Origin of the sequence: Petrotoga sp. Shatin.DS.tank11.9.2.9.3 (assembly GCF_003665005.1) — a bacterium.
Lineage (GTDB): Bacteria > Thermotogota > Thermotogae > Petrotogales > Petrotogaceae > Petrotoga > Petrotoga mobilis.
The window spans coordinates 50,464-108,134 of sequence record NZ_JGVT01000003.1; the positions used below are offsets into that span (position 1 = coordinate 50,464).

At 35.1% G+C, this 57,671-nt stretch carries 58 protein-coding genes, 1 pseudogene and 1 riboswitch (1 of these 60 running past the window's edge); of the genes and pseudogenes, 23 read left to right on the forward strand and 36 right to left on the reverse strand.

Features of this window, described 5'->3' with window-relative positions; genetic code table 11:
- The 16 genes from BZ25_RS10425 to sufU all read left to right on the forward strand — a co-directional run.
- Positions 1-669, forward strand: a 669-nt coding sequence (locus BZ25_RS10425; RefSeq protein ID WP_233552339.1) for an Rpn family recombination-promoting nuclease/putative transposase, incomplete at its 5' end; no start/stop codon positions are given.
- Positions 670-1,052: 383 nt separating this feature from the next.
- Positions 1,053-2,024 carry a hypothetical protein gene (locus BZ25_RS02010; protein ID WP_121514809.1) on the forward strand — a complete coding sequence of 324 codons (972 nt, stop codon included), beginning with the start codon at positions 1,053-1,055 and terminating at the stop codon, positions 2,022-2,024.
- A 13-nt stretch (positions 2,025-2,037) separates the two neighbouring features.
- Positions 2,038-2,406: a GntR family transcriptional regulator gene (locus BZ25_RS02015; protein WP_121514808.1), complete on the forward strand. Its 369-nt coding sequence runs from the start codon at positions 2,038-2,040 to the stop codon at positions 2,404-2,406.
- The gene (locus BZ25_RS02020; protein WP_121514807.1) at positions 2,387-2,986 is read left to right on the forward strand and encodes an ABC-2 transporter permease; all 600 of its coding nucleotides are present in this window, start codon (positions 2,387-2,389) and stop codon (positions 2,984-2,986) included. The genes BZ25_RS02015 and BZ25_RS02020 overlap by 20 nt, the downstream gene beginning before the upstream one ends.
- The gene (locus BZ25_RS02025; protein ID WP_121514806.1) at positions 2,983-3,807 is read left to right on the forward strand and encodes an ABC transporter ATP-binding protein; all 825 of its coding nucleotides are present in this window, start codon (positions 2,983-2,985) and stop codon (positions 3,805-3,807) included. The genes BZ25_RS02020 and BZ25_RS02025 overlap by 4 nt, the downstream gene beginning before the upstream one ends.
- A 119-nt stretch (positions 3,808-3,926) precedes the next feature.
- The gene (locus BZ25_RS02030; RefSeq protein WP_121514805.1) at positions 3,927-4,145 is read left to right on the forward strand and encodes a 2-oxoisovalerate dehydrogenase; all 219 of its coding nucleotides are present in this window, start codon (positions 3,927-3,929) and stop codon (positions 4,143-4,145) included.
- Positions 4,138-4,260: a hypothetical protein gene (locus BZ25_RS10535; protein WP_255415870.1), complete on the forward strand. Its 123-nt coding sequence runs from the start codon at positions 4,138-4,140 to the stop codon at positions 4,258-4,260. The genes BZ25_RS02030 and BZ25_RS10535 overlap by 8 nt, the downstream gene beginning before the upstream one ends.
- A 298-nt stretch (positions 4,261-4,558) precedes the next feature.
- On the forward strand, positions 4,559-5,764 hold the full coding sequence (locus BZ25_RS02035) for a dihydroorotase (RefSeq protein ID WP_121514804.1): 1,206 nt from the start codon (positions 4,559-4,561) through the stop codon (positions 5,762-5,764).
- Positions 5,751-6,620: an orotidine-5'-phosphate decarboxylase gene (gene pyrF / locus BZ25_RS02040; protein ID WP_121514803.1), complete on the forward strand. Its 870-nt coding sequence runs from the start codon at positions 5,751-5,753 to the stop codon at positions 6,618-6,620. The genes BZ25_RS02035 and pyrF overlap by 14 nt, the downstream gene beginning before the upstream one ends.
- Positions 6,604-7,344 (forward strand): dihydroorotate dehydrogenase electron transfer subunit, encoded by a 741-nt coding sequence (locus BZ25_RS02045; protein ID WP_121514802.1) that lies wholly within the window; start codon positions 6,604-6,606, stop codon positions 7,342-7,344. Before pyrF ends, BZ25_RS02045 begins: the two co-directional genes overlap by 17 nt.
- On the forward strand, positions 7,337-8,239 hold the full coding sequence (locus BZ25_RS02050) for a dihydroorotate dehydrogenase (RefSeq protein ID WP_121514801.1): 903 nt from the start codon (positions 7,337-7,339) through the stop codon (positions 8,237-8,239). Before BZ25_RS02045 ends, BZ25_RS02050 begins: the two co-directional genes overlap by 8 nt.
- Before the next feature lie 180 nt (positions 8,240-8,419).
- On the forward strand, positions 8,420-9,193 hold the full coding sequence (gene sufC, locus BZ25_RS02055; RefSeq protein WP_103065231.1) for a Fe-S cluster assembly ATPase SufC: 774 nt from the start codon (positions 8,420-8,422) through the stop codon (positions 9,191-9,193).
- A 4-nt stretch (positions 9,194-9,197) separates the two neighbouring features.
- Entirely contained in the window at positions 9,198-10,613 is a 1,416-nt protein-coding gene (gene sufB, locus BZ25_RS02060) for a Fe-S cluster assembly protein SufB (RefSeq protein ID WP_103065230.1), read from the forward strand.
- A gap of 40 nt (positions 10,614-10,653) precedes the next feature.
- Positions 10,654-11,871, forward strand: a complete 1,218-nt coding sequence (locus tag BZ25_RS02065) for a SufD family Fe-S cluster assembly protein (protein ID WP_121514800.1) — start codon at positions 10,654-10,656, stop codon at positions 11,869-11,871.
- Positions 11,849-13,075, forward strand: coding sequence for a cysteine desulfurase (locus BZ25_RS02070; RefSeq protein WP_121514799.1), 1,227 nt, complete (start codon positions 11,849-11,851; stop codon positions 13,073-13,075). Before BZ25_RS02065 ends, BZ25_RS02070 begins: the two co-directional genes overlap by 23 nt.
- Positions 13,063-13,494 carry a Fe-S cluster assembly sulfur transfer protein SufU gene (sufU, locus tag BZ25_RS02075; protein ID WP_233546331.1) on the forward strand — a complete coding sequence of 144 codons (432 nt, stop codon included), beginning with the start codon at positions 13,063-13,065 and terminating at the stop codon, positions 13,492-13,494. The genes BZ25_RS02070 and sufU overlap by 13 nt, the downstream gene beginning before the upstream one ends.
- 36 nt (positions 13,495-13,530) lie before the next feature.
- Here sufU and rpoD read toward each other — a convergent pair whose 3' ends face one another.
- Together rpoD and BZ25_RS02085 are read right to left on the reverse strand one after the other, a co-directional pair.
- Positions 13,531-14,787, reverse strand: coding sequence for an RNA polymerase sigma factor RpoD (rpoD, locus tag BZ25_RS02080; RefSeq protein WP_121514797.1), 1,257 nt, complete (start codon positions 14,785-14,787; stop codon positions 13,531-13,533).
- Between the two features lie 221 nt (positions 14,788-15,008).
- Positions 15,009-15,662 carry a histidinol phosphate phosphatase domain-containing protein gene (locus BZ25_RS02085; protein ID WP_121514796.1) on the reverse strand — a complete coding sequence of 218 codons (654 nt, stop codon included), beginning with the start codon at positions 15,660-15,662 and terminating at the stop codon, positions 15,009-15,011.
- 255 nt (positions 15,663-15,917) lie between these two features.
- Here BZ25_RS02085 and BZ25_RS02090 point away from each other — a divergent pair, with 255 nt between their 5' ends.
- Complete coding sequence (locus BZ25_RS02090) at positions 15,918-16,424, forward strand: gamma carbonic anhydrase family protein (protein ID WP_121514795.1); 507 nt, start codon at positions 15,918-15,920, stop codon at positions 16,422-16,424.
- A gap of 23 nt (positions 16,425-16,447) precedes the next feature.
- Here BZ25_RS02090 and BZ25_RS02095 read toward each other — a convergent pair whose 3' ends face one another.
- The 11 genes from BZ25_RS02095 to aroF all read right to left on the reverse strand — a co-directional run bounded on the left by BZ25_RS02095 (position 16,448) and on the right by aroF (position 27,383).
- Positions 16,448-17,653 (reverse strand): acetate kinase, encoded by a 1,206-nt coding sequence (locus BZ25_RS02095; RefSeq protein ID WP_121514794.1) that lies wholly within the window; start codon positions 17,651-17,653, stop codon positions 16,448-16,450.
- A gap of 73 nt (positions 17,654-17,726) precedes the next feature.
- Positions 17,727-18,665 (reverse strand): class II fructose-1,6-bisphosphate aldolase, encoded by a 939-nt coding sequence (gene fba, locus BZ25_RS02100; RefSeq protein WP_012208480.1) that lies wholly within the window; start codon positions 18,663-18,665, stop codon positions 17,727-17,729.
- Positions 18,666-18,736: 71 nt separating this feature from the next.
- A complete protein-coding gene (locus tag BZ25_RS02105; RefSeq protein ID WP_121514793.1) occupies positions 18,737-19,429 on the reverse strand; it encodes a lipid-binding SYLF domain-containing protein in 693 nt (230 codons plus the stop codon).
- Positions 19,430-19,568: 139 nt separating this feature from the next.
- On the reverse strand, positions 19,569-20,312 hold the full coding sequence (locus BZ25_RS02110) for an undecaprenyl-diphosphate phosphatase (protein WP_121514792.1): 744 nt from the start codon (positions 20,310-20,312) through the stop codon (positions 19,569-19,571).
- Positions 20,313-20,339: 27 nt separating this feature from the next.
- Positions 20,340-20,768, reverse strand: coding sequence for a type II 3-dehydroquinate dehydratase (gene aroQ / locus BZ25_RS02115; protein ID WP_121514791.1), 429 nt, complete (start codon positions 20,766-20,768; stop codon positions 20,340-20,342).
- Positions 20,765-22,252 (reverse strand): bifunctional shikimate kinase AroK/3-dehydroquinate synthase AroB, encoded by a 1,488-nt coding sequence (aroB, locus tag BZ25_RS02120; protein WP_121514790.1) that lies wholly within the window; start codon positions 22,250-22,252, stop codon positions 20,765-20,767. The genes aroQ and aroB overlap by 4 nt, the downstream gene beginning before the upstream one ends.
- An 11-nt stretch (positions 22,253-22,263) precedes the next feature.
- Positions 22,264-23,370 (reverse strand): chorismate synthase, encoded by a 1,107-nt coding sequence (gene aroC, locus BZ25_RS02125; protein ID WP_121567229.1) that lies wholly within the window; start codon positions 23,368-23,370, stop codon positions 22,264-22,266.
- A gap of 1 nt (position 23,371) precedes the next feature.
- Complete coding sequence (locus BZ25_RS02130) at positions 23,372-24,157, reverse strand: shikimate dehydrogenase (protein ID WP_121514788.1); 786 nt, start codon at positions 24,155-24,157, stop codon at positions 23,372-23,374.
- Positions 24,157-25,455, reverse strand: a complete 1,299-nt coding sequence (aroA, locus tag BZ25_RS02135) for a 3-phosphoshikimate 1-carboxyvinyltransferase (protein ID WP_121514787.1) — start codon at positions 25,453-25,455, stop codon at positions 24,157-24,159. The genes BZ25_RS02130 and aroA overlap by 1 nt, the downstream gene beginning before the upstream one ends.
- A 30-nt stretch (positions 25,456-25,485) precedes the next feature.
- A complete protein-coding gene (locus tag BZ25_RS02140; RefSeq protein ID WP_121514786.1) occupies positions 25,486-26,328 on the reverse strand; it encodes a prephenate dehydrogenase/arogenate dehydrogenase family protein in 843 nt (280 codons plus the stop codon).
- 35 nt (positions 26,329-26,363) lie between these two features.
- Positions 26,364-27,383: a 3-deoxy-7-phosphoheptulonate synthase gene (gene aroF, locus BZ25_RS02145; RefSeq protein ID WP_121514785.1), complete on the reverse strand. Its 1,020-nt coding sequence runs from the start codon at positions 27,381-27,383 to the stop codon at positions 26,364-26,366.
- Between the two features lie 557 nt (positions 27,384-27,940).
- Between aroF and BZ25_RS02150 the strand changes: the two genes are divergently transcribed.
- Complete coding sequence (locus tag BZ25_RS02150; protein ID WP_012209022.1) at positions 27,941-28,612, forward strand: zinc metallopeptidase; 672 nt, start codon at positions 27,941-27,943, stop codon at positions 28,610-28,612.
- 12 nt (positions 28,613-28,624) lie between these two features.
- Complete coding sequence (locus tag BZ25_RS02155) at positions 28,625-28,894, forward strand: acylphosphatase (protein WP_121514784.1); 270 nt, start codon at positions 28,625-28,627, stop codon at positions 28,892-28,894.
- 32 nt (positions 28,895-28,926) lie between these two features.
- On the opposite strand, the gene trpA is transcribed toward BZ25_RS02155, so the two are convergent.
- From trpA to BZ25_RS10430, 8 genes and pseudogenes are all read right to left on the reverse strand, one after another.
- Positions 28,927-29,703: a tryptophan synthase subunit alpha gene (gene trpA, locus BZ25_RS02160; RefSeq protein WP_121514783.1), complete on the reverse strand. Its 777-nt coding sequence runs from the start codon at positions 29,701-29,703 to the stop codon at positions 28,927-28,929.
- On the reverse strand, positions 29,700-30,881 hold the full coding sequence (gene trpB / locus BZ25_RS02165) for a tryptophan synthase subunit beta (protein WP_121514782.1): 1,182 nt from the start codon (positions 30,879-30,881) through the stop codon (positions 29,700-29,702). Before trpB ends, trpA begins: the two co-directional genes overlap by 4 nt.
- A 472-nt stretch (positions 30,882-31,353) precedes the next feature.
- Entirely contained in the window at positions 31,354-31,977 is a 624-nt protein-coding gene (locus tag BZ25_RS02170; protein WP_012209026.1) for a phosphoribosylanthranilate isomerase, read from the reverse strand.
- The gene (gene trpC / locus BZ25_RS02175; RefSeq protein ID WP_121567230.1) at positions 31,974-32,735 is read right to left on the reverse strand and encodes an indole-3-glycerol phosphate synthase TrpC; all 762 of its coding nucleotides are present in this window, start codon (positions 32,733-32,735) and stop codon (positions 31,974-31,976) included. Before trpC ends, BZ25_RS02170 begins: the two co-directional genes overlap by 4 nt.
- Positions 32,736-32,848: 113 nt before the next feature.
- Complete coding sequence (trpD, locus tag BZ25_RS02180) at positions 32,849-33,883, reverse strand: anthranilate phosphoribosyltransferase (RefSeq protein WP_121567231.1); 1,035 nt, start codon at positions 33,881-33,883, stop codon at positions 32,849-32,851.
- The gene (locus BZ25_RS02185) at positions 33,876-34,466 is read right to left on the reverse strand and encodes an aminodeoxychorismate/anthranilate synthase component II (RefSeq protein WP_199676831.1); all 591 of its coding nucleotides are present in this window, start codon (positions 34,464-34,466) and stop codon (positions 33,876-33,878) included. Before BZ25_RS02185 ends, trpD begins: the two co-directional genes overlap by 8 nt.
- A 1-nt stretch (position 34,467) precedes the next feature.
- Entirely contained in the window at positions 34,468-35,946 is a 1,479-nt protein-coding gene (locus BZ25_RS02190) for an anthranilate synthase component I family protein (RefSeq protein ID WP_121567233.1), read from the reverse strand.
- Between the two features lie 447 nt (positions 35,947-36,393).
- Positions 36,394-36,549, reverse strand: a pseudogene (locus BZ25_RS10430) (Rpn family recombination-promoting nuclease/putative transposase); the annotation flags it as partial.
- A gap of 619 nt (positions 36,550-37,168) precedes the next feature.
- Between BZ25_RS10430 and BZ25_RS02200 the strand changes: the two are divergent.
- The 3 genes from BZ25_RS02200 (at position 37,169) to BZ25_RS02210 (ending at position 39,790) form a co-directional block, all read left to right on the forward strand.
- The gene (locus BZ25_RS02200; protein ID WP_103064890.1) at positions 37,169-37,510 is read left to right on the forward strand and encodes a type II toxin-antitoxin system MqsR family toxin; all 342 of its coding nucleotides are present in this window, start codon (positions 37,169-37,171) and stop codon (positions 37,508-37,510) included.
- On the forward strand, positions 37,503-38,522 hold the full coding sequence (locus tag BZ25_RS02205) for a type II TA system antitoxin MqsA family protein (protein WP_012209031.1): 1,020 nt from the start codon (positions 37,503-37,505) through the stop codon (positions 38,520-38,522). The genes BZ25_RS02200 and BZ25_RS02205 overlap by 8 nt, the downstream gene beginning before the upstream one ends.
- A gap of 431 nt (positions 38,523-38,953) precedes the next feature.
- Positions 38,954-39,790: a DegV family protein gene (locus BZ25_RS02210; protein ID WP_103064856.1), complete on the forward strand. Its 837-nt coding sequence runs from the start codon at positions 38,954-38,956 to the stop codon at positions 39,788-39,790.
- Positions 39,791-39,936: 146 nt separating this feature from the next.
- Here the strand turns inward: BZ25_RS02210 and BZ25_RS02215 are convergent, their stop codons facing one another.
- On the reverse strand, positions 39,937-40,887 hold the full coding sequence (locus BZ25_RS02215; protein WP_103064857.1) for an ROK family protein: 951 nt from the start codon (positions 40,885-40,887) through the stop codon (positions 39,937-39,939).
- 272 nt (positions 40,888-41,159) lie between these two features.
- Between BZ25_RS02215 and ispD the strand changes: the two genes are divergently transcribed.
- Positions 41,160-41,834: a 2-C-methyl-D-erythritol 4-phosphate cytidylyltransferase gene (gene ispD, locus BZ25_RS02220; protein WP_121567234.1), complete on the forward strand. Its 675-nt coding sequence runs from the start codon at positions 41,160-41,162 to the stop codon at positions 41,832-41,834.
- 5 nt (positions 41,835-41,839) lie between these two features.
- Here ispD and BZ25_RS02225 read toward each other — a convergent pair whose 3' ends face one another.
- The 14 genes from BZ25_RS02225 to BZ25_RS02295 all read right to left on the reverse strand — a co-directional run.
- Positions 41,840-42,949 (reverse strand): amidohydrolase, encoded by a 1,110-nt coding sequence (locus BZ25_RS02225; protein WP_121567235.1) that lies wholly within the window; start codon positions 42,947-42,949, stop codon positions 41,840-41,842.
- On the reverse strand, positions 42,946-44,085 hold the full coding sequence (locus BZ25_RS02230; protein ID WP_121567236.1) for an aspartate aminotransferase family protein: 1,140 nt from the start codon (positions 44,083-44,085) through the stop codon (positions 42,946-42,948). Before BZ25_RS02230 ends, BZ25_RS02225 begins: the two co-directional genes overlap by 4 nt.
- Entirely contained in the window at positions 44,082-45,281 is a 1,200-nt protein-coding gene (locus BZ25_RS02235; protein ID WP_121567237.1) for an aspartate kinase, read from the reverse strand. The genes BZ25_RS02230 and BZ25_RS02235 overlap by 4 nt, the downstream gene beginning before the upstream one ends.
- A 35-nt stretch (positions 45,282-45,316) precedes the next feature.
- Positions 45,317-46,018, reverse strand: a complete 702-nt coding sequence (gene dapD / locus BZ25_RS02240; RefSeq protein ID WP_121567238.1) for a 2,3,4,5-tetrahydropyridine-2,6-dicarboxylate N-acetyltransferase — start codon at positions 46,016-46,018, stop codon at positions 45,317-45,319.
- Positions 46,019-46,330: 312 nt separating this feature from the next.
- Entirely contained in the window at positions 46,331-46,969 is a 639-nt protein-coding gene (locus tag BZ25_RS02245; RefSeq protein ID WP_121567239.1) for a 4-hydroxy-tetrahydrodipicolinate reductase, read from the reverse strand.
- Positions 46,966-47,844 (reverse strand): 4-hydroxy-tetrahydrodipicolinate synthase, encoded by an 879-nt coding sequence (dapA, locus tag BZ25_RS02250; RefSeq protein ID WP_121567240.1) that lies wholly within the window; start codon positions 47,842-47,844, stop codon positions 46,966-46,968. The genes BZ25_RS02245 and dapA overlap by 4 nt, the downstream gene beginning before the upstream one ends.
- 25 nt (positions 47,845-47,869) lie before the next feature.
- On the reverse strand, positions 47,870-49,108 hold the full coding sequence (gene lysA, locus BZ25_RS02255; protein WP_121567241.1) for a diaminopimelate decarboxylase: 1,239 nt from the start codon (positions 49,106-49,108) through the stop codon (positions 47,870-47,872).
- 1 nt (position 49,109) lies between these two features.
- Positions 49,110-50,081 (reverse strand): aspartate-semialdehyde dehydrogenase, encoded by a 972-nt coding sequence (locus tag BZ25_RS02260; protein WP_121567242.1) that lies wholly within the window; start codon positions 50,079-50,081, stop codon positions 49,110-49,112.
- Between the two features lie 72 nt (positions 50,082-50,153).
- Positions 50,154-50,333, reverse strand: a riboswitch (Lysine riboswitch).
- A 72-nt stretch (positions 50,334-50,405) separates the two neighbouring features.
- A complete protein-coding gene (locus BZ25_RS02265; protein ID WP_012209043.1) occupies positions 50,406-50,891 on the reverse strand; it encodes an HPP family protein in 486 nt (161 codons plus the stop codon).
- A 29-nt stretch (positions 50,892-50,920) separates the two neighbouring features.
- Entirely contained in the window at positions 50,921-53,182 is a 2,262-nt protein-coding gene (locus BZ25_RS02270; protein ID WP_121567243.1) for a POTRA domain-containing protein, read from the reverse strand.
- A 288-nt stretch (positions 53,183-53,470) separates the two neighbouring features.
- A complete protein-coding gene (thyX, locus tag BZ25_RS02280) occupies positions 53,471-54,256 on the reverse strand; it encodes an FAD-dependent thymidylate synthase (RefSeq protein ID WP_121567245.1) in 786 nt (261 codons plus the stop codon).
- A complete protein-coding gene (locus BZ25_RS02285; protein ID WP_121567246.1) occupies positions 54,253-55,458 on the reverse strand; it encodes a tetratricopeptide repeat protein in 1,206 nt (401 codons plus the stop codon). Before BZ25_RS02285 ends, thyX begins: the two co-directional genes overlap by 4 nt.
- Before the next feature lie 338 nt (positions 55,459-55,796).
- Positions 55,797-57,185 (reverse strand): DUF342 domain-containing protein, encoded by a 1,389-nt coding sequence (locus tag BZ25_RS02290; protein ID WP_121567247.1) that lies wholly within the window; start codon positions 57,183-57,185, stop codon positions 55,797-55,799.
- A 17-nt stretch (positions 57,186-57,202) separates the two neighbouring features.
- A protein-coding gene (locus BZ25_RS02295; RefSeq protein ID WP_158584822.1) for an epoxyqueuosine reductase QueH crosses the window boundary here: on the reverse strand, positions 57,203-57,671 show its 3' portion. It continues 362 nt past the right edge of the window; the window shows 469 of its 831 coding nt (coding positions 363-831); its start codon lies beyond the right edge, outside the window; its stop codon occupies positions 57,203-57,205.

Sequence of the window (57,671 nt, forward strand, 5' to 3'; positions counted from 1 at the left end):
CTACCAGTCATAATAGGGATGGTCTTTTACGATGGAAAAGCAAAATGGACCTCACCAATGGATGTAAAAGACAAGATAACAGAGATAAAAAACATGGAAGAATACTTAATAAAAGCAAATTATGAACTAATAAATTTAAGTAATATAAAAGAAGAAACGATAATAAACATGAAGAAGGCACTAGGGGTAATTTTATTAACGGACAAACCAAACGTAAGGGTAAAAAACGCGGAAGAGTTGCTAAAGATTATAAATAAAGATATATTATTGAAATTACCGGAAGAAGAAAAAGAGAAATTTGATAAACACAGAAACGCATTCATAGAACTGTTCGGAAAGAGGACAGATTACAAAGAGATAGAAGAAAGGTTCGAAGAGCTAAAAGAAATGGAGGTGCCAAAAATGTTTAACACATTAGAAGAGATAGCAAAAAGAGACAGAGAAAAAGCTAAATTGGAAGGTGTAAAAGAAGGTGAAAGGAAAGGAAAACTTGAAGAAAGGGAAAGATTTATAAAATTCATCATAAAAAACCTAAGCAAAAGATTCGGTACCCAATTAACCGAAGAGATAAAAGTTAAGATAAGAAAAGCGGATGAAAAGACGATAGATTACATAGGAGACAATTTATTAGAAATAACCATAGAAGAACTAAAAGAGTTACTTAAATAATTTCTGAAAAGACGCCCAAGATGGGCGTTTTTTTAATTAAAAATTGCTGATAATTTCCACAAACTCTTCTCTTTCTTCTCCTTCAAAAACACAAAGAGAAACAGCAAAGGGTCTCCTCTGTAATTCTTTATTAATAAATATTTGAAGGCAATTAAAAAACACTTGAAAATCATATGGAAAAGCGTACGATTAAAATGAAGGGTTGGATTATTTATATTAGTCTTAAATTAAAAGAATAAGTCAAGGGGTAAAAGAGGATCAAGGGATTTTTTGTTGTTTTGTCGATCACTGTTGAATTATAAAATTAAAACTCAAAAAGTTGACATTTTTTGCAATATGTGTTATAGTTAAATATAACAACAAAACATTGGAGGTGATTGTAAATGTCCAGGTACAATTATTTGTTAAAGCTTGTCTTTGCCGCTGTTTTTGGTATTTCGGCTCTTTTTACGCCTTCTCTCTTTTTGAAAATCATTTTCTCGACAATTGCGATTGTTTTTCTGGCTCTTAACCTGAAAAGCTTTAAAATCTTGTTTGTTATTTTAGCGGTAGTTTTATTTGTGATTCCAGCAAGTATATTTTCTTATTTTATAGACTCGCATATAGATTGGGATAATATATGGAATAATATTTTCAACTGGGAAGAATTATATAACCTAAACGGTTATAGCTACAATTCTAATATTAAAGCTATCCAACCTGATATCTACATAGAAAGGGCTGGAAACCTACAAATTAATGGAATAAATTATGAAATAATTTTTGATGAAACGTCTGACCAGATTTACATTCCTAGTCAAATTAATCGTATGAGAAATGAAGATACTTTAACTTTAACATCAGACGTTCAAGATCAAAAATATATCATAGTAATTGGCTCAAAAGTACCCTACAAGAGTATAAGGATAAACTCAACAGGTTTGAATGTAGAGGGGAATTTAGAGGTAGAAAATTTTGATTTAAATACCACTGGACTTAATTTCAATACGACGCTTGAAGCGAGTAATCTTTCGATAAATTCAACAGGTTTAAGTCTTGATGGTGATATACACGTGGGCAACGCTGAAATCAATGCATCAGGGATTAGTTGGAAGGGCTTGGTAGAAGCCGAAGAGTTAACGCTAAACTCTGCTGGTATGGAAATTGATCTCTCAGTAATTAACGCAGAACATATCTATATTAACGGCGCAGCATTGACAGGTACCATAAAATACCTGGATAAATGGGTGGATACGAGGTATTTATCAATTAAAGGGGCTTATGGTAATCTAGAACTTTTAGAACCTTCGAATAATGAAGGAAGGTTAAAGCTCGATACCCAAGGCAGAATTAAGATCAGAAGAAAAAAATATTGAAAGGGTTGTAAATATGCTGTATGAAGTAGATAAACACAGTGGGATACCATCTTATTTACAAATAATGAACCAAATAAAAAAGGAAATAATTATGGGAAATCTAAAAGAGGGTGATCAATTACCACCTGTTAGGGAGTTGAGTACAATTTTCAAAGTCAACATCAACACGATTTTAAAAGCTTTAGATAAGTTAGAAACATCAGGATACATAGAAGCCCAACATGGAATAGGTTTTTTTGTTTCAAAGAATATAGATTTAAAAAAAGGCATTGTTGATGAGATTAGAAATTGTGTAGAAAAACTAAAAAGGGAAGACATAGACTTAGAAACTATAAAATTAATTTTGGAGGAGGTTTGGAAAGATGGTCAATTTTCTGAATAAGTTGGAAGTGTACTTTCAAAAGGAGTTTACTGAAAAAAGTGGAAGAATATTTATATTCTCTTTGATTTTTTTATTTTTCATAACCTTTGATATACCGTTTTTAACGTTATTTTTCATATTCCTTTTCCTTACAAACATGATGGGACATGATTTAAGAAACGGAAAGTTCTCCCTTATAATATCCCTTCCTTATTCATACAGAGAGGTATTCTTCTCATCTTATATACTTTCCCTGCTCTTGATAGTTATACCGAGTTCTATTGGGCTAGCCTTTTTTAACTTTGGAAGTTTGTACTTATCAATTGCACTGTTAAAGATCTTGAGTGTCATAATATTTGCAACCGCTTATTTTGCTATTATTATAATCTCTGTTACATTAGGGGGAGATACCTTTGGGATACCATTTTTGATATTGATTGTTGATGGGATCCTTGGGGGAATTGGTTCCAGTTATGCCGTAAATCCCTATAAATATATTAGTCCATCATATCAAGGGAATGTTTGGGCAAGTTTGATATTTTCTGTGTTTCTTTTACTCATATCTTTATATCTGTTTGAAAAAAGAGGTGTACAAAAATGATAGTAGAAGTGAAAGACTTAGTTAAAAGTTTCAATTCAAAACCGATATTGAACAAGATCAATTTTAACGTAAATGAGGGTGAAATCTTTTCTCTAATAGGTCCCAATGGTGCAGGGAAAACAACAACTTTGAGATGTCTATACGGTGAATTGAAACCAAACAATGGTGAGATAAAGCTTTTTTCTGAAAAAATAACTCCTAAGATAAAAGCAAAGGTTTCGGTGATGACAGAAGATAGATTGACATTTTCTAATTTTAAAGGAAGTGATTACCTGAAAATTTGGAGTATGTTGTATCCTAACTTCAACGAGGAAACATTTTCTAATTTTGTTTTACATTACAACCTCGACATAAACCAAAAAGTGGAAAGATATTCCATGGGTATGAAAACATTGTTTTATTTGGCACTAACAATATCCAGTAACGCCGATCTTTTGCTCTTAGACGAACCAACTCAGAACCTTGATCCCGTTATAAGGTCGGAGGCTTTAAAAATTTTAAGAAATTATGCAAATGAAACGAACAAGACGATAATCATATCTTCTCACGAAATATATGAGCTCGAGGAAATATCCTCATCTTTTGCAATTATAAAAGAAGGTAAAATATTATATACAGACGATATGGATTCTGCTAAAGAAAAGCACAGGATGATAAGAAAAGGTGAACCCATTCCAAGTGGTGAAGTTGTTGCTAACTTTGAAGAAGAGGTATTGGTAAAAACTGAAGAAGAGATTGGAAGATTTGCGACATTTAACGAAATTGTTCTGGGATATTTAAGAAGTATTCAAGCTTTCACCCCTTTTGAAATTAAAAAATAACGGTTCTCTTTCTTCCTTTTCAAAAAGATAAAAAGAAAGAATGGATGCTTTTCTGACAAGGTATCTCCACATATGATATAATATTTTAGATACCAGTAAAATAAAAGGGGATGAATCTGATGAAAGTCAAAGAAATAATATTTTTAGTAGAAGAAGATCCAGAAAGTGGATATAACGCTAAGGCTTTGGGAGAATCAATTTTTACAGAAGGATCGACCTTAGATGAGCTTAAAGAAAATATTAAAGATGCTATAAAATGTCACTTTGATAAAGAAGAAGACATTCCTGATATTATAAGATTGCATATTATAAAAGAAGAGACATTCACATATGTCTAAAGTTCCAAATCATAAATTTCTAAAAATAGGTACGTTAAATAACATATTAAGAGATGTCTCAGAATACTTAAAAATCACGAAAGACCAGCTGGTAGAAGAAATTTTCAAAAAATAAAAAATTTGTTCTCTCCCACAAAGTGTGGATAGAGAAAAATTAAATATGAGCAAATGATTAAATAATCTGATATCATGTAGGAGAAAATAAAATACATAAGCGATATATTAAGCAATTACAAAAACATAGAAAAGTTATTCTTAGAAAAAGTGAGGGTCCATTATGTATTATCTAAAAAGTCAAAGGTAGTGTTAAACTTGAAGTCAAACAAAGTTAACACTACTTTTTTTCTATGTATTAACATTAGTAGTAAAATTGGTAGAATAAAAAAGAATCTATGTAGGGGGGGTGAATTAAAATAAATGTTTTGATTAAAAATTGTAGGATTGTGGATGAAGAGAAAGATTTATTTGGGGATTTGTACATTAAAGATGGGAAGATAGAAAATTATGGCAAGGATTTGAATTACGATGCATATACTATAGATGCCAAAGGTTTGGTTGTTATGCCTGCTTTTGTAGATATGCATGCGCACTTCAGAGATCCTGGTTATACTTATAAAGAGGATTTACATTCTGGAAGTTTAGCTGCGTTGAAAGGCGGATACACATGTGTGAATCTAATGGGTAATACCAATCCTATATGCAGTGATATGAAAGTTGTTAATTATGTGTTGAACAAAGCTGAGGAGTTAAATTTAATCGATATTCACCAAACGGTTTCTATTACAAAGAACTTTGATGGAAAATCTTTAGAACATTTGGATTATATAGAGGATAGTGTGAGGTTAATATCCGATGATGGAAAAGGTGTTCAGTCAAATTTGACTATGTATTTAGCGATGATAAAGGCAAAAGAGAAAGGTTTAACTATCATAGCACATGAAGAAGACAATGAAATAGTAACGATAGACACGAGACTTTCCGAAAACTTGATGACTTTTAGAGATATATACCTTGCGAAATTGACAGGTGCTTGGCTTCATTTAGCCCACGTAAGCACGAAAGAGGCAATAGAAGGTATAAGAAAGGCAAAAAGAGAGATACAAAATCTTACCTGCGAAGTTACCCCCCACCATTTAGCCTTATACAATTACGATTACAAAGTTAATCCTCCAATAAGAGAAAAAGAAGATGTTTTGGAAATAATCAATGGAATAAAGGATGGAACTGTAGATATTATAGCAACTGATCATGCCCCTCATTCAACGCAAGACAAAGAAAAAGGAGCACCTGGTATCTCGGGGTTAGAAACTGCTTTCCCCGTTTGTTATACGTCGTTGGTAAGAAGTGAAGAAATTTCACTGAATCGCTTATCTCAACTTATGTCTTCAAAACCAGCACAAATGTTAGGGGTTAAAAAAGGAAAAATACAAACAGGATACGATGGAGATGTAGTTATTGTAGATTTAGAAAAAAAGGTTAAAATCAACAAAGACGAATTTTTATCCAAAGGCAAAAATACACCTTTTGATGGGATGGAATTTTATGGAGAAGTTATAGCAACAATTAGAAAGGGAGAGATCAAATATAAAAAGGGGAGTGTCAAATTTGATAATAGATAGATTATTCAACGAGGTTGAAAAAAAGGGGAATGTTTGTGTAGGATTGGATACCCATTTGGATTATATACCGGTTAACTTAAAAGAAAAGTATCAAGATATTGATGAAATTTTGTTTGAATTCAACAAAGAGATAATAGACAAAACATATGATTTGGTACCCGTCTATAAATTACAAATAGCATATTATGAAGCATACGGCATAAAAGGTCTTTTAGGGTATAAAAAAACGATAGAGTATTTGAGAAGTATAAAAAAGATAACAATCGGGGATATAAAAAGAGGAGATATTTCATCCACTGCTCAGATGTACGCTAAAGCTCATTTTGAAGGGGAGTTTGAGGTTGATTTTGTAACCCTAAATCCATATCTTGGTTTTGATACCTTAACCCCTTACCTTAAATACATTGAAAGTGGAGAAAAGGGAGTCTTCGTACTTCTAAGAACATCGAATCCAGGAGCCAAAGACATACAGTATTTGAAAATATCTCCAAAAGATGAATATCTTTATTACATTGTTGGGGACAAACTCAATGAAATAGGGGTTAAGTACCGAGGGAGTTGTGGCTACAGTTCAATAGGTGCGGTTGTAGGCGGGACACATGTTGATGAAGCAAAAGAAATTAGAAATAGATACAAAAATATGTTCTTTTTGATCCCTGGGTACGGTCATCAAGGGGCTACGGGAAAAGACGTTTCCCTTTATTTAAACAAAGGTAATGGCGGCGTTATCAACTCTTCAAGGGGGATAATTACCGCTTATAAAAATTACAAGGATGGGGACCAAAGGTTTGCAGATTATGCCAGAAAAGCAGTACTTGAAATGAGGGAGGATATACAAATTGAAAGAAGGGTATAGGGAAGTAGATATTTCCTCTAATACTGAAATCGCAAAAGATATATTCGAGTTGAAAGTTCAGATCGAATCCAACGACAGTTTGGGTGATCCTGGACAGTTTTATATGCTGCGTAGTTGGGATCTGGATCCTCTTTTGTCTAGACCTTTTAGTATATGCAATGTAGAAGAAAACGTTGTGACTTTTTTGTACAAAGTTGTTGGGCGAGGAACTAATTACCTATCTAAACTAAAACCAAAAGATAAGTTAAAGCTTTTAGGTCCCTTGGGAAATGGTTTTAATTTGAATGTGAGTGGAAAGGTCGCCTTAATTTCAGGTGGTATCGGCATAGCTCCAATGATTTATCTTGCAAAAAAGTTGAAAGCTGAGATAGATTTTTATGCCGGATTTACAAATGAAGTTTATTATATGGATTACGTACAAAAGTATGTGGATAAGATCCATATAACGACCGATGATGGTTCTATTGGTGAAAAAGGTTTCATAACGGATATCTTCAAACCAGAGAAATATGAAGTTGTTTACACTTGTGGTCCCTCCCCTATGATGAAAAAAGTAGTTGAAAAATGTGAAAATAAGATTCCTGTTTTTGTCTCTATGGAAAATGTCATGGCTTGTGGTATGGGGGCATGCTTGGGATGCAGTATAAAGACAAAATCTGGGATGAAAAGGGTATGTAAAGAGGGGCCTGTTTTTAAGGGAGAGGAGGTATTTTTTGATGATTGATACCAAAGTGAACATCGCTGGGGTAGAGTTTAAAAATCCTGTAATAGCTGCTTCTGGGACTTTTGGTTTTGGTAGAGAGTTTTCAGAATACTTCCCCATCTCAAAATTAGGTGGACTATCCACCAAAGGACTAACTTTAAGGCAAAGAGAAGGAAATAGGGGTGTACGGATTCATGAAACTACAGGTGGCATTATGAACAGTATTGGTTTACAAAATCCCGGCATAGATGCATTTATTGAAGAAGAGCTTCCTTTCCTAAACAGCCGAGATACGGTGATAATTGCCAATGTGAGTGGAAATACGATCGAAGAATACGTTATTTCTGTTGAAAAACTAAACGAAACTGAAATTGACATGATTGAGTTGAACATTTCCTGCCCCAACGTAAAAGAAGGAGGCATCTCTTTTGGTATCAAGGCAGAGATAGCCAACAACGTTGTAGCGCAAGTTAGGAAAGTCTGCAAAAAGCCCCTCATTGTAAAATTATCTCCAAGCGCTGAAAATATAGTTGAAATGGCTGAAAGTTGCGTTGAAGCAGGAGCAGACGCACTATCACTTGTAAACACTTTTCCTGCCTTAGCGATAGATATAACTAAGAAAAAAGCCATTTTTGATAATATAACTGCGGGTCTATCGGGACCTTGTATCAAACCAATCGCCTTGAGAATGGTGTATGAAGTTTCAAAAGCTGTTGATGTTCCTGTTATAGGTATTGGTGGAATTATGGATTATAAAGATGCAATTGAGTACATAATGGCAGGTGCATGGGCTGTGCAAGTAGGTACCGCTAATTTTATCAATCCCAAGGCTTGTGTTGAAATAATTGAAGGTATAGAAGGGTACATGCAAAACGAAGGGATTTCAACTTTAGAAGAAGTAAGAGGGATAATTTAAAGTGTTGGTATTTTAGAATAAGTTGAAATTAACCAATTATGGATATTCTACTTTAAATTTTAAGAGTTGTTTAATGTACTTCTTTTTATACAATTTTTCTTGACTTAAAGTTGACTAATATGGTAGAATTTAAAAGTAAGATATATAAAAAAAGATATCAGATTAGAAGGAGGAAAAGTGATGTCAGCTCTTTTAGAAATACAGGATTTAAAGGCAAAAGTTAGAGATGAAGATGTCGAAATATTAAAAGGCGTTAACTTAACTATAAATAAGGGTGAGATACACGCGTTAATGGGTCCAAATGGGTCTGGAAAGTCTACATTGGCCCATGTTATTATGGGAAATCCAAAGTACCAAGTTACCTCAGGAGATATCTTATTCGAAGGGCAATCCATTTTAGATCTTTCTACAGATGAAAGGGCTAAACTAGGTTTGTTTATGTCTTTTCAGACTCCTGAAGAGGTTGAAGGTATAAAAATGAGACAATTTTTGATTAATTCTTTCAGAAACATTCATAAAGAAGATAAAATTACACTATTGGAATTGAATAAAGTAATTTCCGAGTTATCTCAAAATTTAGATCTCAACGGAGAATTTCTGGAGAGATATATCAATACAGGGTTTTCTGGTGGTGAAAAGAAAAAAAGCGAAATACTACAAATGGGTTTTCTTAAACCAAAATTGAGTATATTAGATGAGATAGATTCCGGTTTAGATATTGATGCCTTGAGGATAGTGGCAGAAAACATCAACAGAGTAAAAACTGAAGATATGGGCATATTACTGATTACCCACTATCAAAGAATCTTGAACTTTGTTATTCCAGATTACGTGCATATATATATAGATGGGAAGATAGTTAAAACGGGATCAGAAGAATTAGCCAAAGAAATAGAGGAAAACGGTTACTCAACGCTAGAGCAAGAGATGGGAATAACTATTTCCGAGAGGTGAAATTATGGCAAAAAATGAAAATGTTAACATAGAAGATTTGTTGGTAGACCAGAGCAAATTTGATTTTAGAAATCCCGAGACGTACGCCTACAAAACCATTCCAGGATTAAACGAGAAGGTGGTTCAGGAAATATCCGAGCAAAAAGAAGAGCCTGCCTGGATGAGAGACTTACGTTTAAAATCTTTACATATATTTGACACATGGAGAGATCCTCGATTCGGGGTTGATGTTTCTGACTTAGATGTAAGTAAAATCGTTGCATACATTAGGCCAAAGGCAAAAAAGTCTACATCATGGGATGAAGTTCCTGCCGAGATAAGGGATACTTTCGATAAACTAGGAATACCAGAGGCAGAAAAAAAGGCTTTGGCCGGCGTTGGAGCACAATACGATTCTGAAATCGTTTATCAAAATATAAAAAAAGAACTTGAAAATTTGGGAGTTATATTTCTAAATATGGAAAGTGCCGTTAAAGAATACCCGGATTTAGTTAAAGAGTATTTCATGAAGGCAGTAGCTCCTACCAACCACAAATATGCTGCTTTACATGGTGCCGTATGGAGTGGAGGAACATTTTTATACATTCCAAAAGGTGTAAAGGTTCCATTGCCACTTCAAGCCTATTTTAGGATGAATAACCCGGGAATGGGGCAAATGGAGCATACGATAATCGTTGCCGATGAAGGTAGCGAGGTGGCATTCATAGAAGGTTGTTCTGCTCCTTATTATGAAATAACAAACCTCCATGCAGGGATGGTAGAAATATATGTAAAAAAAGGCGCCAGGGTAAAATATGCAACGATTCAGAATTGGAGCAAAAATACATACAATTTGAATACAAAAAGAGCAATAGTTGATGAAGATGGTATAATGGAGTGGGTATCAGGCTCTTTGGGTAGTCATAAAACGATGATATACCCATCTTCAATACTCAAAGGCAAAGGAGCGAAAACGGAAACTAAGGCGATCACTTATGCCGGGCCAAACCAACACATGGATTCAGGATCAAAAGTTTTCATGTTCGCGCCATATACCAGTGCAAATGTCGATGCTCGAAGTATAAGTATCGGTGGTGGTTGGGCTTTTTACAGAGGATGGTTGAAAGTAGGAGAAAACGCCAAAGGTGCAAAAGCTTCAGTATCTTGTCAAGCATTGATGCTTGATAATGAATCTAAAAGTGATACGGTGCCTCTTATTGAGGTTTACACTGATGATGCAGATGTTGGACATGAAGCTCGCATAGGTAGAATCAAAGAAGAGCAGATTTACTATTTGATGAGTAGAGGGTTAAGTGAAGCTGAGGCTAAAGCCATGGTGGTTAGAGGTTTTGTAGAGCCTTTTGCAAAAGAGCTTCCATTAGAGTACGCTATTGAATTGAACAGATTAATTAATTTAGAAGTAGAATCAAGCATAGGATAACATTTTTGATCGAAATAGTTATAACAAGGAGTGAACAACCATGGAGACAATTTTTGAGAAACCTATAGATATGAGGCATAAAGATCTAAAAGCGGTTGAATGGCAAATTCCCCAAATTACACCAAAAAGAGATTACGGGGATTACGAATTTCAAGCATCCTTGGAACACATTTCTAATGAATTGTTAAAAACTTTCAAAAATTATAGATACGAAGCTTACAAAAATTGGGGTTTCCCTAAATGGAAAAGAACTAAATTAAATGGGTATGAGCCAGATAAATACGTTTCCTTTGTTCCTGTTAGCTCAAAAGGAAAGATATTAGGGTTGAATGGAATCGACCAGGATGGAATAGAAATCTTAGCCAAATACGATTTTGAAGGTGCTCATAGAAAATTTTTGTTGATGGCTGAAGCTTTTTCTAATACAGGTTTTTATCTAAAAACCAACGAAGGAGAAGAAAGAGAACCGATTATTTTAACGTATGATTGGAAGTTCCCAATATACGAGACCTCAGTTTATAACATAAGTCCATTCTCTAAAGCCACAGTAATTAGGTATTTAATGCCCAGCAAAAATGAAAAGTTATTTAGAACGACTTCAAATAGAATAGTAGTAAAGGAAAATGCTTCTTTAGAACTGATAAATATAAATTTATGTAACGATGACAGTTTGAACATTGATAACACCCTTATTGAAGTGCAAAAAAATGGAAATGTTGAAGTCGTTGATATAAATATTGGTGGAAGAATTACCTCCCCACATATTGTGTTCAGACTTGCCGGCGAAGGCGCACAGGCTCACTTATTTCCTTATTTTTTGGGAGATAAGGATAACGTTATTGATATGCTTTATTTAATGAGGTTCTATTCACCTGAGACAACTGGAGCAATCGATGCCAAAGGCGTTATAAAAGATGAATCAAAGGCGATATTCAGGGGTTTTCTTGACTTGAAAAAAGGTGCAAAGGAAGCTAATGCGTCCGAATCAGAGTACACTTTAACCCTTTCTGAAAAAGCCAAAGCAGAAGCGCTCCCCAGTTTGTTGGTAGATGAAAATGAGGTAAATGCAGCACATGCTGCTACGGTGGGCACTATTGAAAAGGAAAAATTATACTATCTGATGACTCGTGGATTCTCTTTGGAAGAAGCAAAAAAATTAATCTCTTCAGGTTTGTTTGAATCCGCTATAGACAGAATTAAAGTTTTTGATGAAGGGATGAGTCAGGTGGTAAAAGATGTTATCTTCCAAAGAATATGAGGAGATATTTCCAGCTTTAAAAAGAAAAATAAATGGGCATAAATTGGTCTATCTTGACAATGCTGCCACCACGTTAAGGCCAAAAGAAGTTATGGATGCTGTAAATGAATACAGCCTCAACCATCATGCCAACGTCCATAGATCAACACATACCTTAGCAGCTGAAGCGACTCAGTATTATGAAGATGCAAGAAGTAAAGTTGCAAATTTCATAAACGCTGAAGCCGAAGAAGTTATTTTTACAAAAGGTGCGACTGAATCTCTTAATCTTATAGCTTATTCCGTTGCAGTTTCAAATATTTTGCAATCTGATGACGAAATTTTGATATCTACAATAGAACATCATGCAAACTTTGTTCCCTGGCAGCAAATATCTAAAATTTTTAATTTAAGGATAAAGTACTATTCCGCAAAAAATGGAATTTTTGATTTATCCGATTTTCTCAAGCATATTACCAACAAAACTAAGTTAGTAAGTATTACCGCTTTGTCAAACGTTACTGGTCAACTTATTCCAGTTAATACTTTAATCAAACAGATTAGAAATATCAGAGAAGATATAATTATTGTTGTGGATGGTGCCCAAGCTGTACCTCACTTGCCTATCGATGTAAAGCAGATGGATTGTGATTTTATAGCCTTTTCTGGTCATAAGATGCTCGGACCTACGGGAATAGGTGTGTTGTATGGTAAAAGAAAGTATTTAAACATGATGACCCCTTTTTTGTTTGGTGGAGAAATGATCGATAAAGTTTCTACCGATGAGACTACTTTTAACGTGTTGCCTTACAAATTTGAGGCGGGAACTCCAAACGTTGACGGGGCCGTAGGATTAGCTAAAGCCATAGAAATACTTGAAAGTATTGGCAGGGATAATATTCAAGAACATGATAAACAACTCACCTCGTATGCATTGAAAAAATTAAAAGAGTTAGATTTTTTAGAAATATTCGGCCCTCAAGACGAAACGCAGCAGTCAATAATATCCTTCAATATGAAAGGTGTTCATCCACACGATGTAGCGCATATGTTGAACGATTTGACTGGAATAGCAATTAGAAGCGGTCATCATTGTGCACAGCCATTGATGAAAGATTTTGGTACAACCGCCACTTGTAGGGTAAGTTTTTATTTGTATAACGAAGAAGAAGATGTTGATAAATTATGTGAAGGATTAAAAAAGGTTTGGGAGTGGTTAAAATAGGTTTAGAAGAACTTTACTCTGATATAATATTGGATTATGCAAAAAATGAGAGGTACAAAAAAGAGATACAAAACGCTAAAAAAGCTGAAGGGAAAAATTTATCTTGTGGAGACGAGATAACCCTTTATTTAAAAGTAGAAGATAATATAATAAAAGAAGTTACTTTCACAGGGCATGGCTGTATTATAAGTCAGGCAAGTGCATCGATGATGTGTGAATACCTTGAAGGAAAAACAGTAGACGAGGCAAATAAAATTTTTCAAGAAATTATAAAGATGTCACAAGGCAAAGAATTTGATAAAGAATTAGTAGATGGAATAGAAATTTTTTCTGATATCTCCAAATTTCCTATGAGAACTAAATGCTTCAGCCTTGCTTGGCATACGTTGGATGACGCCCTCAATGGTGGAAACAAGTAAAAATTAAAAAACCGCCTCAGCGAGGCGGCTTTTTTCTTAACTTTCTACAATATCTTTTAGTTGTGCTACTCTGTTTGGATGTCTCAATTTCCTCAACGCCTTAGTTTCTATCTGCCTTATTCTTTCTCTTGTGACGTTGAAGAACTGTCCAACTTCTTCTAGTGTCTTTTGTTTGCCATCTAAAAATCCATATCTCATTTTCAAAACCAAAGCTTCTTTAGAGTTTAAGGTGTCAAGAACTTCCTCCAGTCTTTCTTTCATAATCATTTTTTGAGCTTCTTCTTCCGGGGTTGTTTCTTCGGTACTAATAAAATCTCCTGTTTCAGATTCTTCATCATCACCATTACCGCTAGATATAGGTGAGTTTAAAGAAAGTACATCTTTTGCACTCATTAGGATTTCATTAATCTTATCTTCTGGTTTATCTAGAATTTCTGCAAGTTCTTGTGCTGAAGGATAATCTCCGTTTTCTTGTAAATACTCTCTGATAACTTTGTTCATTCTGTTTATAGTCTCAACTAAATGAACAGGGATTCTAATCGTTCTTGCTTGATCAGCTATGGCTCTGGTAATTGCCTGTCTAATCCACCATGTTGCATAGGTTGAGAATTTGAAACCTTTTCTCCAGTCAAATTTGTCTACAGCCTTTATCAATCCGATATTTCCCTCTTGGATCAAATCCAAAAAAGTCAACCCTCTACCCGTGTACCTTTTGGCTATACTGATAACTAACCTTAAATTTGCCTTTATCAGTTCGTCTCTGGCTTTCTGATCACCTTTTTGAGCTCGTCTTGCTAGTTGCCTTTCTCTGGAAGGACTTAAAAGCTCAACTTTGCTTATTTCTTTGAGATATATTTTTATAGGATCACCTAAAGAAATATTGTCATACATTTTAAGCTCTGTATCCGAAAATAACTCTTCAACCTCTTCATTTTCATATTCCGTTTCATTTAAGGCATCTTTCTCTTCTTCTTCAACTTCTTCTTCTAAAATTTCTATACCTTCTGCTTCCAAAGCCTCGTAAATCTTTTCTATGTAATCACTGTCAATTTCTTCCGATAAATCTGTAGGGATCGCATGATCAATATCGGAATAAGATAATTTATTGCCTTTGTTCTTTGCTTTATTTATTAATAATGAAATGAAAGTATCTACTGATTTTGCTTCTTCGTGGGACTTTTTCACTTTTACTTTAACGGTATCTCCGTCTTTTTCGGCATCTTCAAAATCGATATTCTCTATGCTTTTCATAATTTTTTTCTCTTCTTTCTCACTTATTCTTTTGTTTCTCACTTAATTCCCTCCTTTCATTAAAAAACCAGACTCGCTTTAAAAGCTCTAAAACTTTACAGAGCGCTTCTTAACACCTTAGCACACCCGGAACCGGAACAAGCCCCTTCAATTTAGAAAGTCTAGCAATGAAACTATTTATTTAGACACCTATAATATGATTTGGTTCTAAAAATACATAAAGAAATAAAAATTTTTGGTAAATCTTCTATTAAAAATATTATTTACAATAACTCTAAAGGGTTTTTTTCCACAATTTTTTTTGCCTCTTCTATGTTTAAACCAGCAGACATAGCTACTTTTAAACTAAAATCATAGTCTAAAAAGTCATCTGGCCCGTGCGCGTCACTATTTACAAGTAATTTTGCATCATATTTTTGAGCCAATTTTGCTACATGCCCATTGGATAAACTATGACCCTTTCTGGCACTTAATTCTAAAAAAACTCCATTGCTAGCAGCCAGGGCAACTTCTTCCTCGGTAATTAAACCAGGGTGAGCTAATATATCTACATATTTTGAATTTACAGCGTAATAGTCAGTTTTTTGAAAAACCGGTTCAACTATAGTTTCTCCGTGAACCAATACAACATCTGCACCGTTTTCTTTTGCATATTTTGCAAGTTCATCTATTAAAGAGGGAGGAACGTGAGTAATTTCAACCCCTTTTAAAATCTTGATCCCTTCAAAGAAACTGCTTTCGTTATCAACAAATTTGTTCAAACTACTTAAAACAAAATCAATGTTGGATTCATCCACATGATCGGATATTGCAATGGCTGCATAACCGTGGGTTTGTGCACGTCTTATCTGTTCGCTACATATTAATTCTCCGTCGCTCAAAATTGTGTGTGTGTGAAAATCATAGACTTTATTCAAAAAAAGACCTCCTCATTTTTGTCTTAATAATAGTATACAAATCTTTAATTCTTTTAAATCTAATAGTAACTCATTTACCTTGAAGTTTAACACATTCTATATTATAATAGTAGTGAAAAAAGAAAGATCCCCCTATCCCCCTGAGATAAACCCAGACATTCTTGCCGGATCCCTCGTGGATCCGGTTTTTTTTAATCTTTTTTTGATGTATAATTATATCACAAAAACTTTTAGCTAAATTAAAGAGGTGAAATTATGCTTCATGAGTACAAAGGCAAATATCCTGTTGTTCAAGAAGATGTTTTTTTAGCTCCTGGTTGTCAAATTATTGGAGATGTAAAAATTGCTAAAGGATCTAGTATTTGGTACAATGCCACATTGAGGGCAGATATTGGTTCTATAACCATTGGAGAATTCTCAAACATACAAGATAACTCAGTGGTTCATATCGACACCGAATATCCAACTAAAATTGGTAATTACGTTACTATTGGGCACAACGCTATTATTCATGGCTGTGAAATCTCCGATAACTGTCTCATAGGTATGGGAGCAATTATATTAAACGGTGCAAAGATAGGTGAAGGGTGTCTTATTGGGGCAGGAGCTTTAGTAACAGAAAACAAAATAATTCCTCCCAAGAGTTTAGTTTTAGGGGTTCCAGCAAAGGTCATAAGAAATCTTACTGATGAAGAGTTCGAACAAATTAAAGAACACGCTAAAGAATACTTTAATTTGGCAAAAAGTTATAGCAAAAAATAGTAATGCCCTTTAAACAGGCATTACTATTTCTCGTTCACTTCTTCCACTATTCTTTTAGTATCTTGAGCTATCATTAATTCCTCATCAGTTTTTACTATTAAAATGTCAACATCAGAATCCGAAGCTGAGATAATTCCGTTTTTTCTATTCAACAAAGTATTTTTTTCTTTATCAATTTTAACTCCAAAGAAGTCTAAGTAATCACAGACGTCCATTCTTACATGTTCGTCATTTTCTCCCACACCCGCTGTGAATACCAGCACATCTAACCCTTTTAGTGCGGTTATATAACTTCCTATGTATTTTGCTAAACGATATACATACACATCGTATGCCAACTTTGCCTTTTTATCCCCATTTTCTATTCCTTTTCTGATGTCTCTCATGTCGTTGCTCATTTTACTCAAACCGTAGACACCACTTCTTTTGTTCAACAAATCGTCCACTTCGTCTACGCTGTAGCCTTTTCTTATAAGGAAAAAAACTATTCCTGGATCTATATCTCCACTTCTTGTTCCCATTATCAATCCTTCCAAAGGTGTGAAGCCCATCGATGTATCTATCACTTTTCCTCTGTCGATTGCAGCTAAAGATGCACCGTTACCTAAGTGTGTCGTTATCATCTTTAATTCTTTCATATCTTTTTTTAATATCTCAGAAGCTTTTTGAGATACGTACCTGTGACTGGTCCCATGAAATCCATAACGTCTTATCTTGTATTTTTGATAAACTTCGTAAGGTAAACCATACATGTACGCTTTCTCTGGCATCGAATGGTGAAATGATGTATCAAATACCGCTACTTGAGGTACGTTGGGTAATAATTTTTTAGCTGCTCTTATGCCCATCAAATTGGGAGGGTTATGTAAAGGAGCAAGATCAGAGTTCTCTTCTATAGCTTTAATAACTTCTTCATCTATCAGTACGGAAGAGAAAAACTCTTCTCCTCCGTGTACTACCCTGTGCCCAACCGCATCTATCTCATTTAATTCTTTTAAACATCCATATTCAGGATCAGTGATCAATTCCATAGCTTTTTTCAACGCTTCTTCATGGTCTTTTATCTTGGTTATGTTTTTGTACTCTTTTCCTTCGTTTTCTTGTTCAATATCTGATTCTTGCTCCCCTATTCTTTCAACCAACCCTTTAACCAGACAACTTTCGTTTTCCATTTCTAATATTTGATATTTTAAGGATGAACTTCCGGAGTTGATCACTAGTATTTTCATTCGAAATCCTCCTGTTAATATTTTTGGTTAAAATAAAAAAGTACAACCATGGAAGCCATGGCTGTACTTTGAATTAAGCTTTATTAGCAGAACCTAAAAGCTCCAATCTATCTGAAACAACCTTTTTCACATAAGACTTTGCCGTTTCCATGTATTTTCTAGGATCAAACTCTTTGGGATTGTTCTGCAAGAATTCTCTTAATCCTGCAATAAAAGCCATCCTAAGGTCAGTATCTGTATTTACTTTATTTATACCTAATCGAACGGTTTCTTTCAATATATCTGAGGGTACACCTTTTGATCCTCCGAAATCAGCTCCATAATTTTCAGCTATTTCGACCATTTCTTGCACAACACTTGAAGCACCGTGTAGTACCAAAGGCATTTTTGTCAATTCTTTAACTTTTTTCAATCTATCAAAGTCTAATTTAGCTTCTCCTTTAAACTTAAATGCTCCATGGGAAGTGCCAATAGCCGGAGCTAGAAAATCAACTTGGGTTTCCTCTACAAAATATTTCGCCTCATCGGGATTAACTAGAACAGATTCAGCTGAAGCAACGTTGTCTTCTATTCCAGCTAACTTTCCTAATTCTGCTTCCACTGAAACACCTGCTGCATGAGCTATTCTTACAATATCTTTTGTGGCTTTTAGATTTTCTTCCAATGGTTTATCAGATGCATCTATCATTACAGATGAATAACCAGCTTTAATTGCGGATATTATATATTTAAAATTCTTCCCGTGGTCTAAATGCAGAGCGATTGGTATATCTAAAGAATCTGCAAACTCTCTAACCATTTTTACAAACAGGCTTGCTCCTCTCAAAGGATCACCCATGCCAGCATACTTCATTGCTCCTTCACTTGTTTCGATTATCAGAGGAGATTTTTTCTCTATCCCTCCTTCAACTATAGCTTGGAGAAACTCAAGATTGTTAATGTTGAAAGCTGCAACCGCATAGTATTCCTTATTCGCCTTTTCTAAAATATCCTTTGTATTTACGTAAGGCATAATTTGTTTCCTCCTTTTATTGAATTTTTGTTATTATTTTTAGAGTCTCTAAAACTTTAGTAGCGCCCTTTTTAAGTTACTTCTTTATCTTTTAATTGTCTTTCTAGTACTGCCTTTTCTAGTAGTTCTACAAGCTCTTTTGCTTTGTTATCAACTTCTTTTTCTTTTAAAATTTCTTCAGGTGAAAGAGGTTCATTATAATAATCCTCATTGGCATTATCATCTGGTCTTATGTAAGCTCCTTCAACAGAAACTCCAGCGTAGAAGCCCTTTGCAATTGAATAAGAATAAATGGAGGCTTGTAATTTATAATCTAAATCTGCAGAAAGCTGTCTACCCAATGGTCCAGCAGAAATACCGACTGAACCTCCTAAGGTAAAGTTGTTACCCATGAACCCTTCCATTCCTTTTTCATTCATTACTACTAAAATTAACGCTGCGGATTGTACACCTATTTGTGCTCCCCAGCTTAACCCATATATGTTTACAAATGATGGACCGTACCATTTTCCTGTCTCACTATCTTTTCTTAATACAATACCTTCACCATACTGCCCACCAACCATATAACCCAATTTATAAAATGTGGGAAAAATTACTAAGCCTTCTGACATTTCTACTAATTGAACAAAAGCCCCGCTATCTGGTTTGGATAATAACTCTTCTACAGCTAAGAGCGCTCCTTCTACGGTATCTTGAGCAGTGGCATATAGGCTAAATGAAAACAGTAGGATAATGAGAGTTGCTAAAATACTTCTTTTCACTTTTCGTCCCCTCACTTTTAAAACTTTACTTTCTTTAGAAACTTTAAAGCTGATTAGTTTGATAAAAAGTTTTTCTTTTTCGATTATCTCTTAATATTATATCAAATAAAAAGATTATATAAAAACGATGTATTTATTACTAAATAATAATGGCTACGAGTCCCATAGCAAAACAATAATACGAAAAATACTTTAGCTTTCCAACCAGTACCGTTTTTTTCAGTAGATACAATCCCAATAAGCCAAACAAGAACGCAGATAACCCTCCTAAAATTACCCAAGGAGTAAAAGTTACCTTATTTATTTCAAAAATACCTGCTCCAAAGGTTACAGGAAGGCTCATCAAAAAAGAATATTTTAAGGCATCTTCCCTTTTTGTTTTCATTAAAAGGGCGCCAAACAATGTTGCACCGCTTCTAGATATCCCTGGAAATATTGCAATAGCTTGCATGAGACCTATAACCAAAGCATCAACATAGGTTATTTCTGTTAAACTCTTTTTACCTTTCAGTGTGTCAGAAATTAATAAAAAGACGGCTGTTACCATTAAAAAAACTCCAACCAATGTAAGAGAAGAAAAGGCTGATTCGATCGAAGATTCCAAAGTGAAACCTACAATAGCAGCCGGAATCGAAGAAATGATTAATTTAAAGATTAGAGTAAGTGATTCTTTTTCCCATTTAAAGAGTCCTTTGATCAAATTGGCAACTTCTTTCCAAACAAAGAACAATACTGCAAAAAAAGTGGATAAATGAAGAAGGGCGAAATACGGCACGTTGGTGTCGATGTTCATAAATGATGAAAATATTGCAAGATGACCAGAACTGGATACTGGTAAAAATTCTGTTAGACCTTGGACAATTCCTAAAATGATTTCTTTCACTTTTTACCTCCTAGTATGATAGATTTTTTAATTGTTTTTCAACTTTTCTTTTAGATATTCTAAAGCTAATATATACCCATAGAATCCTAGTCCAGATATGACCCCATCGCATGAGGAAGAGGTAACAGATGTCTGCCTAAAACTTTCCCTTGCCATGATATTTGTTAGATGAACCTCCACTTTTGGCACATTTACAATTTCTAAGGCATCTCTTATCGCATAAGAATAATGTGTATAAGCACCAGGATTGATTATTAAAGCTTCAAAATCCAATTTTTGAATTCTATCAATGATTTGACCTTCCGAATTGGATTGAAAAAACTCAACATCTATACTATTATTTTGTGCAAAATGGTTTATCTGGTCTTTTAAATCTTCGTAGGTTTCAGTTCCATAGATATCTTTAGGACGTTTCCCTAACATATTCAAGTTAGGACCGTTTATTATCAGAATCAAAAGATTTCACCTTCTTTTATTGTGATTTCTTCTATTATAATATTTCCTGGTGACTTTAAAATTGGCATTTTTATTTTTTGATTTGCCCCTATTTTTTTGTCATTTGATAAATAATAATATATGTCTTTTTCATCTATTTGAATGTTTCTAACTTTTTCAGGAACAAGTGCTTCTAATGTATCTTTAATTTCTAGATAATCTTTTTCTTCCAAATATTTTTTCTTGTAAAAAAACTCTATTTCTTTGATCAAACCCCATCCAACCGATAAGCCATGTGCGATTCCTGTAGTGGCTTCAAAAGCGTGACCTAAAGTGTGTCCAAGATTCAAACAACTTCTTAACCCCGTATCTTTGAAATCTTGTTCCACTATACGAAGTTTTTCCTCTATGGATCTCTTAATAAAAAAAGATAATTTATCTAGATTCCTATTAAGTATTTCTTGCAAATTCTCTTTAAAATACTCATAAAAATCATTCCCTGAGATCAATGCCATTTTATAACCTTCGATTAAACCTTCTATGAATGTTTCTTCATCTAAGGATAATATAGAAAGTGGATCTATAACCACTTCTTTGGGTAGGTTTATTGTTCCAACGACATTTTTGTATTTTTTGAAATCTATTCCATTTTTTCCCCCTATTGCGGCATCGATCTGAGAAAGAAGTGTGGTAGGGTAAAAAGAAAATTTCATTCCTCTTTTGTAAGAGGAGCCAACAAAACCCGTAAAATCGGTTATAGTTCCTCCGCCAATCCCAAGAAGCAAATTATCCCTAGAGACATTGTTTTCAAGGAGATATTCGTAAGCCCTTATTACAAAAGAAATGTCTTTTGTTTTTTCCCCATTTGGTAAGACAAGTTTTTTCTGTGGTAGGTATTCTCCGTATAGTTCATTGACCTTTTCGCTGGTAAAAACTATCGAATCTGAGGGGAGAGACTTTAGGCTTCCTGCATTTATTGATACTTTTTGAAAAGATGAATCTATTTCAGCAGTGTTTTTGATATCGTATTGGTAGAGAATTTTGGCAACCGATTCCCATTCAGTCAAATTTGTAATATCTACCGTTTTGAATTGTTCATACAATTCTTTTCGATCTTGGTATATCTTTATAATATTTTCTTTGTTGTTTGCAAGAAGGGGCCTATTTTCTAAACTTACGCGATCTTTAAGCTTTTCAGGATCCACTTTCAGGTATAAGGCATTTTCTTTTTTCAATATGGCTCTGTTTTTAGGGTTTAAGATTATTCCTCCTCCAGTTGATACAACTAAGGATTGAGTGTTTTTAGTTAATTTTTCGAGAATGTCGGTTTCCAATTTCCTGAAGTATTCTTCACCGTATCTTTCAAAGATGTCTTTTATTTTAAGATTTTCATTTTTTTCAATTTCTTCATCTATGTCGATATGGGGTATGGAAAGAACTTTTGAAATCTTTTTTGCGAGGGTTGTTTTACCTGACCCCATCATACCTACCAAGAAGATTTTCATCGAATATCACCCTATTTCTTGAAGTATCTATCTTTTATGAGTTCAATATTATCGTTTCCAAATCCGTCTATAATTTCTTCCATTAATATAATAGCTAGAGTACATTCTGTTATTACAGTCGCAGCAGGAATAACAACAGAATCAGATCTTATATAAGGTGCTTCTTTTGGTTCTTTTGTTTTAAGATCAACAGAAGGAAGAGGATTTGCAAGTGTAGAAATAGGTTTGAAGTAGGTAGTAACTATTATATTTTCTCCATTAGTTATTCCTGCTTCTATGCCACCTGCGTAATTCTTTGTTCTGTGTATAATACCATCTTCAACTTTGAAAGGATCTTGGAATTCAGATCCAGGGATACTCACATCTTCTTTGCCTATAAAAACCCCTTTCACAGAAGGGATCGACATAAAGTATTTTCCTATTTTTGAATCAACTCTGTTCAAAACATCGGCGTAACTTCCCAATCCAGGTTTCACATTTGTGGCGAATGTTTTTACACTGCCTCCCAAGGTGGTTGCTTTTTTTAGGGCATTTTCTTTTATTTCTTCCATCATTTTTTCAGAAATATCTTCAAAAGGACATTGAACTTCCGATTCATTTCTTTTTTGAATATAGTAAGTGAAATCTTTTTGGATTTCTTCGAACCTTTCTTCTTCAACACTGACTTTTCCGATCGATTTTACAAAACTCATCGTTGTAATACCGAAATTTTCAAGAACTTGTTTGGCAACGCTCCCTATCGCTGTGAGTACACTTGTCCAGCGCGCGCTGTTTCTTTCCGTGTATATATTCAAGTCATCTAATCTGTATTTATACCAACAGGAATAATCCCCATGTCCAGGCCTTGAAATATGTCTTTCTTCTTTAATGGGATTTTTTGCTTTGTTGTTTATAATTAAAACCAATGGAGCTCCAGTAGTTATTCCCTCCCATAATCCGGAAACGATGATTACTTCATCTTTTTCTAATTTCATCCTGTTCCCCCGGCCGTACCCTAACTGTCTTCTTCTTAGATCTGTGTTTATTTTTTCTATATCTATCTTTAACCCTGATGGTATTTCTTCTATTAATCCAATCATCTGTGGACCATGTGAATCTCCAGCTATCTTTACTTGCATTTTATTCACCTCGAGCAAAAGTTTTAAAAGTTTCATCGAATACTTCTGGGGTATAAATCTGCCAAATCTTCAAATTTTCAATTGCTTGATGGTACCAAAAAGTACGTCCATCTATACATTTAATATTGTTTTCTTTTGCAATCTTTTGGAGAGGGGTATTATTGTAAACAATATCGTAAATTAGAGATAGATTGGAAAGATCGCTAACTTCTAAATTAAATGATTCTCCAAACATTCCAATAGAAGTGGCGTTTATGAAGGTTTTAGAACTAAGGATTATGCTTTGTAGGCGATCAAAAGTTTCTATTTTTATATCTATTTTTGACAAGAAAATCTTTCTTAATTTTTCTGCTTTTTCAACCGTTCGATTTACAAGAAACAACTTTTTTATACCCATTTTGTACAAAGCGTAGATGATGGATTTGCTCGCACCACCCGCTCCAACTAAGACGATCGGTTCTTGCAGCATAGATGATTTTAACGAGTTATAAAAGCCTTTCCAATCTGTGTTGTAACCCTTATTGTTGAAAATACAGTTAACCGCGTTTATTTCTTTGGCTTCTTCTGCTGGTTCGACGTATTTAATCACCTTTTCTTTGAATGGAACCGTAACGTTGAGTCCATCGTAAGAATCAATATTTTTGTTTATTTCATCATCAAAATTATCAGGTGCTATAACAATATCTTCATATACAGCATCGATGTTAGCTTTTTTAAAATATTCATTAAAAACCCTTTTTGATAAGCTTTCTTTGTAGGGGTATTCTAATAATCCGAATTTTTTCATCATATACTCCTTATCTTCTCAAAAATCTCTGTAAATTCCGGGAAAGATATATTCACACATTCAAAATTATCAATTTCTATTGGATTATCTGCGATCAATCCGGCTATAGCAAGTGACATGGCTATTCTATGATCGTTGTAACTTTCACAAGTACAGTTCCCTCGGATTCTTTGGCCTCCGATTATATCAAAACCATCTTCTTTTTCTAAAATATCTATGCCCAATTTTTTTAATTCGCTGGTGATTGCTTTTATTCTGTCTGTTTCTTTGTAACGTAATTCTTTTGCATCTTTTATAGTTGTTTTTCCTTTGGCTTGGGTAGCAGCTATCGCCAATATAGGGATTTCATCGATAATCAAAGGGATCATCTCACCTTTTATTTCAACGCCCTGTAACGAACTACTTTTTACGAGTAAATCCCCAACTGGCTCATTGTTTAATGTTTTTTCGTTGATTATCTTTATATCCGCTCCCATCATCTTCAACACGGATAATATGCCAGTTCTAGTTGGGTTGACTCCCACATTTTTTATCAATAACGTCGAGTTTTTGGTTATAAGGGCAGCAACTATGAAAAAGGATGCGGATGATAGATCACCCGGTACAAAGAACTCCCGACCTTCAAGATTTTTAGTGAGACCTTGGATAACAACGGTTGTATCTTTTTGAGCGATATCAGCACCAAAATATTTTAACATCCTTTCAGTATGATCACGAGATTTGGCGGGTTCTATTACTTGAGTTTCTCCTTTTGCATACAAAGCTGCCAACAAAATTGCAGATTTAACTTGGGCACTTGCAACTGGAGTTTTATAAACAATGGGGGATATATCTTTCGTCCCCAATATTGTGATGGGAGCAAATTCGCCATTTTTCCTGGCAAAAAAACGTCCACCCATTTTACTTAGTGGATCTATGACTCTTTTCATAGGCCTTTCCCTCAAAGAGTCGTCCCCTGTAATTACACTGTAAAAATTTTGAGCCGATAATACACCCATCATTAAGCGCATTGTGGTTCCAGAGTTTTTTGCGTTTAGAACGTTTGATGGTTCAATGAAATTATCTTTTCCCTTACCCTCTACAATTACCTCATCTACGCTAATTTGTTTAATATCGGCGCCTATTGAATTTAATATATTTAAGGTGCTTAAGGTATCTTCAGAAATTAAAAAGTTGTGTATTTTTGTTTCACCTTCAGCAAGAGAACCAATGATTAGCGCCCTATGAGATATTGATTTATCACCTGGTAGGGTGATCTCTGTATTTATATTTTCTGTTGGCGTTACTTTAATTTTCATCTTTTCCTCCCAATATTGAGTTTTTTGCCTTTACAACTCGAATTTACTTATTTTGATCATATCATTTTTTATTTCATTGTATTTATCTTCGATTAAATCTTTCTTGAAGGCAGTTAACTCTTTTTCAAAATTCTCTATGGCACGCAGTATATTCTCTTTGTTTTGTTTGAATATATCGATCCACATTTGGGGATCGCTTTTTGATAACCTTGTTGTGTCTTTAAAACCAGTTCCGACTAATTTTAGATAATTTTCATTATCTTCTTTTAAATTCATCAGAGTTTTTACTAGATAATAAGAAATTATCTGCGGCAGATGACTTGTTGCTGAGAGAATTTCATCGTGAGTTTTAGCATCTATTATTATTGGAATGGCTCCGATTTTTGTGATCAACCTTTCAAACTTATTAAAATATACTTGGTCACAATTAGCACTTTTTATCAATACATATTTTTTGCCTTTGAATAAATTCGCCTTGGCGTCTAATGGACCAGACTTTTCTGATCCTGCCAATGGATGACCTCCTATGAAATTGACCCTTTTGTTTTTAAAAGTATCAAAGAGCTGCATAATTTTATATTTCGTACTACCCACATCGGTTATAACTGTATTTTCTTTTACTAGACTAATTGTATCATGTAAAATACTTTTTATACTTTCTACTGGCGTTGCAAAAATTATTAAATCCGCTTTTGAAATTTCAGATATTTTGGCAGGTTCATCGATGGCTCCTAACTTTAAAGATTCTTTTAAAGAGTTATTATCGATATCGTATCCAAAGATAGTATTTATTTCTTTTGTTTCTTTAAAGGATAGAGCTAGTGAAGTTCCAATTAATCCGGTTCCAATGATCATCGCGGTGTTGAATAACATTAATCGTTCCTCCCAATAACAACGTTGTTTGTGTCTCAGGCTAAGATTTTACTGTCTATTTCTAATAAGGCTTTTATTTGATCCATTAATTCACTGAATTGCTCAAAATTTAGAGATTGCTTACCGTCAGAGAGAGCGTTTTTAGGATCCGGATGGACTTCAATTATTAACCCGTCTGCACCAGCGGCTACAGCGGCTTTTGATAGAGGTGCGACGTATCTCCAATCTCCACTGGCGTGACTTGGGTCGATTATAATAGGTAAATGGCTGTATCTTTTGATTACAGGTATTGCACTGATGTCCAAGGTATTTCTGGTTTCATCAGTAAATGTTCTAATTCCTCTTTCACACAGTATAACTTGGTTGTTCCCTTCAGAAATGATATATTCTGCTGACATTAAAAATTCTTTATATGTAGCTGATAGACCCCTTTTAAGTAAAACTGGCTTGTTGAGCTTACCTACTTCTTTTAAAAGCGCAAAATTTTGCATGTTTCTTGTTCCTATCTGTAAAACATCAGCATATCTTGAAACCAACTCGACCTCTCTGGTATCCATAACTTCTGTAACTATCTTTAGACCAGTTTCTTCACTTACTTCTTTGAGAATTTTTAATCCTTCTTCTTTTAAGCCTTGAAAAGAATATGGAGAAGTTCTTGGTTTATAAGCTCCACCTCTTAGGAATTTAACCCCTTTCTCTTTTAAGAATAGAGCGGTTTCTAAAACCTGTTCTTTACTTTCTACTGCACAAGGTCCAGCAATCGTTAAAAAATTCTCTCCTCCTATTTTTATCCCTCCTATGTCGTATATTGAATCTTTAGATTTGAATGTTCTACTTGCTAATTTGAAAGGTTGAGTTATCTCTACAACCCTTTCAACCCCCGGGAATGTTTCAATGTTGCTTAAAATGTATTCTCTGTCACCTTCCCCTACCACCCCAACAATCGTGTGATTTTCTCCTTTATCAGGATGAGCTTTAAAACCAACTTCTTCCACCTTTTGAATAACATTTTTGATTTCTTCTTCTGTTGCATTTTCCTCCATTACGATTACCATCAGAATTCACCTCCGAATTTTAAAAATATTGTCTTTAGAGATTCTAAAACTTGTTTTAGCGCCCCTTAGCCCCGCAGCCCACCCTGTAAGGAAGGGACCTGCGGTCCCTTAAACCTAGCAATGGCCCACCGATAAGGATAAGGTTTTTATTTCTCATCCCTCGCCTCTGTTGTTTTATTTCTAAAGTACCTATAAAAAAATAGGTGTCTACTAAAAGAGTAGACACCCATTTTGGAATCTTTGTGGACTAAGTTTTTATACGACAAAACAAAGCCACCAAAATGGGTGTCTTGCTAAAATACCAATAATATTTATTTTCATTTTCGATTAAGACCTTTGTAACCATTTGTGCTCTCTCCTCAACTTTTCTTTAAATTTATTTTATCAGGAAAAAATATTTTTGTCAACTAAAAAAGCGAATTTTTCTCTATAATTCAAAATTAATAGGCTTAAAAGTATACACTTCTGTAAAATAGACTAAATGAAAAGGTGCTAAAATTTTTTATGAAGTATAGATTTAAAATGCTTATTTACAAAGTAAATGGAGGTGAATAGTCATGTATTATACTACTATGTTGTTGTTGATACCACCATTGATATTAGCTATCTGGGCTCAAGCAAGAGTTAGTAGCACTTTTAACAAATATTCTCGGGTAAAGGCATCAATTGGAGAGCCAGGCTATATGTTTGCCAGAAGATTACTTGATTCCGTTGGGTTATATGATGTTAAAGTCGAAAGAGTAAGAGGTACTTTGAGTGATCATTATGACCCTACTAACAAAGTTTTGAGACTTTCTGACTCCACTTATAACAGTTCGTCTATAGCGGCATTAGGAGTTGTGGCTCACGAAGCAGGTCATGCTATACAACATGCTAAGGGTTATAAACCTTTAATTCTCAGGAATCTGGCTGTGCCGTTGGCAGGTTTTGGTTCTAATATGGCGTGGATTATATTCTTTATTGGACTTATTTTTTCTACACCTTTCTTACTGAATGCAGGAATTTTCTTGTTCCTTTTCGTGGTTTTATTTTCAGTTATAACGTTACCAGTTGAGTTCAATGCAAGTAGTAGGGCTTTGAAACTTTTACCCGTTATGGGCATGTCTAAAGAAGAAGTATCAGGTGCAAAAAAGGTGTTATCAGCCGCTGCGTTGACCTACGTGGCAGCTGCGTTGATGTCGATCGCTCAACTTTTGAGAATGCTGGTGTTAGCTCGTTCAAGAAATTAAGGTATATCTTCTATGGTTTGCAAAAGATGGATACTGTATGGAAGAGTTCAAGGTGTTGGATTAAGACATTTTTTAAGAGTGCATGGAGTAAGGTTTCAACTTGAAGGGTACGTTAGAAACTTACCCGACGGTTCGGTTGAGGTGGTTGCACAAGGAGAAAAAGAAAAAGTTTTGAAACTAAAAACTATCATCTTACAAGGAAATGGGTTCAGTAGATTAGAAGATGTTCAAGAAGAAGATTTCCCCATAGGGAATTATGGAAGTTTCCATATAGAGTATTAAACCAAAATAGAGGCGAGTAGCCTCTATTTTTTTCACCATACTTTCAAACTTTTAGTAAATCTTTTTATTTCTTTAAGCAACTTACCTTTGTCATCACTGTTTTCATCGATTATTTTTATTAGGGCACTTCCCACAATTATTCCATCGAAGTATTCAATAATATTTTTAGCCTTTGTTGGGCTATCTATTCCAAAACCGATAGCTAAAGGTATATTAACATAATTTCTCACTCTTTGTGAATACTCTTTCAAATGTTCCATAGGTGCTTGACTATCCCCTGTTACCCCCATAATAGATACACAGTACAAAAATCCAGAACATACCTTAGAGATTTCTTTTAGTCGCTCTTCAGAGGTATTTGGAGCAACTAGTAAAATAGGATCGATACCGTTTTCTTTTATTTTTGCGTAAAATTCCTCTTCTTCGTCAAAAGGCAAATCAGGAATTATTACTCCAGAGATGCCTGTATTCAAGGCTTCTGTTATAAAATTGTCGATACCATAATTGAGAATTGAGTTGTAATAACCCATTAAAACGAGTGGACAAGTAACGTCTTCTTTGATTTCATTCAAGGTTTCAAAAATTTTTTTAAGGGTAACCCCATTTTTTAAAGCTTTTTGGCTTGCTTTTTGAATTATTGGTCCATCGGCTAAAGGATCGGAAAAAGGTATTCCTACCTCTATAATATCAACACCATCTTTGTTCAATTCTAATATAATTTCTTTTGTAGCCTCTAAGTTCGGATCTCCGGCTGTTACATAGGTGATTAAAGCCTTGCTATTTTTGAAAACTTCACTTATTTTGCTCATTCTAGTGCCTCCCTACCAAGTTTTATATAAGAATCGACATCTTTGTCTCCTCTTCCAGAAAGATTTATCAGCATGATTTTATCTTTATCAAGTGATGGTGCAATTTTCATAGCGTAAGCGATTGCATGAGAACTTTCAAATGCTGGGATGATTCCCTCCAATTTCGTTAAGAGTTCAAAACCTTCCAACGCTTCTTCATCTGTTATTGATACATACTGAGCTCTTCTTTCATCGTGTAGATAACTATGTTCAGGTCCCACACCCGGATAATCTAAACCTGCAGAAATAGAATATGCAAGTTGAATTTGACCATCATCATCTTGTAAGACGTAAGATTTACTCCCGTGAAGGACGCCTATTTTCCCCGCAGTTAAAGAAGCGGCATGTTGGCCAGTTTCTAATCCTTTTCCTGCAGCTTCCACTCCTATCAATTCAACATCTTTATCTTCTATGAAAGGGTAGAATATACCCATAGCGTTACTACCTCCACCAACACATGCAACTATATAATCAGGCAGCCTTCCTTCTTTTTCTAAGATCTGATTTTTAGATTCATCACCAATAACCCTTTGAAAATCTCTAACTATTTTAGGGTAGGGATGTGGCCCTACAACAGAACCTATAACGTAGTGCGTATTTTCTACGTTTGTAACCCAGTCTCTAATAGCTTCATTTATGGCTTCCTTTAAAGTTTGGCTACCGCTGTATACAGGCACTACTTTTGCTCCCAACATCCTCATTTTGTATACGTTGAGGGCTTGTCTTCTGATATCTTCTGCCCCCATGTAAACTATACATTCCAACCCAAATCTAGCTGCAGCGGTTGCTGTTGCCACACCATGCTGGCCTGCACCAGTCTCTGCTATTATTCTTTTTTTATTCATTCTTTTTGCAAGTAATACTTGCCCCAACGCGTTATTAATTTTGTGCGCCCCCGTATGGTTTAAATCTTCTCTTTTTAGATATATCTTTGGACCATTAAGGTATTCGGTGAATCTTTCAGCAAAATATAAAGGGGTGGGCCTTCCACAGTAATCTTTCAACAAACCTTGGTATTCATTTATAAAATCAGGATCTTTTGAATATTTTTCGTGAGCTTCCTCCAACTCTTCGAGCGCTGGAATCAACGTCTCTGGAACGTATCTACCTCCATACTGACCAAAATAAGCTTTTTTCATAAAATTTCATCCTCCTTTTTTATTTTTTTGCAATTAAAAAGTTTGTTATAGCACCCCTTCGCCCCGCTTCCCACCCTTCTTTAGAAAGGGACCTGCGGTCCCATAAACCCATACATTAAGGGGCTTCGCCCCTTAAGATCCCCAAAACCAAGTTCAAAGTCAAATTCATCTAAAAACACAGTTTGCATAGTGCAGCAAACAAGGGGTAAACCCCTTAAGATCCCCGTGCATCATTTGCTGCGCAAATGAGAATTTGGAAATTATTTCAAAGGAATTATGAACAAGGCGTTTTGCATAAGGCTGCAAAATGCTGCGCAAATGAGAATTTGGAAGTTACTTCTAAAGCTTTATAAAAAACATTTTGCACAAAGCTGCAAAAGGGCTCCGCCCTGTGACCCTTTTAAAATCAAAATCTTGTTTCTAAAACGTACGTTAAAGACCCTTCGCCCCGCTTCCCACCCTTTTAATTTTATTATTTTATTTTGATAGAATTTATCCTATCGATAGTTTCTTTTATTAACCTAATATCTTTTTTACCTGGATACAATTCAACTTTGCTGTTTAGATCAACGGCATTGGGTCTGATTGTTTTTATAGCTTCAACTATGTTTTCTGGGCTCAAACCACCCGCTAAGATGAACGGTTTTTTTATATTAGCTTCTTTTAAAATCTCCCAATTGAAAGTATGCCCTGTACCACCTATCTTTTCACCAATTTTTGTATCAAATAAGAAATAATCCACAAAATCATTGTACTTGGATATTTCTTCCAAAGAGCTCTTATTTTCAATTTTAATAGCTTTTATTGTTTTTAACTTGCAATTTTTAATTATATTTACATCTTCTGATCCGTGAAATTGAACGTAATCAAATACTTTACTTCTTTCAATTTTTTCAATTTCTTCTTTGACAGGATTAACTACCACCGCTACCCTGCTTACAAAGGGTGGTAACTCTTTAGATATTTCAAGAACTTTCGATAATTCAACTTTTCTTGGGCTTTCAGCTAAAATGAAACCTAAAGCATCTACCCCAGCTTTGGATATGTTAATGGCGTCTTCAATGTTTGTGATCCCACAAACTTTTATCCTAATCACTGTAAATTACTCCTTTTTTCTGGAAATAGTTCTCCAATCTTCAAAACAGGATCGTTTTCTTTCATTAGAGCTTCTCCTATTAATACCCCATCTACTTCTAAACTTCTAAGGTAATCGATGTCACTTTTTTCTTTAATCCCGCTTTCTGAAATCACATAAAAATCTCTTCGTTTACCTAATTTTTCAAGTTCTTCAAGTAATTTTTCCGTGTTTCTTAGGCTAACAGAAAAATCATTCAAATCCCTATTATTTATTCCCAAAATTTCAGTTTCGGTGTCTAAAACCTTTGTTAATTCTTGGGGGTTATGAACTTCGACTATGGTTTCTAAACCAATATCTTTTGATATCTTAAGAAAATCAGAGATCTCTTTTTTTGTTAGTATTGAAGCTATGAGTAAAATAACGTTGGCCCCCAGAAATAACGACTGGTAGATCTGTATAGGATCGATTATGAAATCTTTTCTTAAAATAGGAAGGTTTGTTTTGGTTCTTAACTCTTTTAAAATATTTGTACTACCTTGAAAGTATTTTTCATCAGTTAGAATAGAAATAGCATCTGCACTAGCTTTCATATACAACTCTAACTGTCTTTTCGGATCAAAATTTGTTGAAATGATTCCTTTGCTTGGAGAAGCCTTCTTGATTTCCGCTATTAAAGTTAATTTTCCTTTTTGGAAGGAGTCTTTTAAGGAGATTTTCTTTTCTTTTAGCTTTGCTACTTCTTCCTTTTTTGTTTCTACTATTTTTTCTAAATACATCATTTCCTCCTTTATCAGAATTTTTCACTATTTTAGCGCCCCTTCGCCCCGCTGCCCACCCCACCCTTTCAGGAAAGGGCCTGCGGTCCCAGTCCCTCTTTTTCTAAGAAAATCTAAGAAGTTTTTGCTTGTAAAGATAGAAAGTTAGTAAACTCTACCATCTCTTTCAATTTCTTCATTGCTTTTCCACTATCAATTATCTCTTGTGCAAAACTGATACCTTCTTCTAAACTGTTGACTTTGTTTGCCACGTATAACCCAGCTGCCGAATTCAAAACGACCACATCCCTTTTGGGACCCATTTCACCGTTAAATATGTTTAATATTATTCTTTTATTTTCTTCTGCGCTTCCGCCTTGGATCTCTTGTATGCTACATTTTTTCAGCCCTAAATCTTCCGGGGATATTTCTAACTTTTCTATCTTACCTTCATTCAAAAACGCCACTTTATTCTTTCCTGACAGGGAAAATTCATCGATACCTCCCGACCCATGAACAACCATTGCTCTTTTAACTCCCAAGTTATTCAAAACCTCTGCTATAGGGTAAACTAAGTTTGGATCGTATATACCCATTAATTGATATTTTATATTTGCAGGATTTGTCAAGGGCCCTAAGACGTTAAAAATGGTCCTTATTCCTAATTCTTTTCTTGGTACAGCAGCATGTTTAGTAGCTTTATGAAAATCTTGAGCAAAAAGAAAAGCTATATTTATCTCTTTCAAGCATCTTTCAACTGAAGAAGGGGGTAATGATATATTGATTCCAAGAGATTCCAATACATCCGCGCTTCCACTTTTACTTGATACGGATCTGTTACCGTGTTTTGCAACAACAACCCCAGCTGCTGCCAAGATAAAGGCTACAGCGGTAGAAATGTTGAAGGTTCCCTTAGCATCTCCACCTGTTCCACAGGTATCCATAAGTTCGCCGTTTTCAATATAAATTGGTGTAGCTTTTTCTTTCATAACTTTTGCACTTGCTGTGATTTCTTCTACCGTTTCTCCTTTCATATGCAGAGCAACTAAAAAACCAGAAAGTTGACTGTGAGTTACTTTACCTTCCATAATCATCTCCATTGCTTGCTCCATCTCGTCCAAGCTCAAATTTTCACCTTTTACAACTTTTTGAAGATAGTAATTAAACATAGCTGACACCCCTTTCAACTTTAATATTTACAAAATTCTCTATCAATCTCGGTCCCACTGTTGTTAAGATAGATTCTGGATGGAATTGTACCCCATATATTTGGTAACTAATGTGCCTTAAGGCCATGATCTCTCCGTCTTGTGTAGAGGCGGTTATTTTTAATTCTTTCGGGAACATTTCGTTTGACACGATAAGTGAATGGTATCTGGTAGCTTCAAAGGGGCTATCTATACCTTGAAATATATCCTTTTTTTCCTTGATATATATCTTAGAAGTCTTTCCGTGGAATATCTCTTTTGCTCTGACAACCTTTCCATTGAAAGCCTCGGCAATGCACTGATGGCCTAAACAGATCCCGAGAATTGGAATTACTCCTTTGAAGTGTTTAATGATTTCGATGGAAATCCCTGCATCTTTGGGAACACCTGGTCCCGGAGAAATTATTATGTGAGAAGGCTTGAGCATTTCAATATCTTTTACAGTTACTTTGTCGTTTCTATAGACCAAAACATCATTGAACTCACATGCTGTTTGATATATGTTGTAGGTGAATGAGTCGTAATTGTCTATCAAAAGAATCATCTCAACAATCCCCCTTTTCTAAAGATTTGAACATTGCCATTGCCTTGTTGACTGTTTCATAATACTCATTTTCAGCAATCGAATAAGACACTATACCAGCACCAGCTTGTATCCTTACTTCATTTTCTTTGCACACCATCGTCCTTATTGCAATACTTGTATCTAAATTTCCTTTTGTATCAATGTATCCAACTACACCGGCATAGATTTCTCTTGGTTCGTCTTCCAATTCATCAATTATTTCAATTGCCCTAATCTTTGGAGCTCCTGATACGGTCCCGGCTGGGAACAAAGATTTCAATACATCAAGTGAGTTTAAATAATTCTTTTTTAAACCTTCAACTTGCGAATAGATGTGCATCACATGTGAATATTTTTCAATTCCAAAAAATTTTGTAACCTTAACACTTCCTTCTTTACATACCCTGCCTAAATCGTTCCTTGCAAGATCAACAAGCATTATGTGTTCCGCCCTTTCTTTCTCATCACTTAAGAGTTCTTTTTCTATGGCTTCATCTGCTTGGGGAGTTTCTCCCCTCTTTCTTGTACCAGCAAGGGGCCTGGTGATTACTCTTTGGCCTTCAACTTTTACTAGCATTTCTGGAGAAGAGCCAATAATGGTTGCTTCTGGAAAATTAAGATAAAACATGTAAGGTGAAGGGTTTATCTTTCTTAGATTTTCATATATTTCAAAAGGATGTTGCGTTATTTTGCAAGAAAACCTTTGAGATATGACGATTTGAAAAGCCTCACCAGCGTTTATATAATTTTTTGTTTTTTCTACTTTTTCGACGAATTCTTCTTTACTTGTGTGGTGTTTGATCTTCAATTTGACTTGATCATTGTTTCTTTCTTCTTCCTTTTGAGTAGAGGCTTTTTCCAAATCTTTTAATATCTGATGATTTTCATGTTTAGCCAAAGAAATTCGACTTTCTATATCTTCTTCTGATTTGCTTTCCACAACATTAACCAAATATCCCAATTTTTCATTTTGATCTAATATCAATGAGATTCTTGGAAACACTAAGATAGATAGTGGTAAATCTCCATGTTTGAGATCTTTATCCATTTCATTATGGTATATATCTTCCCAAATAGAAATAATCTCATAACCGAAGTATCCAACAAAACTTGCAAATAAATCTGGGATATTTAGAATACTTTCATACTGAATGCTTTCTAACTGTTCCTTTAAAAAAGATACGTAATCTGTACTTTCATCAAAAAAAGTTTTACCGTTTTCAAAAAAATGGAGTCTTGTCTTCTTCTTGGTTGTATAATTTAATTTCGCGACTTTTAATGGAGTGATTCCTATTAAGGAATACTTTTTTTCGTTGATCGAAAGATTTTCTAATATAAACGAATATTGATTATTTAAAGCAATTTTTTTATAAACTACTGTTGGATCAGGATTTTCCAGGCTTATTTTTTCTATAACTGGTAAAATTGTTTGATTTATTACAGACCTTTTAGTATACATATTCCCCTCCTTCTCGGCATTAATTTTTGCTTAGTTTGTGCTTTTTAAAAAAATAAAAGGAGGTCCTTTTATCCCTTTTTTAATAGGAAAAAGACCTCCTTAATTAAAAAAGGGCATCCCTGAAGGGATGCCCTTTGATTACTTTTTAGGCAGATTCACACAGGCATCCCTATCCGAGATGCCACCACCAATTAATTATATTTATTGTATTGTTTTTTAACTTGGGTGATTTAAAAAAAAGCTTTTCTTGATCAAACATGCTATTACCCCGTTAATATCAATTTAATTTTAGTATAACATAATTTTTTAACCTTGTCAAGTTTCCTTCCACTTTAGCTTTTTCTCTGTCTCTTTTTGCTATCTCTTCTAATGTGTTAAACATTTTTGGCACCTCCATTTCTTTTAGCTCTTCGTAACCGGTTTGTTAGATCCATTGGCGATGCCTATTTATAGTATGTCTGAACTTTTTATGGAGAAGTCTTTGCCTATTAGTTCAGTTTGTTCACGTTTTAAATCTGTCTCTTTTATTTGTTTTGTGATCTCTTTTGGTAGAAAGGCTTTTAGGAAGTCATAGAATACGGTTCTGTCTTCAAATAATTCTTTGAATAGGGAGTCTTTTTAATTATACCATATGTTTTTGAAGGTGTGTTATCTTATCATATAACTCTCTTATAATGAATTTTATAGCGCCCTTCCCCCGCTCCCCACCCGTGTGGAAGAGGGACCTGCGGTCCCTTTAACCCTGTTTTTCACACATAAGGAAAAGGATCTTTATTAGCACCCTTCTCCGGCTCCCCACCCGTGTGGAAGAGGGACCTGTGGCCCCTTTCCCCACTTTTCAACCATAAGGAAATGGGCCTGTTCCTTTTTACCCCGCGGCCCACCCGTTTTAGGAAGAAAAAGTAGGCAAGTTGGGTTTTAAAGTTTCGCGTTTTAAAATAAGAAAGGTAATGGTATAATAGGGTTGATTGAAAAACGTTTGGGAGAGAAGAAGTGTTCATTCATAGAGGTATATATTAAGTAGTTCAAATATAAGTCCTAAGATGAAATTTGATAGGGTGCTACGTAAAAACATTTCATAAAAAGCTCATACCGTTAACCTACAAGTTAAAAAAATATTAGTTTGTGTCATTGAGGAGGGTAATATAAAGATATATTTTTAACAATATTTAATATATTATACCATCAATTGATGGTATAATATGAGTGTAGGAGTTATAAAATGGTTGAATTTTTTCTAGAATTATTGAAACAATTTATCAATAATAATCAATTACAGCTCGTGAAAAGGGTGAAAAATACTGAGTTTCTAACCAAGGTCGGGTGGACTGAGGAAGACGTTCATGATTTTTTACTTAACGAATTAACAAAAGATGATTTTATATATGATAGTGTAGAAAAAGACTTTAATTTTCCCGAAGGAACCGTTTATATTTTTAAAAAACAAATTCGTGTTGAGGATGAAGTGTATCAAATTTATATTAAAATTAAATACGTTGAAAAAGAAGATTACATGGTACTTTTGTCTTTTCACGAGTCAGAGGAGGGCGAAGGAAATGTATGAATTGAAAAAACCAAAAGAAAGGTTGTTCTGTGAGCAATGTGGAAAATTGGTGGGATATAAAACAATAAAAAAGAAAGAGAATTATAACGTTAAGAATTACCCTATTGAAGTCGAACGTACTGTTGCTATATGTGAAGAATGTGGGGCTGAGTTACTTGAACCCTATTATGAGAATGAGAATTTAAAAGCAGCATACAGAAAATATGCTGAGTTGAATAATTTGGTGTTACCTGAAGAGATCAAGGAAATTAGAAGTAAGTATAATGTCTCTCAGACACTATTTGCCTTGATTTTAGGTTTAGGAGAAGCTACTATACAACGTTATGAGATGGGTTCATTACCAACCAAAGTTAATAGCGATTTGATCAAGAGAGTTTCCGAACCGATTGAATTTTATAAGATTTTAAAAAGTAACAAAGATAATATTCCTGATATCGAGTATAAGAGGATCTTAGGAAACATTCAGAGAATTCTTAAAGAGTTTGAAAATAAACTTGAAGTTCAGGAATTGGAAAAAATTTTGTATATTAAACATCCTGAAATAGACATTGAAAAAATGAAAGGCTTAATAGCTGGATTATTTTATTATTCAAATAAATATCATCACAAGGATTTTTTATACAAAACCGTCTTTTTTAAATTGCTATGGTTAGTGGAAAAGGAATCTAAAAAAAGCCTTGGCAGGCAAATTGCTAATTTGAAATTCATTCATTATAATTATGGTCCGATTCCTAAAGGAGCAAAAAATGAAGAGGGCGTTCTTTTAGATTATTTGATAAAGACAAATTTAATAAGAATGAATATCGATTTTTCTAAAAAGTTTTTGCAAGAGACGTATAAGATTGGTTTGGTGGATCAAACTCCTTTAAGGAATTTAACAGATGAAGAAAGAAAGATTGTAGAAAAGATTGTTAAAAAGTATGGAGGATTGAGTGCTAGCGAATTAGTTGAAGTATCACATAATGACGTGGCTTATAAAAGTTCAAATTATGATGAAGAGATAGTGATTTAGGGTCAAACTTTTTATGGATAATTCTGATCTATAACAATATACCACCTTATCACACAAATGCTGTACAACGAGTTTTATAGCGCCCCTTCGCCCCGCAGCCCGCCCGTGTGGAAAAGATCTTTATTAGCGCCCTTCCCCCGCTCCCCACCCGTGTGGAAGAGGGACCTGCGGTCCCTTTAACCCTGTTTTTCACACATAAGGAAAAGGATCTTTATTAGCGTTCTTTTACCTCGCAGCCCGGTCCATAGTTAGCCCTTATGCTTCACAATCTAAGTTTTTTATCCTTTGGGGGGATGTACTATGATTAATCGATTTTAAAATATCTTTATAGTAAAAATTTAATTAAAAAGTCTATTTTTTATTATATCTTGGTATAATATACTATGAAGCTGATTAAATATATATCTAAATTCAACGGAGGTAATAAAATAGTGAAGTTTAAAATAGTAGTTGACAGTTGTTGTGATTTAACAAAAGAAATTAAAGAAAGATTTGATATATCGACAGTTCCATTATTTATTGATATTGGTGATCAACATTTTATAGATGATGAGAATCTAGACCGTGAAAAACTACTGGAGGCAATGAGAAACTCTACCGAAGTTCCTAAAACCGCCAGTCCAGGGCCTAAGCCATTTCTAAATTTATACGAGAAATATGAAAATGCCTTTGTAGTTACCTTATCTAAGGAGTTAAGTTCGAGTTATCAGAATGCGGTTCTCGCTAAGAATATTTTATTGGAAGAAGCTAAAGACAAATTCGTGAAAGTATTCAATTCTTTTAGCGCTTCTGTCGGTGAAACAATGATTGCTTACAAAATTGGTGAATTAATTGAAGCAAAACTCGGTAGGGACGAAATAATAAATAAAGCAGAAAAATATATAGAAGAGATGAAGACCTTATTTGTGCTTGATTCGCTAGATAACCTTATCAAGGCAGGGCGTATGGGTAAGTTGAAAGGTGAATTTGCATCTTTATTGAATATAAAACCTATTCTGGCTGGTACTAGAGAAGGTACTATAACTTTATTGGATAAAGCGCGAGGAAGCAAAAATGCGATTAAAAAGCTAATTGATAAAATAGGAGAAGTAGGGAATAATTTGAAAGATAAAGTTTTAGGAATTGCTCACTGCAATGCTCTCGAGAGAGCTGAGTATATCAAAAAAGAAGCAGCTAAAAGATATAATTTTAGAGATATAATTATTGTGGAAACTGCAGGGATAAGTACTGTTTATGCTAATGAAGGCGGAGTTATACTTGCTTTTTAAAGTGAATTAAATTTTGGAAAATCCCCGCCATTATAGGCGGGGATAATATATAAAAAGTTTTTTGCATTTATCTTTGTATTATACAGCAAGAATGAATGCAAATGAAATTTTCTTTCGGTTCTAGATAAGAGATTTTTGATTATGAACTATAAGGGGTTTTCTTCGGCATAAAAGGCTGCAGATGCTGCCCCTAGAATACCCGCATCTTCCACTAAAGATGATTGTTCTATTGTATAAGTATCTGCGAAACTGCTCATAACATATTTTTTTGTCATTTCTCTTAATGGAACAAAAAGAGCATCACCGGCTCTGCTTAATCCCCCGCCGATTATAATTTTTTCTGGGTTAAAGGCATGAACATATCCTCCAATAGCCCTAGCGAGGGCATCGATGGCAAAGTTACAAACTACACTGGCAAGAGGATCATTTTTTTCATAAGCTTGAAAAACATGTTTTGATTCAATCTTTTCTTTTTTTCCGGCTAATTTTAAAACAAGGCTATCTGGGTACCTATCTATCAAATTTTTGGCTTCTAATGCTATATATTTCGCAGAAGAAGTAGCTTCTACACATCCCCTATTACCGCAACCGCATTGTGGACCATTTGGTACAACTACAACATGTCCTAATTCTGGAGCTAGACCGTCTTTACCTGTTAAAAATGTGTTGTTACAAACCACTCCGGAACCTATGCCTGTTCCTATGGTTAAAGCGATGAAATCGTGCAAACCCTTTGCTTTACCAAAATACCATTCACCAAGTGCAAAGGCATTGGCATCGTTTTCTAAAAAGACGTCAACGTTTATATTTTCTTTTATCAAGCGAACCAATTCAAAATTTCGCCAGTTTGGAAAATTTGGGGAAAATCTCACAATTCCATTTTTTCTATCTATAGAACCTGGTGAACCTATTCCAATTGCTGAAAATTCAGTGTTTTCCGTTAAATCTTTCACGGTTTTTGTTATATTAGCTATTACTTGGGCATTTCCCATTTCAACTTCTGTAGGTCTAGAAATCTTTTTAATTATTCCTTTTTTTTCATCGACTAATCCGGCTTTTATCTCAGTGCCTCCCAAATCGATTCCTACTACCAACATTGTCATCACTCCTTGAAGTGTATTTGCTGTCTTCTACTATATTTGCTCCCCTCCGCCCAGCAGCCCACCCTTGGACATTAAGGGGCTTCGCCCCTTAAAATCCTCAAAATCAAAGTTTATTTTAAAAAAAGCTTTTTGCACACGGCTGCAAAATATATTATAATTAGTTTATCAATCTATTATATCAAAAGTTAAATTAATTATTTAAAAAAAAGATGAAGTTCTACTAAATCTATTTTTTAAAATACAAAAAATAATAAAGGGTGAAGAAAATGGTCTATGCAATTATAGTAGCAGCTGGAGAAGGAAAAAGAGCGGGATTTGAAATTCCAAAACAATTTGTAAAATTAAATAACAAAACCATATTGAGAATGTCCGCTGAAAAATTCCAGAATTCAACATCAATAGATAAGTTTCTCGTCGTATCTCACAGAAACTACGTGGATTTAACAGAAAAAGAAGTTAAAATCTTTTCAAAATTTGAGAATGTGGTAATTGGCGGGAGCAGTAGACAAGAAAGCGTTTATAACGCCCTGTTGTATTTGAGTAAAAAAGATAATAAGCCTGATTTAGTTTGCATTCATGATGCCGTAAGACCTTTCGTTGATATTAAGAAAATAGATGAAAGCATCTACAAGGCCAAAGAAATAGGAGGGGCTGTTTTGGCAGAAATGGCAGAAAACACGGTTTCTCAAGTCAATAACGGTCGGATTTTAAAAACTTTAGAAAGATCCCAGATTTATCTGCATCATACCCCTCAAACTTTCGATTTTGCTAAATTACTTAAAGCTTATCAAAATGCCGAAAAGATCTTATCTTCTTTCACAGATGATGCATCTATATTTATTCATGCTGGTTATGAAACAGCGATTGTGGAAGATTACAAAAATAACATCAAACTTACAAAAAAAGAGGATTTTGAACTAGCCAGATGCATGTTTAAATGAATCTCTTAGTCTAAAAATGTCTCAAAAACCTTGATTCCAACATCTATTACCTCATCGGGTGGTAAAAATTCAGGGTTATGTAGACCGTGGTGTTCTCCTTTAGAACTTCCTAACCAACACATTAGTGCGGGATATTTTTTTGATATGAAGCCAAAATCCTCACCCGTCATTTTTAAGCCACAGTCAACAAAATTAAACGTTTTTGAGAGTTTAGGAATAAATTTGTCGTATAGCAATGAATCGTTGACGACTTCCGAATAGAAAGACCCTTTGCTTAACGAATAATCAACCCCTGTCATGGTCTTTATCCCTGACAATATATTTTTCATATCTTCGAAATATTTTAGGCTATTTTCAGAATCGACACCTCTTATACTCCCCTCAACATGGGAGTTCCCTGGTAGAATGTTGATCGCGCTACCTGCACTTACTTTACCAACGCCGATTACAAAAGGTTCCATGGGATTTTTTGGAAGTTTATCAAGCACATCTAAAAATATGCGAAGGGCGTTCAACGCATTTTTAGATTGATGGGGAAAGGCAAGATGTGAAGAAACCCCTTCAAAATCCACAAAGAACTCAAGGGCTGAAGCAAAAAGCGTACCACGCGTTGAGGCTATGGTCCCCACAGGGAACTCATCGTTGACATGTAGTGCAAAAGCCGCTTTTATATTGTACTTATCCAATATTCCACTTTCGATAACCCTTTGGGCTCCACCCTTTGATTCTTCTGCAGGTTGAAATAAAAAAACTATATTTTTATTTACTTTATTTTTTATCACGTTGAGAAAAAAACCATACAAAATAGCGGTATGAACGTCATGACCACATGCGTGCATGTATTCATTTTTTGATTTGAAATCAACTTTAGTCTTTTCTTTTATATTTAAAGCATCGATATCTGCCCTAAAAAGAAGATACTCATCACCACTGCCACCGTTATACTCAACAATTAGTCCCGTTTTTAGAGGTCTGTATACGTTAATGTCAAGGTTGTAAAAGGTGGCGGCTTCTTTTATGGTTTTTTCCAATAATTCGGTAGTTTGATACTCTTCAAGAGATAATTCCGGATTCTCATGTATTTTATGTCTCAATTCATAAGGTGAAAGGATCATTTTAAAACCTTCTCTAATTTTGTCAACATCTTTTCGATGTCGTTATATTCAATATTTAAAGGAGGCAATAGACGAATCACACTGTTATGAAGTACATTCAACAAAAGACCCTCTTGTAGACCTTTTACCCTCATTTGAGGGTCCTCTTCTTTTAACTCTATGCCAATCATCAAACCTTTGCCTCGAACTTCTTTTACTTTTTCGAAATTTTTCTCTTTTAAATATTGCATTATGTAATTTCCTTTTTCTTCAACATCCTTCAGAAGAGAGGGGATGTTTTCCACAATGAATTTAGCTCCCGCAAGGGCAACAGGATTTGGAGCAAACGTTGAACCGTGTTCTCCTTTTTCAAAAGCCTGAGAAATATTTTCAAGAAATAACGTACCTCCCAAAGGCAAACCACCGCCTATGGATTTACCGATGGTTATAATATTTGGATATAGCCCAAAATGCTGGTATGAAAAAATTTTTCCCGTTCGCCCAAGACCAGCTTGAACCTCATCGCAGACTAAAATAAAATTGTATTTCCTTTTTAAGTCCTCTATCAAAGATGCGAATTCTGGTTTGATTGATACTATTCCTCCTGATCCCAGAATCGGTTCTACAAAAACAGCCAACGTTTCTTCTCCAAATAGATCGAAGTATCTACGTAAATCCTCTACATCGTTGTACTTTAGTTCTATCGTGTTGGGAAGCAAAGGTTCAAACGGTTCTCTTAAGTCTTTAAAACCGTTAATAGAAAGTGCGCCTAAAGTTCTACCGTGAAAACCGTTCTCGAAAAAAACGATCTTATTTCTTTTATCTGTTGCTCTTTTTTTAATGGCTTTTAAAGCAGCTTCAGTAGCCTCTGCTCCCGAATTACTGAAGTAAACGGTGCCATTTTTCCCAGTGAAATTGACTAGTTTTTCTGATACGAAAATTGCATCTTCATCGAGGAAAAAATTAGAAGTGTGCATATATCTATCCATCTTTTCCTTCAACGCTTTTAACAAAGATGGGTGAGAATGCCCAAAACTCATTACTCCTATACCAGAAAATGTGTCCAGAAACGCTTCCCCTGTTTTATCGTAAATGTAACAACCTTCCGCTCTATCAATTTTTATTGGAAACGGGTTGAATACTTGTAATAGGCTCATAAATCAAACTCCTTTGCTAAATTTTCAACAGCTTTTTGCTTATACTCTTTTGGAATCAAACATGAAATTTTTATTTCCGAAGTAGTCACCAAAAAGATAGGGATATCTTCAATAGCTTTAAAAAATCGGGAAGCCACTCCTCTTGCCTTCCTCATACCAATTCCGACTACTGATATTTTGACTAAGTCATTTTTAAAATCAATAAAATTCTCATGATCATTTTTAAGAGAATCACTTAAAACTTCTCGAAAATTATCGATTACGCTATCTACGATACTGAAAGAGATATCAGCTTTTTCATTATTTTTTATTATTGATATCATATCAATGTTTAAATTTTTGTTGGCAGCGATTTCAAAAATTTTATTAATAAAAAAGTGATCCGTCGGAAGATTTAAAATAGTGACTTGGGTTTGATTTTCAGCCACACTTAAGCCTGTTACAACAGGTTCTTCTAAATATTCGTTGTAATTATCCACTACGTAACTTCCCTCCTCATCTGAAAAAGACGATGCACAGTATAACTCCACATTAAACTTTTTAGCGATTTCTACAGACCTTGGGTGCAACACTTTTGCTCCTAAAGCTGCCATTTCTAGCATTTCATCGTAAGTAACGTATTTTAATTTTTTTGCATTAGGATAAATCTTTGGATCGATTGTATAAATGCCGGCAAAATTACTGTATATCTCACACTTGACTTTTAAAGAAGCGGCTAAAGCAACAGCAGAAGTATCAGAACCTCCTCTTCCTAAGGTTGTCAAATCTCCTTCTTCTGTAATACCTTGAAACCCTGTGATAACTAAAACATCGTTGTTTGCAAGGTTTTTGTGAATTACCTCTTTGTTTATCGCTCTGATCTGAGCCTCATTGTAATCAGAAGTGGTTAATAATCCTAATTGAAAGGCATTCATGGATTTTGATCTGACACCTCTATCGTTCAATATCATAGACAACAAAGAGGCACTGATCTGTTCTCCAGTAGCTAAAAGCATATCCAATTCTCTTGGATTAGGGTTCTTAACTGTTTCTTTAGCTAATGCAATCAATCTATTCGTGGTCTCTCCTCTTGCAGAAACCACAACTAATACTTTAAACCCTTCATCTACCTTGTTACATATTCTCTTGGCAACGTTGTTCAACCTTTCAGAATCCGCAAGAGAACTTCCTCCATATTTTTGAACTATCAACTGCATAATTAATCCACCCCGGTAAATTTGATATGAACAAATTATTTCAAATTTCTAAGTCCTTCTACAAGTTGCGTTTTGGCTTTTGTTTTCTCGTCAACCTTCTTAATGAATTTTGCAGGGACTCCGGCTACCACAGAGTAAGGTTCGACATCAGAAATTACAACAGAGCCAGCTCCGACTATTGATCCCTGACCTACTTTCACTCCTTCTAATACCACTGCGTTAGCTCCAATGAGAACATTATCCTCGATCACCACTGGTTGAGCGCTTGGGGGTTCTATGACCCCTGCTATAACTGCTCCTGCCCCAATATGGCAATTTTTACCTATTTGAGCCCTTCCTCCTATAACGACGTTCATATCTATCATGGTGTTTTCTTTAATGCAAGCTCCTATATTGATAACGGCACCCATCATAATAACACAACCGTCGCCTATCTCCACAAGATCCCTTATTATGGCACCTGGTTCTATTCTTGCATTGTATTTAGATAAATCTGCCAAAGGAATGGCAGAATTTTTTCTATCCCTTTCTATTCTGTAATTAATTATATAATCTTTATTATTCTCATAAATTGTTTTGAAATCTTCTTCTTCACAAAACAAGATTCCGAATTCATCGTTACCGTAAAATTCTACATTGGGAAAATCTATTTCTTTGAGGTTACCTTTAATGTAGACCTTTAAAGGATTCTTTTTCTTTGAATTTGCTATTAAATTTATTATTTCTTCGGTGTTCATGATGACCTCCTATTAACTGTTTTAACGCCCTTTCACCCCGCTCCCCACCCGTTTTAAGGAAGGGACCTGCGGTTCCCTTAGACCTGGAGGGGGAGGGCTCCGCCCTGTGACCCTTTTAAAACATTTTCTTGTAAGTTTTGCTTAATCTTTATTTGCGCCCCTTCGCCCCGCAGCCCGCCCATTTTAAGGAAGGGACCTGCGGTCCCTTAGACCCATACGTTAAGGGGCGAGCCCCTTAAGATCCCCAAGTTCAAAATCAAACTTCATTATAAAAAAACTTTTTGCACAAAGCTGCAAAAGGGCTTAATCCGCTTAAATTACGTCGGTAAAGGTGAAATACCCATTCTTTTTATTGATTACAAACTCTGCGGACTTAAGGACCCCTTCTGCGAAGGCTCTTCTTGATAAAGCCCTATGAGAAATACTGAGAACTTCGCCCAAGTTCGCCATGTACAATACATGATCCCCTGCTACATTTCCCAATCTTAATGAGCTTATAGGTACATCTTTATCCAAGCTTTCTTTTATCATCTTGGCTGTTCCAGAAGGCTTATCTTTTTTAAATCTATGGTGTGTTTCTATTATCTCAACATCCCATCCATCGATTTTATCTTTCAAAAAGTCCACCATCTTTAGAAACAATTGTATGCCGATCGAAAAGTTGTAGCTTTGAACTACAGGTACATCTTTAGCTAAAGCCTTTAAAGACTCAATCTGCTCATCTTGAAGCCCTGTTGTTCCAATGATCAATGGAACGTTAAATTTTTTCACATAATCTTCAGTTTTTTCAAAAACTTCAGGAAGTGAAAAATCGATAATAAGTTGGGGAGTTTCTTGAAAATACTCACCATCTTTATCGTATCCCCAAACAAATTCATGGTTCTTCTCCTCAAAGAGGTCTTTTATTTCTTTTCCCATTCGTCCTTTGTATCCTACTATGCCTATCTTCATAGTAAATTCAACCTTTCCATCTCTTCTTTTAGAAGTTTCTCTGTTTCTTGACTTGCTTTCACCAACGGCAATCTCACGACATTTTCGCATAAGCCCAGTAAAGAAACGGCATATTTGACAGGAATGGGGTTGACCTCTTTGAATAAAAGTTTGTTGAGTTTCATAAATTGATTATTTAATTTTCTAGCCTTTTCTAAATCGTTGTTAAGAATGCTATGGGTTAATTCAACGAAAGGTCGTGGGGCAACGTTGGACGTAACTGAAATAAGTCCATGTCCGCCTAAACTCATTATAGGAAGGACTTGATCGTCGTTTCCTGAAAACACCTTAAGAGAATCCGGTTTTATAGAAAATAATTCTCCTATTTGAGATATATTACCGCTAGCTTCTTTCACTCCAATAACGTTTTTACAGTTTTCGTGGATAGAAACGACTGTTTCTGGGAGTATATTCATGCCGGTTCTTGAAGGTACGTTGTACATTATTATTGGTAAAGTTGTTCTTTCAGAGATGTACTTAAAATACTCTACCAATCCTTTTTGCGTACTTTTATTGTAATAAGGGGTAACGATTAATAAACCATCTGCACCAGCACTTTCAGCTACTTTATTGTTTTTCAAAACATGATTCACGTTGTTTGTTCCCGTTCCCACAATAACGGGAATTTTCTTATTGACAATTTCTACTACCGTGTTGACTATTTTTTCTCTTTCTTCCTCTTCAATAGCAGGTGCTTCTCCAGTAGTTCCTAAAACTATTAAACTGTCAACACCGTTATCAAGTTGATATTTAACAAAAGATCTTAGTGAATTATAATCGACGTTCAATTCTTTGTCGAAAGGTGTGATCATTGCTGTTCCAAGACCATTAAACATTGAGAATTCCTCCTTCTTAAAAGTTTTATTTCAAAGTTGCAAAGTAATCATCCAACGTTTCGGCTCTTCTTATCATCTTGAATTCTCCGTCTTTGGTGAACAAATATTCAGCGGATCTTAATTTTCCGTTATAGTTATATCCCATGGAGTATCCATGAGCACCTACATCATGAAAAACTAAGACGTCTCCACGTTTTAATTCTGGTAATAATCGATCTGTTGCCAGTTTGTCGTTATTTTCGCATAACGATCCTACTACATCGTATAACTCTGTTTTTTCGTCAGAGTTTTTATTTAAAACCGTTATATGATGATAAGCCTTGTACATAGCGGGTCTCAATAAGTTTGCAGAGTTAGCGTCAATTCCAGCGTATTTTTTGTAGGACTCTTTTATATGCAAGACTTTTGTTATTAAGTAGCCATTAGGTCCAGTGATGTATCTTCCGTGCTCCATATATATTTTTGGAGGTTTTAGTCCATTTTCCAGTAAAATATCCTCATACATTTTTTTTATTTGACGTGATATGTAGTATATATCAAGTTCCGTTTCTTCGGGTTTATAAGGTATACCAAAACCGCCTCCGAGATTTATGAATTCAAAATCTATTCCTAATTTCTTATGAACTTCCACAGCGGTTTCAAAAAGAAATTGGGCGACTTTTATTATATTTTGAGGGTTCAATTCATTTGAAATCAACATCGCATGCAGTCCGAATCTTTTAACCCCATAATCTTTGAGCCTCGCGAATCCGTTTATTAGATCCTTTTTAGGTACTCCGAATTTTGATTCCTTTAAATTCCCTATTATCTCGTTTCCAAAATCCCCGCCTGGATTGTATCTGATGGACACCAAATCAGGCAACATATATTTTTCTTTTAATAAATCTATATGGCTTACATCGTCAAGATTCAAAATGGCGTTTAAAGATAAAGCCTTTTCATACTCTTGCAAAGGGGTATCGTTGGATGTAAATAGGATCTCGTTATTCACAAATCCACTTTTTTCTGCTGCCACCAGTTCTGCCATTGAGCTGCAATCTACTCCACAACCTTCTTCTTTTGTGATCTTTAATATATGGGGATTAGGGGTTGCCTTCACGGCGAAAAACTCTTTGAAATCAGCCCAAGAAAAGGCATCTTTTAAGGTTCTTATTCTATTTCTTATACCTTTTTCATCGTAGAGATAAAAAGGTGTTTGTACGCTCTTTAATAGATTATTTAACTCTTTCTCTGAAAAGGGAAGTTCTTTTTTCAAACCCCGCACCTCAATTCAATTCTCTGTGTTTTTGAAGTATTCTAATTGCATTGGTAGCAGCACCAACTCTTATATTATCCGCTATAACCCACATCAAAAAGGTTTTTTCTTCGATCTTTCTTATTCTAGAGACAAATGTAATATCACTTCCCGCAACTTCTATGGGAGTAATTTTTTCATCGTTGTACTCGACGTTTGGAGTCGATTCAACCAATTTCATAATCTCATCAACAGAAGAATCCAACTTCGTTCTGAAGAAAACCGATTCGGAATGACCGTAGAGTACAGGCACTCTAACGGTTGTAGGGAATACTTTAATTTCTTTGTCAGAAAAAATTTTTCTAGTTTCGTTTATCATCTTTTCTTCTTCAAAAGTAAGCCCGTTTTCCTTTTTTTCACCAATCAATGGTATAACGTTGTTCTTTATGACCTTTGGAAAATGTTTCACTTCATTTATCCCTTTTTCTTGGTTTAAAAGCTCGATTATGCCCTTATTTCCAGCGCCAGAAACCGCCTGATATGTAGAGACAACTATTTCTTTTAAACCTAAATCACGATGTATGCCGTTAAGGGCTAATACCATTTGAATGGTTGAACAGTTAGGGTTTGCAATTATTCCTCTGTAATTTTTCAACAACTCTGCATTAACCTCTGGAACGACAAGGGGAATCTTTTCGTCCATCCTAAATTGTGAAGAATTGTCTATAACGACATTCCCTGATTCTTGCGCTATGGGGGCGAACCTTTTTGACACCGAGGCACCAGCCGAGAAAAAAAGGTAATCAAACTTCTCCTTCATACTCTCTTCTTGCAACTTTTCCACGGTGTATCTTTTAGAACCTACTTTGATCTCTTGCCCTTGAGACCTTTCCGATGCAAACAACCGTAATTCGGAAATTTCGTTAATTAGTTTGTATTCTTCAAATAGCTTCAAAAATGTTCTTCCTACCTCACCGGTAGCTCCGACAACTCCAACTTTCAAAAAAAGCACCTCCAAAATCAAAAAACCTCTCACTGTGGAGAGGTCTTAATAATAAGAAAATATATTTTTCTCATTTTTAGCGGCTCTCCACGTTCTTCACGTGACAGTTATGCAGGTATTCCCCACATACCCAGAAGTCCGAAGATGAGGGTTTTCTTCTTACTTCTTCGGCAACCTCGCCTTTCGCTTCTTCTAAATTTCCCTCTTTTAAAAGAAGAAGTTACTATTCTCGGTTGCGCCTCCGCTTTAAATAATTAATTTTGTTATAAGATAACATATTGAAATAACACAAAGAATAAATAAAAGTTACTTTTCCATTTCTTTTTAAATTAAATCTATCATATAAGGTTTTAGGAAATGATGGACAACCGCCAAGATTGCCACACTTATAAAAACAGATAGAAATGCATTTAAACTAAATCCTGTTATACTCAAACTCAGTGCTGTACCCGCAGCTGGTGGATGTTCTGTATCAATGACAACCATAAGAAATATAGACAAACCTACGGCGAGGGCATACGATAAATTAGAGAATACAAAATTACCGTTAAGGAAAAGAGAAAAAATACTTCCGCATATAAATCCTACCGCATGTCCACCAACCAAGTTTCTAGCCTTAGCGACCATACTTTTTGGCATCGCAAAAACTATGAAAGTCGATGCCCCTAACGAACTAACTATTATAGGCCTGTCTTGAACATTCAAAATCAAAAGTATGAAAAAGATCGTGATGGTAGCCAATAAACTTTGAAAAACATACTTCTTCCAGTTCTTTTTAAACTTTAAAAAAATATTAGAAATTTCATTCAATTATAAATTCCCCCTAAGGGAACATAAATTTAAAATGTCTGACCAAAACCGAACCAGACCTGTCCTTGTAAAGCCTCATCCCATCCATATCCAAAGCCTATTTGACCCAATAAAGGAACTGTGAATCTTAATCCGCCACCAAAAGACAAGATACCACCACCAATAAGGTTACTGACGTCATCTTGAGCGCTACCGTAATCAAAATAGGCAATAAGATCCAATGGAACTTGACCCGTGGCAAGCTCGTAAGCCAATTCTGTGTTGAATAAAAGTAAATTTTCTCCTTCTTGTTCGTAAAAATCAGAAGTCCTTACAGAGTACATTCCTCCTACATTGTACTGATAATGCAGGTTAGAATCGATGTTAGAATTATAAACTGTACCCAGTTTCAGTCTACTTCCCAATGTGAATTTATAGAAACTGTAAAACAGTTTACCTTCAGTGTTGGCACCAACATAGTAATTGGCATTGCTTGTTTCAACCCCACCGATACCGTTTATTTGGAAATATTGACCATTATAAGGCCTATAAGGGCTGTCTAAGCTATTGTATAGATACCCGATTGAACCAGAAAGTAGATTAAGATTACTTTCATCCAATAATTTGTAGTTATTGTAGGTAAAGGAACTTGTTATATAAGAGAAGTCTTGTATACTGTATCTTGGAGCAACAGATAAGGACAGATAGTTCGTCGCATCTTCTCCGATGTTCGAATAATACTCTCCATCACCGCTTACCGTATAATGTATGCCGGCGCCTAAATCAAGATCACTACCAGCCAACTTAATAACATCGTAATCGAACCCAAAAGAATAGTAATTCCCCAAAGGATTCAAATCTGAGTTGAGAGAAAATGTTTGTCCGTATCCAAAAGGATTTAACCACTGAACCTCAAGCTGACCAGTAAAACCTTGATACCATTCTTGACCTTCTTCTGGTAAGCTCCAGGTGACACCACCCATTAATTTTCCGAGTTTTTCACTTTCAATGGGGGTTATCTTAAAACCTATAACATCTTCGGCTTGCTGAATAGGTTGTATCATAACATCTTGAAAAAATCCTGTTCCCATGAAGGATGTGTAGGTATCTTGTAATTTTTGCTGGTTGACAACCTCGCCTGGTTTTATCTTCACTAAGGACTCAACTATGTACGGTTGGGTTTTAGCGGTTGCCTCTTGAGTTATTTCAACCTCTCCAACCTTAGGTTCCGTTATTTCGAAAATTAATGCCTCATCTTGGTATTTAGGGATAATTAACGTGTAAATATATCCATTGTCGTAATAAGCCTTTTGGAGGTTATCGTAAGCGTAAAGAACGTCTAAGTTACTCACAGGGTTTCCTAATGGAACAAACTCATTCACAACCTCATTCAATCTGAAGTCTTCTAAACTTTCGTTTCCGACAAAAGATATTTTGTTTATTACTACTGGCTCTTGGGGAATAATTTTTCTTAAGCTGCCTTCTAAAACCAGTAATAACTCTCCACCTTTATTTTCTTCTATTTCGGTTACTTCGAAACGTAAATTCGTGTCAGCGGAGAAAAACGGAATTTGATTTAACGAGTTCAATATGATCTGAACCTTTTGAAAACTTGGGTAGGTTTCTTTGGCGTTGGGTCTAAACAAGAAGAACTTGCTATTCCAATCTTTTCTAAAATCAAAACCGATTCTTTCCTTTATGTTTTCTTTATCCAGTTGAGATAATTCTCCCCTTAATTCTAAATCCCAAAGAGAATACTCTTTAACGATGAAAACCAAGGTATCTGATGAATATTCTTTATTGTTTATCTCAGTTGCCTCTAAGGTGATCTCATCTCCAGACATTTTTAGATTAGAGTATATATCAACGAATTGGTAACCGTTTTTTATGTACAAATCTTGTATATTTTTCATCGAGGTTTGAAAATCATTTAAACTCAAAGGGACATTGGTGTTTATACTGATCGAAGAACGAATATTTTCTTTGTCGATCAATTCATCACCTAAGATCTCAACTTCGTAATTTGTGACAATAGGGTTGGGCTTAAATATGAATTCCAGATTCCCATTTTCGTCCAAATTGTAAGATACAGAGGTAAAATAACCTGATTTTAATATTTCTTGTATAGCCAATCTAATGTCTATATCCCCCACATAGGAGCCTTCTTGTATGCCATAATTTGTTAATACCCTTTCCACATCTGTTGCTGCATAAGATATGTCAACATTGTAGGAAATGTCGTTTAAAAGGGTTATTGAAAATGCGAATCCTGCAATGAGAAAGACGGTAAATAGTAGAAAATGTTTTTTCATATTAAAACCTCCTAATTTTTTGTAGTTTGTTAGCGCCCTTATACCCCGCTTCCCACCCTTTTTAGAAAGGGACCTGCGATCCCTAACCCGATGGGGGGTGGAGGGCTCCGCCCTGTGACCCTTTTAAAACATTTTTTTGTAAGCTGCGCTTAGTCGTTATTTGCGCCCCTTCGCCCCGCAGCCCACCCATAAGGAAAAGAGATTTTTCCCTTATACCCCGCTTCCCACCCTTTTTAGAAAGGGACCTGCGGTCCCTTAGACCCTGGTGGGGTGAGCCCACTATTGTAGTTACTTTAAAAGATCTCCTTTATACTGATACTTCAAATATGCTTCATAACTCCATGGGCAAGTTTTTTGAAAAAATAGTGCCAATGCCTTAGCGTACTCTTGAATTTCCCATTGTGCGTGTGAAGACGCCCTTAAATCCAAGAAATGCATTAATGCTCGGGCATTGGTAGTTAAATAAAACTCAGTGTATTCCCCTACGGGTAGTATAATACGTGCCATTTCTCTAGCTACACCCATATTTATAAGTTTTTCGTAAGCCTCGTAACTTTTTTGGTAAACTTCTTCTATAATTTCAAGAGCCTCTTCCTTATTTGCCGTGAGGCTGCCTTCTTTCCCTTGTTCATCAGAGTATACATTACTACTCTGTTTGTCTTTTGTATCCTGTACTCTGATATGGTTAGGGACATAAAACTCGTTGACGTTTTTTGAGGTGTATCTTCTGCTTATCTCATTGGGAGACATTCCTATCCTATGGCGAAACCATTGTCTAACAACAAAGATGGGTGCTTTTACATGAAATGTAAAAGTAATATGTTCAAAGGGAGAGAGATGACCATGTTCCATCAAGTAGTCTATGAGTTTTCTATCCTTCTCATCGGTAGATATATCTTTTCCGTGTGAGACTCTGGCAGCCCTAACCGCAGATCTGTCATTTCCCATCATATCAACAAGGGTAACAAAGCCTTTATCAAGCACTTTGATAGATTCCTTACCTGCCGTGAGGCTGTCTTTCCTTGAACCCCCTTCGGGGTGTTTGGGGCTGTCTTCTTCATCGATCATAGTCAATTTTTTTCCTCCTTACCTGTGGCGAGACTGTCTTTCCTTGAACCCCCTTCGGGGCGCTTGAGACTGTTTCCCTTACTACCAAATCTGAATACTATATAGAATATAGCCAAAATCACTATAAATAATGGCAACAACGTGGTCAAAAAATTTCTCGTAGTGAGTTTTCTGTCTATAGTGTTCAGAGTTTCTTTTAAATCAGAGTTATCTGGATCGTACATGAGCGCTTTGGTTAAATAAATTCTTGAGATTGTCAAATTGTCAGTGGTGGATTTATTACTCTCGTACAAAGTTGTTCCAAGTTTAGCTAAAGCTTCTGCATTCTCAGGATCGAGATCGATAGCGGTTTTATAATAATTTATCTTCTGAGAGTTCGTTTCCGAAATATCGCCCAAAAGCTCATAACTTTTCGATAGAACAGCTTTTTTATTAGAATTTTGAAGAATCCAATCGACAATTTTTCTTGATTCTGATTTTTCATCCAAATTGTAATACGAAAGGGCTATTAAAAACATTATACTTTCATCTTTTTGTGAAAGATTCACATAGTTCATTGATAGTTGTTTAACGTCTTCATACTTGCCTAATTCAAACGCTTCAATTATCAGTAATTCATGAATGTCTCTGTTTGAGGGATAAGAGAAATGAACTTTTTCCAAATTTTTGAATATATTCTCTTTTTCTTGAGGGCTTGCCGTTTCCCACATTAGAACCGATTTGTAATAAGTAGAGAAAGGATTCTCCCCAATTGTTTCCTCTATTATATCAATGGAACTTAAAATTTTCTTAAACGCTTCGGTATTTTTGGATTTTTGGTACACTTCATAATTCATTAAAACATTGAGGGCGTTAACGATCACAGAATTTGGATAATTATTGGTTAATATCTCAATTCTATTGATACTTTCTACTTCGTTACCGGGAAAGTATTCAGAAAGAACGTTCAAAGCTGCTGAATCATCGGGTTTTAAAGAAGGAAGGATATAAGGCATAGTTTGATTAGCAGCAGTTTTATATTCTTCGTTACCTGTTTCATAATATTTTAAATATAAGCCTAAAACGTTTAAACTTCTTTGGGATGATACTAATAATTGATCAGTATCAAAAGTATAAACGTAGCTATCCAAATTACCAGCATAGATATTCAAAGTTATAAAAAAAATGGAAAAAATTAGAAATGATATTTTTTTAAGAAGTCGAAGCATGTGTCAGTTCTCCTAATTGTTTTTTAGCGCCCCTTCGCCCCGCTCCCCACCCGTTTTGAGGAAGGGACCTGCGGTCCCTTAATCCTGCTTGCCTACCATTATGGAAGGGACCTACGGTCCCTTAGACCCTGGTTGGGGGAGGGCTCCGCCCTGTGACCCTTTTAAAACATTTTTTTGTAAGCTGCGCTTAGTCGTTATTTGCGCCCCTTCGCCCCGCAGCCCACCCATAAGGAAAAGAGATCTTTCCCTTTCACCCCGCAGCCCACCCGTTTTGAGGAAGGGACCTACGGTCCCTTAGACCCTGGTTGGGGTAGGGCTTCGCCCTGTGACTTGGCTGCTTATCTAGAAACATTTGATTCCGATTGATAACCGTGAGGAACTATTTCATCATCCTCGAGTTGGAACACTACCTTGGTAATTGGCTTTGTCGGCATAAATTTTTTCTTGTGTATGATTATTTCAGTTCCAGGATATGCCACTTTTTTTGCGATGATAAAGGCAGATTCTTTAGATGATTGAATTTTATTTTTAATCGTTTCGAGCTTTTCTTCATCGTCCTTTACCTCTGATATGAGCATTTTATAGGTGTTAAAAGATTTCTTGTAGTATTCTAATCTGTCTTCGTCTATTTTGCCTTTTTCTTTTAGAGCTTGGATTCCTTTGATTATCGAATTAAGTTTTCTAAGATTCTCCATATCGAGGGCAATTTTTTGCTCTAATTTAATTAATTCTTCGTTTAGATCAGGTAAGACCCCCACTTCACAGACAGTTCTAACACCCATTTCACTTCCTAAAATTTCCGCTTCGATAAGGTTAGTGGCTAAAATATATCCACCAGAAATCTTTCCAGCTCCTCCTTCAACAATGACGTGTTTCCCTGCCTTGATATTTGAATTAACGATGGCTGTTTTAACGATTACATCTTCTTCCGCTTCAATATTGGCGTTTTCAACGTAGTTGCATCTTAAAATTTTAACTTTTATAGAACTTTTACCTGCACCTTTTATTCCGAATATGGTGGCTTCCCCTTCACAAAACACTGAAGCGGATTCAACTACACCTTTGATCTCTAAATAAGTAGTAGCTTCAACATGAAAACCTGATTTAACATCCCCATTGATGATTAACTTCCCGGGGAAACGCACATTACCCGTAGAATAGTCTATATTTCCTTCTATCTTATGCTCGTCAGAAACATCTAAATTTATCTCACCATTCGATGTTTCTTTACTGACAAACTTTCCATCTATCTTTGAAATTATTTTATTGTTGTTTACTTCAACGTTATTACCTAGCTTTAGTTTTAACTCTTTTCCCACAATACCTTCGATCTTTTCCCCCCGTACTGTTCTTCCTGGTTCGCCTTGCGTTGGAGGAATTATCTCAGCCAATATATCTCCTCTTTTTACTATGATCAATTGGCTACTTTCTTTTAAGTCAACATAGCTATTTTCGGTACTGTTAAGCTTTTCTTCAATATTTTGCTGAAAGATTAGCTGTGCGTCCTTTCCAACCTTGGGTGGTATTCCATATGCAACAACGTATTCCTTATCAAATCTAGGTTCGGAGACGATTTCTTCAATAGTTTCTGATTTTATTCCTACTATCACACTTTTATCTTTTAGAAAAGCCTTTATTCCGCCAATAGTAGGTGGACGCCCATCGTCTATTAATTTCAAAGATGCCACCATTCCATCTTCAGAGATACGCAGATCGTATTTAGCCAATCTAGACTACCTCTCTTTCACCATAATATTACTTTCCCTTTCCAATTATCTATCTTGTATCTAGAACTTGTTAAGATGTTAAAATCTTGGGCTATTTCTTTTTTTATTAAGATGATTTGAGGTTTGAAATATTTCAAAAATTGCAAACCAACCTTTTCTAAAAACTTTGCTGGAATATCTTGTGGAATTCTAAGCAAGTCTTTTTTGTAATATTTAAAGTATTTTTGGGTTAATTCTTCTCCAAGTATCTCAACTAAACTCTTGTAATTTTTCTGTTTGGACTCCTCTTCGTATCTTTTTGATTCTTCTAAAGAAAAAGAACAACCACAATAATTTTGACGATAAATATTGTAAGTTTTACATATTTGTGCTGCCATATGGACACCATTATCGGATCTGAAATTTACATACTTAAAAGACGGATTTTCTTCCATATCCAAATTATCAGTTATTTCTAAAATATCGTCATGAGACTTTCTAGGGGAA

Excerpts from the sequence above, each read along its gene's own strand:
- BZ25_RS02010 (WP_121514809.1), top strand. The coding sequence starts at position 1,053 with ATGTCCAGGTACAATTATTTGTTAAAGCTTGTCTTTGCCGCTGTTTTT.
- BZ25_RS02015 (WP_121514808.1), top strand. The coding sequence starts at position 2,038 with ATGCTGTATGAAGTAGATAAACACAGTGGGATACCATCTTATTTACAA.
- BZ25_RS02020 (WP_121514807.1), top strand. The coding sequence starts at position 2,387 with ATGGTCAATTTTCTGAATAAGTTGGAAGTGTACTTTCAAAAGGAGTTT.
- BZ25_RS02025 (WP_121514806.1), top strand. The coding sequence starts at position 2,983 with ATGATAGTAGAAGTGAAAGACTTAGTTAAAAGTTTCAATTCAAAACCG.
- BZ25_RS02030 (WP_121514805.1), top strand. The coding sequence starts at position 3,927 with ATGAAAGTCAAAGAAATAATATTTTTAGTAGAAGAAGATCCAGAAAGT.
- BZ25_RS10535 (WP_255415870.1), top strand. The coding sequence starts at position 4,138 with ATGTCTAAAGTTCCAAATCATAAATTTCTAAAAATAGGTACGTTAAAT.
- BZ25_RS02050 (WP_121514801.1), top strand. The coding sequence starts at position 7,337 with ATGATTGATACCAAAGTGAACATCGCTGGGGTAGAGTTTAAAAATCCT.
- sufC (WP_103065231.1), top strand. The coding sequence starts at position 8,420 with ATGTCAGCTCTTTTAGAAATACAGGATTTAAAGGCAAAAGTTAGAGAT.
- sufB (WP_103065230.1), top strand. The coding sequence starts at position 9,198 with ATGGCAAAAAATGAAAATGTTAACATAGAAGATTTGTTGGTAGACCAG.
- BZ25_RS02065 (WP_121514800.1), top strand. The coding sequence starts at position 10,654 with ATGGAGACAATTTTTGAGAAACCTATAGATATGAGGCATAAAGATCTA.
- BZ25_RS02070 (WP_121514799.1), top strand. The coding sequence starts at position 11,849 with ATGTTATCTTCCAAAGAATATGAGGAGATATTTCCAGCTTTAAAAAGA.
- BZ25_RS02090 (WP_121514795.1), top strand. The coding sequence starts at position 15,918 with ATGCTTCATGAGTACAAAGGCAAATATCCTGTTGTTCAAGAAGATGTT.
- BZ25_RS02095 (WP_121514794.1), bottom strand. The coding sequence starts at position 17,653 with ATGAAAATACTAGTGATCAACTCCGGAAGTTCATCCTTAAAATATCAA.
- fba (WP_012208480.1), bottom strand. The coding sequence starts at position 18,665 with ATGCCTTACGTAAATACAAAGGATATTTTAGAAAAGGCGAATAAGGAA.
- aroB (WP_121514790.1), bottom strand. The coding sequence starts at position 22,252 with ATGAAAATCTTCTTGGTAGGTATGATGGGGTCAGGTAAAACAACCCTC.
- aroC (WP_121567229.1), bottom strand. The coding sequence starts at position 23,370 with ATGCAAGTAAAGATAGCTGGAGATTCACATGGTCCACAGATGATTGGA.
- BZ25_RS02130 (WP_121514788.1), bottom strand. The coding sequence starts at position 24,157 with ATGAAAAAATTCGGATTATTAGAATACCCCTACAAAGAAAGCTTATCA.
- aroA (WP_121514787.1), bottom strand. The coding sequence starts at position 25,455 with ATGAAAATTAAAGTAACGCCAACAGAAAATATAAATACAGAGATCACC.
- BZ25_RS02140 (WP_121514786.1), bottom strand. The coding sequence starts at position 26,328 with ATGTTATTCAACACCGCGATGATCATTGGAACCGGATTAATTGGAACT.
- aroF (WP_121514785.1), bottom strand. The coding sequence starts at position 27,383 with ATGGTAATCGTAATGGAGGAAAATGCAACAGAAGAAGAAATCAAAAAT.
- BZ25_RS02150 (WP_012209022.1), top strand. The coding sequence starts at position 27,941 with ATGTATTATACTACTATGTTGTTGTTGATACCACCATTGATATTAGCT.
- BZ25_RS02155 (WP_121514784.1), top strand. The coding sequence starts at position 28,625 with ATGGTTTGCAAAAGATGGATACTGTATGGAAGAGTTCAAGGTGTTGGA.
- trpA (WP_121514783.1), bottom strand. The coding sequence starts at position 29,703 with ATGAGCAAAATAAGTGAAGTTTTCAAAAATAGCAAGGCTTTAATCACC.
- trpB (WP_121514782.1), bottom strand. The coding sequence starts at position 30,881 with ATGAAAAAAGCTTATTTTGGTCAGTATGGAGGTAGATACGTTCCAGAG.
- trpC (WP_121567230.1), bottom strand. The coding sequence starts at position 32,735 with ATGTATTTAGAAAAAATAGTAGAAACAAAAAAGGAAGAAGTAGCAAAG.
- trpD (WP_121567231.1), bottom strand. The coding sequence starts at position 33,883 with ATGTTTAATTACTATCTTCAAAAAGTTGTAAAAGGTGAAAATTTGAGC.
- BZ25_RS02185 (WP_199676831.1), bottom strand. The coding sequence starts at position 34,466 with ATGATTCTTTTGATAGACAATTACGACTCATTCACCTACAACATATAT.
- BZ25_RS02190 (WP_121567233.1), bottom strand. The coding sequence starts at position 35,946 with ATGTATACTAAAAGGTCTGTAATAAATCAAACAATTTTACCAGTTATA.
- BZ25_RS02200 (WP_103064890.1), top strand. The coding sequence starts at position 37,169 with ATGGTTGAATTTTTTCTAGAATTATTGAAACAATTTATCAATAATAAT.
- BZ25_RS02205 (WP_012209031.1), top strand. The coding sequence starts at position 37,503 with ATGTATGAATTGAAAAAACCAAAAGAAAGGTTGTTCTGTGAGCAATGT.
- BZ25_RS02215 (WP_103064857.1), bottom strand. The coding sequence starts at position 40,887 with ATGTTGGTAGTAGGAATCGATTTGGGAGGCACTGAGATAAAAGCCGGA.
- ispD (WP_121567234.1), top strand. The coding sequence starts at position 41,160 with ATGGTCTATGCAATTATAGTAGCAGCTGGAGAAGGAAAAAGAGCGGGA.
- BZ25_RS02225 (WP_121567235.1), bottom strand. The coding sequence starts at position 42,949 with ATGATCCTTTCACCTTATGAATTGAGACATAAAATACATGAGAATCCG.
- BZ25_RS02230 (WP_121567236.1), bottom strand. The coding sequence starts at position 44,085 with ATGAGCCTATTACAAGTATTCAACCCGTTTCCAATAAAAATTGATAGA.
- BZ25_RS02235 (WP_121567237.1), bottom strand. The coding sequence starts at position 45,281 with ATGCAGTTGATAGTTCAAAAATATGGAGGAAGTTCTCTTGCGGATTCT.
- dapD (WP_121567238.1), bottom strand. The coding sequence starts at position 46,018 with ATGAACACCGAAGAAATAATAAATTTAATAGCAAATTCAAAGAAAAAG.
- BZ25_RS02245 (WP_121567239.1), bottom strand. The coding sequence starts at position 46,969 with ATGAAGATAGGCATAGTAGGATACAAAGGACGAATGGGAAAAGAAATA.
- dapA (WP_121567240.1), bottom strand. The coding sequence starts at position 47,844 with ATGTTTAATGGTCTTGGAACAGCAATGATCACACCTTTCGACAAAGAA.
- BZ25_RS02270 (WP_121567243.1), bottom strand. The coding sequence starts at position 53,182 with ATGAAAAAACATTTTCTACTATTTACCGTCTTTCTCATTGCAGGATTC.
- BZ25_RS02285 (WP_121567246.1), bottom strand. The coding sequence starts at position 55,458 with ATGCTTCGACTTCTTAAAAAAATATCATTTCTAATTTTTTCCATTTTT.